We start from the raw sequence: 55,850 nt of genomic DNA on the forward strand, positions 1-55,850 counted from the left end.
GGAGGGTGGGCACAACCCAGGTCGGACGGTGCCTGGCGCGTGAGGGTGCTCTGTACTGCAGAAGGTTGCCCTGCGTCGGGGTGACCGTGGCGTGTTGCCCGACGTCGCGGGGTGCCGCTGTGCCCACCCGTGCCGCCCTGGGGGCACCTCCCAGGCCCTTAAGGCACTGGGGGAGGCACGACTGCCCACAGCGGTGCGGCGTGGCTGCCCGCAGCGGCGGCTGCGCAGTGTCAGCGGCGGCGGCGGTGGATGGCGATGGCGGCTGCTGTGCCGCCGGCCACGGCGCCGACGCCTGCCGCGGCCGGGATGCCGACCTTCGCGGCCTTGCGGCCCGTGCGGTAGTCCCGCAGGCGCCAGTCCCGGTCGCGTGCGTGCTTGCGCAGCTTGGTGTCCGGGTTGATCGCGTACGGGTGGCCGACGAGCGACAGCATCGGGATGTCGTTGTGCGAGTCGCTGTACGCCGCGCAGCGGGAGAGGTCCAGGCCCTCGGCGGCCGCCAGCGCGCGTACCGCCTCGGCCTTCGCGGGGCCGTGCAGCGGTTCGCCCACGAGCTTGCCGGTGTAGACGCCGTCGACGGACTCGGCGACCGTGCCGAGCGCGCCGGTCAGGCCGAGTCGGCGGGCGATGATCGTCGCTGTCTCCACCGGTGCGGCCGTGACGAGCCACACCTTCTGGCCGGCGTCCAGGTGGGCCTGCGCCAGCGCGCGCGTGCCCGGCCAGATGCGCTCGGCCATGTACTCGTCGTAGATCTCCTCGCCGATGGACATGAGCTCGGCGACGCGGTGGCCCTTGACGATGGACAGGGCGGACTCGCGTACGTCCTGCATGTGATCCGGGTCCTCGACGCCCGCGATCCGGAACCAGGTCTGCTGCCAGGCGAACTTCGCCAGCTCGCGCCGCTGGAAGAACTTCCGCTTGTACAGGCCCCGGCCGAAGTGGAAGATCGCGGCGCCCTGCATCACGGTGTTGTCGAGGTCGAAGAACGCGGCGGCCTTGTGGTCACCGGCGACCGGGAACTCCGGCTCCTCCGCGACCTTCCCGGGCGCGGGGGCCGGGGCAAGCTCCTCCAGCTGCTGGGAGGTCTTGCGCGCTGCCTCCGCCGAGGCCTCGCCCGCCAGCACGCTGCGGGCCGTGGCGGAGCGCCTACGAGGGGTGAGCCATGCGAGAGCGGCCATGGCGTGAGCATAGCCAGTTCGCCCTGTGGTTCCGGAGTCAGGAGGATTCAGCGCTGTGAACTCTCTGCGACCGCGCAGTTAAAGGAGTGATCCGATGCCGGTCCGTCCGCGCGCCGCGAACGGCCGGCGCGCTCTGGGGAGGTCTGGTGCAGTGGGGTTCCGATGTCCGTCGGCCGGGCGAGAATGGCCCGTATGAGTCCCATTTTCGGGCGGGCCGACCGCCGTACGGAGAAGAAGGCGCCGCAGGACCGCCTCGTCACGCTGATCGGCAAGCCGGGTTGTCACCTGTGCGACGACGCCCGTGCGGTGATCGAGAAGGTCTGCGGTGAGCTGGGGGCGGCGTGGGAAGAGAAGGACATCACTCAGGACGAGGAGCTGCACCGCAAGTACTGGGAGCAGATCCCGGTGGTGCTGGTGGACGGCGCGCAGCACGACTTCTGGCGTGTGGCCGAAGACCGTCTCCGCCGGGCCCTCACGGAGTGACCCCGGCGGCCGGGCGAAACTTCATGATCACTACACCGATGCCCTCCGGCCAGGGACGAACCTGGCTGCGTGCCAGTTCCCGGAAGCCGCGCCGGAGCCGCGTGACCCCGGTCACTTTGGCCGGGCAAATCGGACACCATCTTTGTGCACGCGTTCACAAAGACATAGCCTGCTTCCGACGGGGCGGTCCTGGGACGTACGACCGCCCGCAGCCCCGCTCTACCCGCAGGAGCACCGTGGCAACTGGCCGAACTCACCGACCGGCGACCCGCAGCCGAGGGATTCCCGAGGCCACCGTCGCCCGTCTTCCGCTGTACCTCCGAGCACTCACCGCACTGTCCGAGCGCTCGGTACCCACGGTCTCCTCGGAGGAGCTCGCCGCGGCGGCGGGGGTCAACTCGGCGAAGCTCCGCAAGGACTTCTCGTACCTCGGTTCCTACGGGACGCGCGGCGTCGGCTACGACGTCGAGTACCTCGTCTACCAGATCTCCCGCGAGCTCGGCCTCACCCAGGACTGGCCGGTCGTCATCGTCGGTATCGGTAACCTCGGCGCCGCCCTCGCCAACTACGGCGGGTTCGCCTCGCGCGGCTTCCGCGTCGCCGCGCTCATCGACGCGGACCCGGCGATGGCCGGCAAGCCGGTCGCCGGGATCCCGGTGCAGCACACCGACGACCTCGAGAAGATCATCAAGGACAACGGCGTGTCGATCGGCGTGATCGCGACCCCGGCCGGAGCGGCCCAGCAGGTCTGCGACCGGCTCGTCGGCGCCGGTGTCACCTCCATCCTGAACTTCGCGCCGACGGTGCTGTCCGTGCCGGACGGCGTCGACGTACGCAAGGTCGACCTCTCCATCGAGCTGCAGATCCTCGCCTTCCACGAGCAGCGGAAGGCCGGCGAGGAGACGGCGGGCGAAGAGGCCGTCACCGCCTCCGTACCGAAGAACACGCCGAAGGGACCCGACGGGGACGTACCCGTCGTGATGCCGGCATGAGTCTTCTCGTCGTCGGGCTGAGTCACCGCACCGCTCCGGTGAGCGTCCTCGAGCGTGCCGCGCTGTCCGCGGACGCGCAGGCCAAGCTGCTCCAGGACACGCTGGCCGCGGAGCCGGCCGCCGAGGCCGCGGTGCTCGCCACCTGCAACCGGATCGAGCTCTACGCCGACGTGGACAAGTTCCACGCGGGCGTCGCCGAGCTCTCCACACTGCTCGCGCAGCACAGCGGAGTCGGACTCGAGGAGCTGACCCCGTACCTCTACGTGCACTACGAGGACCGGGCCGTCCACCATCTGTTCTCCGTGGCCTGCGGCCTGGAGTCCATGGTCGTCGGCGAGGGCCAGATCCTCGGTCAGATCAAGGACGCGCTCGCGACGGCGCAGGAGCTGCACACCGCGGGCCGCCTGCTGAACGACCTGTTCCAGCAGGCGCTGCGGGTCGGCAAGCGCGCGCACTCGGAGACGGGGATCGACCGTGCCGGGCAGTCCCTGGTCACGTTCGGCCTGGAGCAGCTCGCGGTCGGGGCGCCGGTCGGGGAGTGGGCCCGGGGCAAGCGCGCGCTGGTCATCGGCGCCGGTTCGATGTCCTCGCTGGCCGCGGCGACGCTCGCGCGGGCCGGGGTGGCCGAGGTGGTCATCGCCAACCGCACGCTGGAGCGCGCCGAGCGGCTCGCCCAGATCCTCGCGGAGCAGGACGACACGGAGGTGACCGCCCGCGCGGTCCCGGTCGACGCGATGGCCCAGGAGCTGACACGGGCCGACGTGGTGGTGTCCTGCACCGGCGCGACCGGTCTGGTCCTGACCGCGGACGCGGTTGCGGAAGCCGTCTCGGGCCGGGCGCCCGAGGGCTCCGGCGCCGGCTTCGGAACGGACGTTTCCGGTCCGCTCCCGGCCGGCCGCGCGGACCGGTCGGCCGCCGCGCACCGCGACGAGGGCGCGGCCGTGCTCAAGGGCGACGACGTATGCCCGGTGGACCTGTCCCCCATGCAGGGGGCCACGGGCTTCTCCATCATGGGCGAAGCAGCAGTGGCCGGCATGGACGCGGCCACGCTGGAGCAGCACGGAGCCTGGGTCGACAACGCCACGGCGGACCGTCGCGAGAGCCGCACCGCGGCGCCGGACCTGGGTGCCGACGCTGAGGCGATCGCCGCACTGGCCGCTGTCGCGGCCACCGCGGGGCGGGTGCCCGAGCGTCGCGGACCTGCCGCCGTCGCCGCGCCCGCACACCCGGTCGTCCTGTCGCTTCTCGACCTCGCCATGCCCCGTGACATCGATGCCGCCTCGCACCGGATCGCCGGGGTGCGGCTCGTCGACATCGAGTCGCTCGCCGAGGCCTCGGCCGACGCTCCGATGGCGGCCGATGTGGACATGGTGCGCGGGATCGTCTCCGCCGAGGTGGCCGCGTTCGGTGCCGCCCAGCGGGCCGCGCACATCACGCCGACCGTGGTCGCCCTGCGCACCATGGCCGCCGATGTGGTGGCGAGCGAGATCGCGCGCCTCGAAGGGCGCCTGCCCGGCCTCGACGACAAGGAGCGCGGTGAGATCACGCAGACCGTGCGGCGCGTCGTCGACAAGCTGCTGCACGCGCCCACCGTGCGGGTCAAGCAGCTCGCGGCCGAGCCCGGCGGCGCCGGGTACGCGGACGCGCTGCGGACCCTCTTCGATCTCGACCCGGAGACGGTTGCCTCAGTCTCCCGGGCCGACATGAACGACGCCGACGTCACGAGCGTCAACAGCGTCCAGAACGTCAAGAACCGAGGGCTGTCATGACCGAGAAGGCACTACGACTCGGGACCAGGCGCAGCAAGCTCGCCATGGCCCAGTCCGGGCAGGTGGCGGAGGCGGTGCGCCAGGTGACCGGACGGGACGTCGAGCTCGTCGAGATCACCACGTACGGCGACACCTCGCGCGAGAACCTGGCGCAGATCGGCGGCACCGGCGTGTTCGTCACCGCGCTGCGCGACGCCCTGCTGCGCGGCGAGATCGACTTCGCCGTGCACTCCCTCAAGGACCTGCCGACGGCGCAGCCGGACGACCTCGTCCTCGCGGCCGTACCGCAGCGCGAGGACCCCCGCGACGTGCTGGTCGCCCGCGACGGGCTCACCTTCACGCGGCTCCCGAAGGGAGCACGCATCGGCACCGGTTCGCCGCGCCGCATGGCGCAGCTCAACGCGTACGCCCGCGCGCACGGCATGGAGATCGAGACCGTCGCCATCCGCGGCAACGTCGACACCCGCATCGGATACGTCCGCAGCGGGGAGCTCGACGCCGTCGTGCTCGCCGCCGCCGGCCTCAACCGCATCGGCAGGATCGATGAGGTGACCGACTTCCTGTCGGTCGACACCGTTTTGCCCGCCCCCGGCCAGGGGGCACTGGCAGTCGAATGCGCCGCGGACAACGCGTCGCTGGCTGCCGCGCTCGCCGAGCTCGACGACCCGTACACCCGGGCCGCCGTGACCGCCGAGCGGTCCCTGCTCGCCGCCCTGGAGGCCGGCTGCAGCGCACCCGTGGGTGCACTCGCCGACCTTCTGGCCGACGGGCAGATTGTCAAGGAAATGCGCCTGCGCGGCGTCGTCGGGACCACCGACGGCTCGACGCTGGTGCAGCTGTCCACCACCGGTCCCGTGCCCGAGACAAACGACCAGGCAGTGGCGCTCGGTCGCGAACTCGCCACCGAGATGCTTGCCAAGGGCGCGGCCGGTCTGATGGGGGAGCGAGCACATTGAGCCCCACCGCCTCGAACCACCCAGCCGTTCCCGCACACGGGCACGTCACCTTCCTCGGTGCCGGGCCCGGGGATCCCGGGCTGCTGACACTCCGCGCCGTCGAAGCGCTGGCCGGAGCGGACGTCCTGATCGCCGAGCCGGAAGTGCTCGACGTGGTCCGCACCCACACCCAGCCGGGCGTGGCCGTCGTGGACACAGGCACGCCCCAGCTGACGGTAGTTGACGAGGCGTCAACGACCGTCGTACCCCCGGAACCGAGGGATGCGGCCAATCTTGTCATGGAGGCTGCGCGGGGCGGCAAGCGGGTCGTCCGTGCCGTCTCGGGCGATCCGGGGCTCGATGCGTACGCCGCCGGGGAGATGCTGAAGTGCGCCTCCGAAGGCATCACCTTCGAGGTGGTGCCGGGCATCGCCGCGGGCGTGGGCGTGCCCGCGTACGCGGGTGTGCCGCTGCGGGACGCGGAGGGCGCGGACGTGCGGTTCGTCGACGCCCGTACGGCGTCGGACCGCTGCTGGACCGAGGTCGGCACGTCCGACGGCACGGTCGTCGTCTCCACGACGCTCGACTCGGTGGCCGCGGCCGCGGCTGAACTGGTGTCCGCCGGACGTAAGCCGGACACCCCGCTGACGGTCACCGTCGCCGGTACGACGACGCGGCAGCGCACCTGGTCGGCGACGCTCGGCAGCATCGCGCAGACCCTGAAGCAGGCGAAGGTGCTGCCGTCGCCGGAGGGCCACCGGCCGGTCATAGCCGTCGTCGGCGAGCGGTCCGCGGCCGCCCAGCGCGACCAGCTGTCGTGGTTCGAGTCCAAGCCGCTGTTCGGCTGGAAGGTGCTCGTGCCACGCACGAAGGAGCAGGCGGCCTCGCTCTCCGACCAGCTGCGTTCGTACGGCGCCGTGCCGTCGGAGGTGCCGACCATCGCGGTCGAGCCGCCGCGTACGCCCCAGCAGATGGAGCGGGCGGTCAAGGGCCTGGTCACAGGACGGTACGAGTGGATCGCCTTCACCTCGGTGAACGCGGTCAAGGCCGTCCGGGAGAAGTTCGAGGAGTACGGGCTCGACGCGCGCGCGTTCGCCGGGATCAAGGTCGCGGCGGTGGGCGAGCAGACCGCCAAGGCGCTCGTCGCCTTCGGCGTGAAGCCGGACCTCGTGCCGAGCGGCGAGCAGTCGGCCGCCGGTCTCCTCGAGGACTGGCCGCCGTACGACCCGGTCTTCGACCCGATCGACCGGGTGTTCCTGCCGCGTGCCGACATCGCCACGGAGACGCTGGTCGCGGGCCTGATCGAGCTCGGCTGGGAGGTCGACGACGTCACGGCCTACCGGACCGTGCGCGCCTCGCCTCCGCCGGCCGAGACCCGTGAGGCGATCAAGGGCGGCGGCTTCGACGCGGTGCTGTTCACGTCGTCGTCGACCGTGCGGAACCTGGTCGGCATCGCGGGCAAGCCGCACAACGTGACGGTGATCGCGTGTATCGGGCCGGCCACGGCGAAGACGGCCGAGGAGCACGGGCTGCGCGTGGACGTGATGGCTCCCGAGCCGTCCGTCCACAAGCTGGCCGAGGCGCTGGCCGACTTCGGCGCGGCGCGGCGGGCTGCGGCGCTCGACGCGGGCGACCCGGTGACGCGGCCGAGCGAGCGGAGGCCGGGCGCGCGGCGTCGCCGGACCACGACGTAGCGGCTCGGCACCATGGGAGGCGGTGCCCCACGACGCGGGGCACCGCACGTCCACCGGAGCGCCTGGCACCGGTGCACGAATGGGCCGTATCCGGCCCGACAATGCGTCGGCAAAGGTGCCCTTGAGGCAGGCGTAGCGTAGTCGGCATGACGAAGTACGGTTCCTTTCCCGGTACGCGTCCCCGTCGGCTGCGCACCACCCCCGCCATGCGCCGCATGGTCGCCGAGACCCGCCTGCACCCGGCCGACTTCATCCTGCCCGCGTTCGTGCGGGAGGGCGTGAGCGAGCCGGTGCCGATCGCGGCGATGCCCGGGGTCGTGCAGCACACCCGCGACAGCCTGAAGAAGGCGGCGGCGGAGGCGGTGGAGGCCGGGATCTCCGGGATCATGCTCTTCGGCGTGCCGGAGGAGTCGAAGAAGGACGCCCTCGGGACCCCGGGAACGGACCCCGACGGGATCCTGCAGGTCGCCATCCGCGACGTACGGGCAGAGGTCGGCGACGACCTGCTCGTCATGTCGGATCTGTGCCTCGACGAGACGACGGACCACGGGCACTGCGGTGTGCTCGACGAGCAGGGCCGTGTCGACAACGACGCCACGCTCGAGCGCTACGCCGAGATGGCTCAGGTCCAGGCCGACGCGGGCGCCCATGTGGTCGGCCCCAGCGGCATGATGGACGGCCAGATCGGCGTCATCCGCGACGCGCTCGACCAGATCGGCCGCGAGGACGTCGCCATCCTGGCCTACACCGCCAAGTACTCCTCCGCCTTCTACGGCCCCTTCCGCGAGGCCGTCGCCTCATCCCTGAGGGGCGACCGGAAGACGTACCAGCAGGACCCCGCCAACGTACGGGAGTCCCTGCGCGAGTTGGCCCTCGACCTGGAGGAGGGGGCCGACATGGTGATGGTGAAGCCGGCGGGACCGTACCTGGACATCCTGGCGCGCGTCGCGGACGCCGTGGACGTGCCGGTGGCCGCGTACCAGATCTCCGGCGAGTACTCGATGATCGAGGCCGCCGCGGAGAAGGGCTGGATCGACCGGGACAAGGCGATCCTGGAGACCCTCACGGGCATCAAGCGGGCCGGGGCGCAGAACATCCTCACGTACTGGGCGGTCGAGGTGGCCCGGCAGCTGCGTTGAGTCGTATGACGTGCATGCCCCCGGCCGGAAGAGTCCCGGCCGGGGGCATTTTCATGTCGTGACAGGTCAGAGCCGCTCGGGCGTCCTGATGCCCAGCAGCGCCATCCCCTGGTGCAGCGTGCGCGCCGTGATTTCGCAGAGGAACAGGCGGTTCTCGACCTGGGCCGGGGTGTCCGCCTTGAGGACCGGGCACTTGTCGTAGAACGTCGTGTACAGCGACGCCAGTTGGTAGAGGTACGCGGCCAGCTTGTGCGGTGCGTACTCCGCGGCGGTCTCCGCTACCGTCTCCGCGAACTGGTCCACGTGCAGGCCGAGGGCCCGCTCCGCTTCGGTCAGTTCGAGCTCCGGGTGGGCGGCCGGGCGGGCGTCGCCGGCCTTGCGGATGATCGACCGGATACGGGCGTACGCGTACTGCAGGTAGACGCTCGTGTCGCCGTTCAGGGACACCATCTGGTCCAGGTCGAACTTGTAGTCGCGGTTCGCGGACGTCGACAGGTCCGCGTACTTCACCGCGCCGATGCCGACCTGGGTGCCCCGCTCGGCGATCTCCTCCTCGGACAGGTCCTGGGCCTTCTCGCGGACCACGGCCGAGGCGCGGTCGATCGCCTCGTCCAGCAGGTCCACCAGCCGCACTGTCTCGCCCTCACGGGTCTTGAACGGCTTGCCGTCCTTGCCGAGGACCGTGCCGAAGGCGAGCTGCAGCGCCTTCGTGTCGCCGTTCAGCCAGCCGGCCCGCCGTGCCGTCTCGAAGACCATCTTGAAGTGCAGTGACTGCCGGGCGTCCACCACGTACAGCAGGGTGTTCGCCTTGAGGTTGAAGACGCGGTCGCGGATCGCGGAGAGGTCGGTGGCCGCATAGCCGTAGCCACCGTCCGACTTCCGCACGATCAGCGGCACCGGCTTGCCGTCCGGGCCCTTGATGTCGTCGAAGAAGACGCAGAGAGCCCCTTCGGAGCGGACAGCGACGCCCGACTCCTCGAGCAGGCGGCACGTCTCGTCCAGCATGTCGTTGTAGCCGGACTCGCCGACGATGTCCGGGTCCCGGATCTCCATGTCCAGCTTCTCGAAGACCGAGTAGAAGTAGATCTTCGACTCGTCGACGAACCGCTGCCACAGGGCGAGGGTCTCCGGGTCGCCCGCCTGGAGGTCGACCACCCGGCGCCGCGCCCGCGTCTTGAACTCCTCGTCGGAGTCGAAGAGCGTCCGGGAGGCCTTGTACAGCCGGTTGAGGTTCGACATGGCCTCTTCGCCGGAGGCCGCGGTGTCCTCGGTGGCGGCCTTGTGGTCCAGCTCGTGCGGGTGCTCGATCAGGTACTGGATGAGCATGCCGAACTGGGTGCCCCAGTCGCCGATGTGGTGGCGCCGGACCACCGTCTCGCCGGTGAACTCCAGGATCTGGACGACCGCGTCCCCGATGACGGCGGACCGGAGGTGGCCGACGTGCATCTCCTTGGCCACGTTCGGCTGGGCGTAGTCGATCACCGTCGTGCCCGGCTCGTCCGCCAACGGCACGCCGAGGCGGCCCTCGGCGTCCGCGGCCCGCGCCGCCAGGTTCTCGGTGATCGCCTTGTCGGTGACCGTGATGTTCAGGAATCCGGGCCCGGAGACCTCGATCTCCTTGATCACGTCACCCGTGGTGACCTGGGAGACCACCTGGGTGGCCAGCTCCCGCGGGTTGGCCTTCGCCTTCTTCGCGAGCGCCAGGATGCCGTTGGCCTGGAAATCGGCCCGGTCGCTTCGGCGCAGCAGCGGGTCCGCGGTGCCGGCCTCCGGCAGGGCTGCCGAGAGGGCGTCCGCGAGGCGCTGATGGACTGAAGCGGTGAGGGACGTGACCGAGGCCATGGAGTGGGAGCCGTTCTCCTCGAGGTTCTGATAGACCCGGCCAGTATCCCACGCGCGGAAATGCGGTTGAAAAGCGGTTTTCGCTCCAGCGGCCGGACCTGGGAGAATGGAGCGGTCAGCTGTACTGGCTGTATCCCCGGTCAGCTTGTACTTGCGTATCAGGGCGTACGAGAAAGAAGGACGTGCCGATCGTGGCTCAGAGCACAGAGACCACCGACTGGGTCTCCCGTTTCGCGGATGAGGTCATCGCCGAGTCGGAGAGTCGCGCGCCTGGCAAAGCTGTCGTCGTCGCGTCCGGGCTGTCCCCCTCCGGCCCGATCCACCTCGGCAACCTCCGCGAGGTCATGACCCCGCACCTGGTCGCCGACGAGATCCGCCGCCGCGGGTACACCGTGCGCCATCTGCTCTCCTGGGACGACTACGACCGCTACCGCAAGGTGCCGTTCGGCGTCCCCGGCGTCGACGACTCCTGGGCCGAGCACATCGGCAAGCCGCTCACCTCCGTCCCGGCGCCCAAGGGCTCCGCGTACCCGAACTGGGCCGAGCACTTCAAGGCCGCGATGATCGAATCGCTCGCCGAGCTGGGCGTCGAGTACGACGGGATCAGCCAGACCGAGCAGTACACCTCGGGCGCGTACCGCGACCAGATCCTGTTCGCGATGAAGCACCGCGCCGACATCGACGCCGTGCTCGCCCAGTACCGGACCAAGAAGGCTCCGGCCAAGAAGTCCCAGAAGCCCGTCGACGAGGCCGAGCTGGAGGCCGCCGAGGGCTCGGGCGCCGCGGCCGAGGACGACGGCAGCAGCGCCGCCGGCTACTTCCCGTACAAGCCGTACTGCGGCGCGTGCGAGAAGGACCTCACCACGGTCACGGCGTACGACGACGAGACGACCGAGCTGACCTATGTATGCCAGTGCGGGCACTCCGAGACGGTCCGGCTGTCCGAGTACAACCGCGGCAAGCTGGTCTGGAAGGTCGACTGGCCGATGCGCTGGGCGTACGAAGGGGTGATCTTCGAGCCGTCCGGCGTCGACCACTCGTCGCCCGGTTCGTCGTTCCAGGTCGGCGGGCAGATCGTCGGAATCTTCGGCGGCAAGCAGCCGATCGGCCCCATGTACGCGTTCGTGGGCATCAGCGGCATGGCCAAGATGTCGTCCAGCAAGGGTGGCGTGCCGACCCCGGCCGATGCCCTCCAGATCATGGAGCCGCAGCTTCTGCGCTGGCTGTACGCGCGGCGCCGCCCCAACCAGTCGTTCAAGATCGCCTTCGACCAGGAGATCCAGCGGCTGTACGACGAGTGGGACAAGCTCGCCGCGAAGGTCGCCGACGGATCGGTGCTGCCCGCCGACGCCGCCGCGTACGCGCGTGCGGTCGGCACGGCGGCCGGTGAACTGCCGCGGACGCCGCGTCCGCTGCCGTACCGGACGCTGGCCTCTGTCGCGGACATCACCGCCGGCCACCAGGACCAGGCGCTGCGCATCCTGTCCGACCTGGACCCGGAGAACCCGCTGACGTCGCTCGACGAGGCGCGCCCGCGCTACGACAAGGCCGAGACATGGATCAACACCCAGGTCCCGGCCGAGCAGCGCACGGTCGTCCGCGACGAGCCCGACAAGGAGCTGCTCGCCTCGCTCGACGACCAGGGGCGTGAGTCGCTGCGCCTGCTCATCGAGGGCCTCGACTCGCACTGGTCGCTGGACGGGCTCACCCACCTCGTCTACGGCGTGCCCAAGGTCCAAGCCGGCTTCTCCGCCGACGCCACACCCAAGGAGCTGCCGCCGGAGATCAAGACCGCTCAGCGGACGTTCTTCGCTCTCCTGTACCACCTGCTCGTGGGGCGTGACACGGGGCCGCGGCTGCCGACGCTGCTGCTCGCGGTGGGCGCGGACCGGGTGCGGAAGCTTCTGGGCGCGTAAGGGTTGTACGAGGAAGGGGGTGCCCCGGTTTTCCGGGGCACCCCCTTCGTGCGTCTGCTGGGTGCGCTTACGCGATGTGCTCCGCGTCCAGTTCCTGCTGGTAGCGGGTGCGGAAGTCGCGGACGTACGGGCGGAGCGTGCTCTCCGTGAGCGGGCCGCCCGACTGGCCCGTCACGCCGTAGAGGTCCATCAGATACAGGCCGAACTGACGGGTGTTGGGGAAGTCCATGTGCTCGTTGACGTACTTCCGGAACGCGGCGAAGTACGCCTCCTCGCGCGACACGTCGTCCGGCAGGGCCGGGCCCTGGACGACCGCGTCCGCATCCGGGTCCGGGTTCGCGGAGTCCTCGTCCGTCTCCATCGGCTGCTGTTCGCCGCGGGGGGACGGGATCGCCACCTGATGAGTGGCAGCGCCCGGTGCCGCGCCGCCCAGGGGGCGGGTGCGGTTGGGGCCCGACGGGATCTGGATGCCGGACTCCTGCGGGGGCGCCTCGGCGGCGGGCTGCCGCTGCTGGTCCTCGTACCAGTCCTCGTACTGTTCCTCGGGCCCGTACGTCGGGTCGTAGGAGCCGTTTGCGTACGTCGGGTCGTAGTCGCCCTGGTATGCGGGGTGTTGTGGGGGTGCGAACCAGGGGTTGTCCGCTTCCTGGGTCGCCAGATCCTCGAGGTGCTGTGCGTCGTGGGTGCCCGGGAGTTGGACGGGCTGCCCGCCGTCGTGGGGTGCCGCTGTGCCCACCCTCCCCCGAGCTCTCGACTCCGCTCGAGCAGGGGGCACCCCCATCGCCCCAGCGGCACCGTTGCCCACAGCGGCGGCACCGTTGTCCGCAGCGGCCTCCAGCTCCCGGTAGTCCTGCACCGGGGCCGGGGCCGGGGCCGGGGCCGGAGGCAGCAACGCCGGTTCGATGCCTGCTGCGGCCAGGCCTGCCGGGGCCGTTTGCGCGAGTGGGACGCCGTAGCGGGCCAGGCGCAGCGGCATCAGGGACTCCACCGGTGCCTTGCGGCGCCAGGCGCGGCCGAAACGCGAGCGCAGCCGGGCCTGGTAGACCAGCCGCTCCTGCTCCAGCTTGATCACCTGCTCGTAGGAGCGCAGTTCCCACAGCTTCATCCGGCGCCAGAGGAGGAAGGTGGGGATGGGGGAGAGCAGCCAGCGGGTGATGCGGACGCCCTCCATGTGCTTGTCGGCGGTGATGTCCGCGATGCGGCCGATCGCATGCCGCGCCGCCTCGACCGAGACGACGAAGAGGATCGGGATGACGCCGTGCATGCCGACACCGAGCGGGTCGGGCCAGGCGGCCGCGCCGTTGAACGCGATCGTCGCCGCCGTCAGCAGCCACGCCGTCTGACGCAGCATGGGGAACGGGATACGTATCCAGGTCAGCAGCAGATCCAGGGCCAGCAGGACGCAGATGCCCGCGTCGATGCCGATCGGGAAGACGTAGCTGAACTTCCCGAAGCCCTTCTCGATCGCGAGCTCGCGGACAGCCGCGTACGAGCCGGCGAAGCCGATACCGGCGATGATGACGGCACCGGCGACCACGACTGCGATCAGTATCCGGTGCGTGCGTGTCAGCTGAATGGGCGCGGCCACCCGCACTCCCCTCCCTGCTCCACTCTTCGGCCTGTTGTGCGGAAGACTGTTCGGCCTCTTGCGCGGAACAGCCTGGCACATGGATGCGAACGGCGGGTTTCCGGTACGGCAGGAGCCCGGTCACCGCACGGTACCGGGCTCCGCCGAAGGCTCTGAATGAGCAAGTGTTTTCGGGCGCCGTCAGCTGCTGCTCTTGGACGCCTCGGGCGTCGCCGGCTCCTTGGACGTGCCGGACGTGGCCTTGTCCGACGAGCCGTCACCGGGCTTCGCCGAGGACGTGCCGTTGGCCGCGACCACGGCCTCCACGGCCTGCTTCGCGGCCTTCTGAGCGTCCTTCATCAGCTCGGTGGCGCTCGGCGTCTTCTCGCCCGCGAGCCCCGCACCGTCGTAGTCCAGCGTCACGACGACGTTCTCGACGCGGGCCACCACGGTCTGCTGCTTGAAGGAGCCCTCCTTCTTCTTCAGGTCGTAGCGCACGGCCGTCGCCTCGTCGCCCACGCCCTGCACCGGCGCCGACTTGACGTTCTTCGCGTCCTGCGTGCCCTGGGCTTCCTTCACCTGCTTGTCGAAGTACGCCTGCGCGAGCTTGTCGCCGGCGCCGCGGGCCGCGTCCGACTCGAAGCGCAGCAGCGACACGTTGAGCCAGCGGAACTGCGAGCCCTTGACGCCGTTGTTGTCGAGGCTGGTCCACGAACACGTGCCGCGAAGGGAGGTGTCGTCCGACTTGCCTTCCTTGCCCGACTTGTCTTCCCGCTTCGGAACGAGCTCGTCGAGCGTCTTCTTCGTCAGCACCTCGCAGGGCTCGGGAAGCGAGTCGAACGCCGCCGCCTTCACGCTCGCTGCCGCGTCGCCCGCCGATGCCGACGCCGAGGCCTTCGCACCCGACTCCTTCGCCCCGTCGTCCCCGGAGCCGGAGTCGGAGGAGCAGCCGGAGGCGGCAAGGATCACCGGTACGGCGGCTGCGCAGGCAAGTATGCGGATGAGTCGCTGTGCTGGTCGGTGCATGGTTCCTTCACTCTGGAGATACCTCCCGGCGCGGGCCGGGGGGAGCTCGATCGTGCTGTCGGGCAGTCGGTCCGGTGGGCCACGGTACGCCGAACGCGGCTGGGGATGCTGCCCTTCACGTGAGCCGCGGCACCTGGCCCGGACGCCCGGAGCGGCCGTCAGTCGCTGAGCCGCTCGGCGAGCTTCTGCGCCAGTTTCTGTGCTCTGTCCTGCATTTCCCTGCTGTCCGGGACATCCATGATGGAGGCCGGCTGCTCGTCGTACTCGATCGTCACGATCACGTTCGACGTGCGGAATGCCACAGTCACGGTGCGGTGCCGGGCCGTCGAGGTGGACGTGGCGAGGACGTCGTCGAGGAACGCCTCGTCCCCCAGATCGTCGAGGAAGCGCGGCTCGAGCCCCTCGGTCGCGGAGCCGTCGTCGGAGGAAGAGGGCGAGGACGAGGGCGCGGACGAGGATGCGGAGCCCGAGGCCGATTCGGACCCCGCGTCGGACGAGGTGGAGTCGGCGTCCACCGTGGAGGCCGAGGGCGAGGAACTCGCCTTCTCCTCACGGGGATCGGCGGGCTCCGGAAGGTTCGCCGCCTCCTCCTTCGTGGCGAAGACCGCCTGGGCGCGGGTGTCGTCGCTGACGGTCGCGTCGTACGACACGACACGCTCGAAGTCGACGTGGAGATGGTGGGTGGCGTCCGCCGACTCCATCTTCCAGCGGCAGCCCACGCGCCGGTCGGTGTCGTACGTCACCGTGGCCTTGCCGTCGTAGGCCTTCTCCTGCTGCTCCTCGTCCGTCATCTCCTTGATGCCGGGCAGCAGCGAGTCCAGCGTGCCGTGGTCGAGCGCACCGCATGGCTCGGGCAGGGTGCGGTACTTGCCGGGCTGGGCGGCCGAGGCCGATGTGCCCGTCGCGCCCGGCTTCGAGTCGGTGGCCTCCTCGCCGCTGCCGGAGCTGCTGGTGCAGCCGGCGAGCAGTGCCGCGAGGAGCGCGGCGACACCCGGTACGTACGCCTTCCGCTGCACGTGGTGGCTCCTCTCGACACGGCTGTGAACCGGATATTGGGTTGCCGCCCCTGGGCGGCCGGTGAACACAATGTGTATCGCACGCACTGCCGTGAACGCCGGTCCGGTATCCCTTTTACTGACCTTGGCTCCGGTATTTGCGATTACGGACTTCTTTGACTTTTGCTCAACTACGGGGGAATGAGGATGCTATGTCGTATGTAGAGGTTCCGGGTGCGAAGGTACCCATCCGGATGTGGACGGACCCGGCCTCGGTCGAGGGTGTCGCACTCCAGCAGCTCCAGAACGTCGCCACGCTTCCGTGGATCAAGGGCCTCGCTGTCATGCCGGACGTCCACTACGGCAAGGGCGCGACGGTCGGCTCGGTCATCGCGATGCGTGACGCGGTGTGCCCGGCGGCGGTCGGCGTGGACATCGGCTGCGGGATGTCGGCGGTCCGTACCTCACTGACGGCCAACGACCTGCCGGGCGACCTGTCGCGGCTGCGGTCGAAGATCGAGCAGGCGATTCCGGTCGGGCGGGGCATGCATGACGACCCGGTGGATCCGGGCCGGCTGCACGGCTTCGCCACCGCGGGGTGGGACGACTTCTGGGAGCGGTTCGGCGGGGTCGCCGAAGCGGTGAGGTTCCGTCAGGAGCGGGCGGCCAAGCAGATGGGCTCGCTCGGAAGCGGCAACCACTTCGTAGAGGTGTGCACGGACACGGACGGTGCCGTGTGGCTGATGCTCCACTCCGGATCCCGGAACATCGGCAAGGAGCTCGCTGAGCACCACATCGGCGTGGCCCAGAAGCTGCCGCACAACCAGGGCCTGGTCGACCGCGACCTCGCCGTCTTCGTCGCGGACACCCCGCAGATGGCGGCGTACCGCAACGACCTGTTCTGGGCCCAGGAGTACGCCAAGTACAACCGCACGATCATGATGGCGCTGCTGAAAGACGTCGTCCGCAAGGAGTTCAAGAAGGCGAAGGTCACCTTCGAGCCGGAGATCTCCTGCCACCACAACTACGTGGCGGAGGAGCGGTACGACGGCATGGACCTGCTGGTGACCCGTAAGGGCGCGATCCGCGCGGGCTCCGGGGAGTACGGCATCATCCCGGGCTCCATGGGCACCGGTTCGTACATCGTGAAGGGCCTCGGCAACGAGAAGGCCTTCAACTCGGCGTCCCACGGCGCCGGTCGGCGGATGAGCCGCAACGCGGCGAAGCGCCGGTTCTCCACGAAGGACCTGGAGGAGCAGACGCGGGGCGTCGAGTGCCGCAAGGACTCCGGCGTGGTGGACGAGATCCCGGGTGCGTACAAGCCGATCGAACAGGTCATCGACCAGCAGCGCGACCTGGTGCATGTGGTCGCGAAGCTGAAGCAGGTCGTCTGCGTGAAGGGCTGAGGGTCTCGGCCATCGGGGCTGAGGCCCCACGACAGCAGGACAGCAGGACGGGCCCTGGAACGCGTGTCGTTCCGGGGCCCGTCGTGTGTGGTTGTGAGGGCCTACCAGGCGACGGGCAGCTCGATCGGGAAGCGCCGGATGGTCTCCGTGTCCCAGCGCACCTCCTCGGCGGGCACCGCAAGGCGCAGGTCCGGGAAGCGCTCCACCAGCCGTCCGATGGCCACCTCCAGCTCCGCCATCGCCAGTGGTGCGGCGATGCAGCGGTGGCCGCCCCAGCCGAAGGTCATGTGCGGTGTGGGGGGGCGGTTCGGGTCGATGGTGTCGGGGTCCGTGAACCGCTTGGGATCGCGGTTCGCCGTCAGATACGACACATGGACGAAGTCGCCCTTCCGGATCCGCACTCCGCCCATCTCGACGTCCTCCAGTGCCACCCGGGGAATGCCGACGCCCTTGCGGAACGGGATGTAGCGCAGCAGCTCGTCGAGGACTGCGGTCAGGGTCTCCGGCCGGTTCCTGAGCTGCTCCATCAGCTCGGGGCGGGTGAGGAGGAGATAGGAGATGTCGCTGATCTGGCAGGTGGCCGTGTCGTGCCCGCTGAGCATCAGCGTCAGCGCCATGACGGCCAGTTCCTGGTCGTCGAGTGCGTCCTCGCCGTCCTTGGCCGCGGCCAGCGCGCTGATCAGGTCGTCGCCCGGGTTCTTCCGCCGCTCGGCGACCAGCCCGCCGAAGTACTCGCGCAGCTCCGCCTTGGCGGTCGCCGCGGTCTCACGGCTGTCCGGACCGGTGGAGAGCAGCTGATGCGCGTACTCCTGCATCCGGGGCCGGTCCTCCGGAGCGATTCCGAGCACCTCGCAGATGGTGTGCTGGGGGAGCCGGTCCGAGAGATGGCGTACCAGATCCGCCGGCGGTCCCTGCTGGGCCATCTCGTCGAGCAGGGCGTCGGTGAGCCCCAGGATCGACTGGCGCATCCGCTCCACATGCCGGTTGGTGAAGGCCTGTGAGGCGAGATGCCGCAGCCGGGTGCTGCGCGGTGGGTCGATCACGTTGATCGACTCCGGGGAGACGATCGGCTCCGGCGTCAGCCGCGGATAGTCGTGCCCCATGATCGCTGCTCGGCTGAACCGGTGGTCGGTGGTCACCTGCCGTACGTCGTCGAACCCGGTGACCAGCCAGGCATCGCCTTCGCCGTACGGCAGCCGGATACGGGCGATGGAGTCGCGCTCCATGAGCGCCGCGAGGGAGGGGTCGAACTCCATGCCTTCGCTGAAGTCGAACGGACACTTGATTGCTTTGCCGGTTTCGGTCATCGCGTACTACTCCCGTTCCAGGACGACGAGCGCGGCTGACGCGCATATGGACGGGCGGAAGACAGCCGCCTTCGCCGTTTTCCCGCATATGCCTTGTACGCGCTGCCCGAGCGTCGGACACCTCCGGGCGCCCTGATTGACCCGGTGGGAGTAGCCGAACGGGGGACCGAGGCGAACTGGTACGTCTGCCGGCTCTACCGGCTCTGCCCGCTTTATCGGCTTTACCGGCTCAGACTTCCCGGTGGACCTTCGTGTTGGAGGCCTGGGCGCGGGGACGGAGGACCAGGAGGTCGACGTTGACGTGGCTGGGGCGGGTGACCGTCCAGGTGATGGTGTCGGCGACGTCGTCGGCTGTGAGGGGCTCGGCCACGCCCTCGTAGACCTTGGCGGCCTGGTCGGCGTCGCCGCGGTAGCGGGTCACCGCGAACTCGTCGGTCTTGACCATGCCGGGCGCGATCTCGATGACGCGGACCGGCTGGCCGACGATCTCCAGCCGGAGCGTCTCGGCGAGCACGTGTTCGGCGTGCTTCGCGGCCACGTAGCCGGCACCGCCCTCGTACGTCCCGTGGCCCGCGGTGGAGGAGAGGACGACGACCGTGCCGTCCCCGCTGGCGACCAGGGCGGGGAGCAGGGCCTGCGTGATGTGGAGGGTGCCGATGACGTTCGTCTCGTACATCTGGCGCCATTCGGCCGGGTCGCCGGTGGCTACGGGGTCGGCGCCGAGTGCGCCGCCCGCGTTGTTGACCAGCACCTCGACGTGGTCGAGCGACGCGGCGAAGGCGTCCACGGCCGCGCGGTCCGTGATGTCCAGCGCGTACGCCGTCGCCTGGTGACCGGCCTCGGTGAGCTCCGCCGCCAGCGTCTCGATGCGGTCCTTGCGGCGTGCGGTGAGGACGACGTGGAAGCCGGCCGCGGCCAGTCGACGTGCGGTTGCGGCGCCGATTCCGCTGCTGGCACCGGTGACGACGGCGGTCCGGACGGTGGCGTTCGCGGCGGTCATGGGCTGCTCCTCGACGTCGGGACTGTGGTCCGCGAGCCAGGATAGGTGGGTAGCGCGAGCGCTCGCGCAGGTGTCCGATCCCTGGGCTGTTACCCGTGGTGGGCAGGCGTTCCGCGACCGTTGTGGGCAGGCGTTACGCAGGGCGATGGGGTTCCAGGGCGCTGCGGGCGGCGGACGGCCGCCGAAGCGGCGAGCGCCGACTACGGGCGGTTCGCACTGCCCAGGCCCTTGAGGTCCTAGGTGGGCACAGCCCACGACGGCAGGTGTGTCGAGGCGTTGGGGTGCCAAGACGTCCGGGGCGCGGGCCGTCACCCTTTTGGAGGACGCCCGCCTCGGGCGCGAGGTGGCATATATCGGGGTGACGTAGGGCTGCGCGAGGCGGAGGATCGGGATGCGGATCGTGCGAGCACTGGCCGCGGCAGCCGCAGGCATGACGGTGGCCGCGGCGACAACCACGGTGGCGGCCGCCCCCGCAGCAGCAGCCGCACCCGAGGCCGACGTCGCCTACCACGGATATGTCGCCATGGTCCACGGCCAGGTGGGCCTCTGGCTGACCCCCCAGAACCACGGCCCGACGAACGTGCCCGACGCCACGGTCCGGCTGCGCTGGTCGTCGCCGCTCGCGGACCTTCAGCAGTTGCCGGGGCAGTGCGCGCGTGCCGGGGTCAGTACGGTGCTGTGCCGCACCGGCGCGCTCGAGGCGGGCGGCTTGGGCCGGCGGATCGTGATCGCGGTACGGCTCGCGGGTGCGCCATCCGAGGTGACCCTGCAGATCGACACCGTGTGGAGCGGTGGAGCAAGGGACAGGAACCCGCAGAACGACCGGCACAGGGTGCTGGCGCTGGACACCGGGGACTCCTACTACTTCTGACCGCGCGGCCGGCACAATCGCGGCGTCAGCCCCGCGCGTACGCCGTGGGCGGCACCCCCACCGTCGCCGTGAAGTCGCGGACGAGGTGGGCCTGGTCGGCGTAGCCGAGGTCCGCGGCGAGGGCGGCCCAGTCCACGGCCTGTTCCGACTCGGCCCGTTCCGACTCGGCCCTTTGCAGTGCCTCGTGGATCCGGTACCGCAGGATGATCCACTTCGGTCCCACGCCGACGTACGACGCGAAGAGCCGCTGGAGCGCCCGTACCGACAGCCCCTCCGCCCGGGCGAAGGCGGAGACGCGCCGGATCGTGCGGTCGGTGCGGATACGGTCGACCAGGGCCATCGCCAGGTCGGCCTGGGGGTCGGGGTCCGGACCGAGCCGCAGCAGGAACGCGTCGAGAGCGGCCACGCGCGCGTGCTCGTCGTCGGGCCCGAGGACGGCCTCCGGGGCCTTGTCCAGGGTCCCGGGGTCGCCGGCGTCCGCGAACACGTCTTCGAGGGGCAGCCGTAGCCCGGTCCAGTCCGCGACCGGCCGCTCCGGTGTGAAGGGCCGGAAGCCGCCTGGCCGGAACTGCACCCCGCACACCCGCCCCCGGCCCTCGAGCTTCTTGCTGAACAGATCGAGCCCTATGCCCGCGACCTCGCCGAACGGCTCGCGGTCCCCGTATCGCTGGAAGACGACGTTCACGGACGGATGCGGCACCACGTGCGTGGCGTAGGGCTCGGGGAGGTCCCAGTCGATCAGCCAGTAGTGCTCCAGATAGGGGCGCAGCGGCTCGGCGGGCAGGTGGCGTCGGAAACATACGCGGGACATCAGGCCCGAGGCGTCGACGATGCCGCGGGTGTCGCTGCGTGGCGTGGCGGCCATGGCCGGATGGTACGTGGGGCGAGGCGCCGCCGAGCCGTTGTCGCGTTTCTTCAAGCCGCCGGGGTCCGGCCCCTCGTACCGTCAGGGCATGAGCGACATCGACAGCCCTGCGTCCACCGTGACCGGCACGCACCCCGTCGGCGAGCTCCTCGGCGTGGCCGCCGAACGAGCCGTCCCCGTCGTCCGGGCCATCCCCGACGACCAGCTCACCGCCCCTACCCCCTGCGCGGACTACGACGTCCGGGGGCTGGTCAATCACCTCTTCCATGTGGTCGTGCAGTTCCAGGCGCTGGCGGCGAAGAAGCCCGCGGACTTCAGCAGTACCCCCGACCACGTCGGCGCCGGCCCCGACTGGCGTGAGCGGTTCGCCGAGGAGACGGAGCGGCTGGTGGCCGCGTGGTCCGCGACCGGGGCCGAGGAGGGCACCACCGGCGCGATGGGCCTTCCGGCGCGGACCGTCGGCTGCATGGTGCTGCTCGACCTGACGGTGCACGCGTGGGATCTGGCGCGCGCCACCGGCCAGGAGTACCGGGCCGATCCCGCGGCCACAGGAGTCCTGCACGCGCTCGGCGAGGCCGTCGCCGAGCTGGCGCCGACCGCCCGGAAGATGGGTGTCTTCGCCGATCCGGTCCCGGTGCCGGAGGAGGCCTCCGACTTCGAACGGCTGCTGGGGGACACGGGGCGCGATCCGGCCTGGAGCCGTCCGTAGGGCGCGCTCGGTATCCGTATGCCGGGTCGGGGAATAGCCCCGACCCCGTCACCGTTTCGCAGGTGTAGTTGAATCGTCAACCACCTGCGAAGGGTGATCAGCCATGCAGTTCGGCATCTTCAGCGTCGGCGACGTCACGCCCGACCCGACCACCGGCCGGACACCGACCGAGCACGAGCGCATCAAGGCGATGGTCGCGATCGCGCTGAAGGCAGAGGAGGTCGGGCTCGACGTCTTCGCGACCGGCGAGCACCACAACCCGCCGTTCGTCCCGTCGTCCCCGACCACGATGCTCGGCTACATCGCCGCCCGGACGGAGCGGCTGATCCTCTCCACCTCCACGACCCTGATCACCACCAACGACCCGGTGAAGATCGCCGAGGACTTCGCGATGCTCCAGCATCTGGCGGAGGGCCGGGTCGACGTGATGATGGGCCGCGGCAACACCGGCCCGGTCTATCCGTGGTTCGGACAGGACATCCGCCAGGGCATACCGCTCGCCATCGAGAACTACGCGCTGCTGCACCGCCTGTGGCGCGAGGACGTCGTGACGTGGGAAGGCCGCTTCCGTACGCCGCTGCAGTCCTTCACCTCGACGCCGCGGCCGCTCGACGGTGTCCCGCCCTTCGTCTGGCACGGCTCCATCCGCTCCCCGGAGATCGCCGAACAGGCCGCGTACTACGGCGACGGCTTCTTCCACAACAACATCTTCTGGCCGAAGGAGCACACCCAGAAGATGGTCGAGCTCTACCGCACGCGGTACGCGCACTACGGCCACGGCACCCCGGAGCAGGCCATCGTGGGCCTCGGCGGCCAGGTGTTCATGCGGAAGAACTCGCAGGACGCGGTGCGCGAGTTCCGGCCGTACTTCGACAACGCGCCGGTGTACGGACACGGGCCCTCGCTGGAGGACTTCAGCGAGCAGACCCCGCTGACCGTGGGCTCCCCGCAGCAGGTCATCGAGCGGACCCTGTCCTTCCGCGAGTACGTCGGCGACTACCAGCGCCAGCTGTTCCTGATGGACCACGCGGGCCTGCCGCTCAAGACGGTCCTCGAACAGCTCGACATGCTCGGCGAGGAGGTCGTGCCGGTGCTGCGCGAGGAGTTCGCCGAGGGCCGCCCGGCCGATGTGCCGGACGCGCCGACGCACACGTCCCTGCTCGCCACCGCCCAGCAGGACAACCAGCGGGAGATCCAGCAGGACAACCAGCAGGAGATCCAGGAGGAGATCCAGGAGGTGACGAAGGCATGAGGATCGTCGTCGTATCGGCAGGGCTGAGCGTCCCGTCGTCCACCCGGCTGCTCGCCGACCGGCTGGCGGCCGCGACCGTGGAACGGCTTCCGGCGGACACGGACCTCCAGGTCGTCGAACTGCGCGACCTGGCCGTGGAGATCGCGCACAACTTCGTCACCGGCTTCCCTGGCCCGGCGCTGAGCCGCGCCATCGACGCGGTGACGGGCGCGGACGGCCTGATCGTCGTCACACCGGTCTTCACCGCTTCGTACAGCGGCCTGTTCAAGTCGTTCTTCGACGTGATCGACAAGGACGCGCTCGACGGGAAGCCGGTCCTGATCGCGGCGACCGGCGGCACGCCACGCCACTCGCTCGTGCTCGAGCACGCGCTGCGCCCGCTCTTCGCGTACCTGCGGGCCGTCGTCGTGCCGACGGCGGTGTACGCCGCGTCCGAGGACTGGGGCGCGGACGGCCTCGCGGCCCGGATCGAACGGGCGGGTGCGGAGCTCGCGGCGCTGGTGGGGGCGGTGGGGCCGGTTCGGGGCCTGGCGGAGCCGGTGCCCGTGCCTCGTACGCGGCCCGCGGGCGAGGACATCGCTGGTACGACCGGTCTGACGCTGGACGGATCGGCTGAGGGGCCGGGACCGGAACCGGGAGCGGGAGCGGCCGATCGGCCCGTCAACGGTTCGGCGGACGACAAGCCGCTGGAAGTGATCCCCTTCGAGCAGCAACTGGCGGCGCTGCGGGTCGGCTGAACGGGCGCGGCGGGGCGGTGAGCCGGGGCGGCGCGGTGGGCCGGGATGGCGCGGTGGGCCGGGATGGCGCGGTCAGCTTGGCGACCAGCGCCGTCGCGGCCCTCACGCCTGCTACGGCTGCGACAGCTGAGACGCTGCTACGGCCGCGACGGCGCGCGCCAAGCCGTCCAGCCGCCCGTGCCCGGCAGCGCGTGCGGGGTCCAGGCGAGGGCGTAGCGCGGAGGGCGATGGCCGCCGACAGTGAGTACGACGGTCGGCTGCCGACCTGCCCGGCGCAGTAGCTCCCGCGTGGTGACCGACCGGTTGTTGCCGCTCGTCTCCGCGGAGGCGCAGCCCGCGTCGTACGCGACCGGGAGCGCCCGCGGACCTGTGACCAGGCATGGCGCGTGCAGGCCGAGGGCGTGCAGGTCGTCGGCGGCCAGCCGGTAGCGGTGGTCGACGGCGGCCGTCTCGGCTGTCAGATGCTCCAGCAGGGCGTACTGGGAGACGAGTTGCCCGGCGACGGCGAGGGCGACGACCGCCGCGACAGGGGTGCCGGCGCGCGCGGCCCGGAGGAGGAGTGCCGCGACGGGGAGGGCGAGCAGCGCGTACGACGGCAGCAGGAAACGCGGGGCGAAGTAGCCGAGCAGCAAGAGGTACGGCACGGCGAGTGAGGCGGCGCAGGCAACGGGGACGGCGGTGACCGCGAACGGACGGGCCGCGTCAGCGGGCCGGGGGAGCCGGTCCCCGGTGCCCTCGTCGGTGCCGCCCCTTCCGCGGCGGCGGTCCGCGAACGCGACCATGAGCGCCGCGGCGGTGAGCAGGGGCAACGCCAGCCACCAGACGGTGAGTTCGGGATGGCGGAGGGGGACCGTGCAGGGTCGGCACAACTCGGGGCCGTTGAGGGCGCGCCATGCGTTGCCGAGGTTGAGGTGCGGGCTCATACCGCCCTCGGTGGCGCCGGAGATGCGCAGCCGCTGCGGGATTCCGCCGAACCGGACGTACGCCTCGACCACCCACTGGGCGCCGCCTGCGGCAAGCCCGCCGAGCAGCCAGGGGAGCACGCGGCGCCGTTCGCGTACGAGAACGGCGGCGCCGATGAGGGGGAGGGCGAGCCACCCCGCGTCCGGCAGGCGTACGAGGGCGGTGGCGGCGAGGCAGCCGGCCATCCACCAGGGCGCGTACCGCTGCCTGGTCACCGGCGTCCGGCCGGGCACCCGAATCGGAATCCGGCCGGGCACCCGAATCCGGCCGGGCACCCCCGTCCGCAGGAACCAGCCCGTCGTGGCGACCGCGCCCAGCGCTACCCACAGGTTGGGCATGGCCTGCGGACCGTACAGCTCGGTCGTCCACAGGCCCGCGAACAACAGCGCGGCGAGCGCCGACGTGCCCGGCCCGACGAGGGGCCGCCAGACCCGGAACGCCGCGTACAGCGCGGCCGCGGACAGCAGCGCCAGCACGATCCGCAGGACGAAGGGGTCGGAGGTCACGGCGAGCACGGGAGCCACGAGCATGCTCGTGCCGCGGGAGCGCGGGGCGCTGAAGTACGCGGCGGGGTTGCGCGGGTCGACCTGGGAGACGTAGACGCCCTCGTCCCAGCCGAGCGCGTGTCCGATGTGCGGGACAACGGCGGTGAGCTGGACGGTGGCGTACGCGAGGGCGACGAGGCCGAGCCAGGGGGCGGGCCGACGCCGGAGCGTGGCGGGGAACCGCCGACGGCGCTTTCCGCCCGCGGGGCCCGCGGGGTCGGCGGCCCTCGTGCCCTGGCCTGCGGAGACCGTGACGGTCGCGGTCGGGCCGGTGGCGGCTGGGTGGTCGACGCTTGAGGAGAGGCCGGTGGCGGCTGGGTGGTCGACACCCGTGGCCCGGCCTGCGCTCGCGCTGCCCCCGACTCGCGCGGTGTACCCCGTTTTCATATCGCCCCTCCCCGCAGCGTCGACCGCATCCCGGCACACCCTCGCCCCCGCGGGTAAGCCGGCACACCGGCCCAGGTGAGAGCCCGGTAAGAAGAGGGCCGCCGGGGCTCTCGTCAGGACGCAACGGCCGGCCCTCTTGGCACACTGGGGCCGTGTCCCACACCGCGCCGGACCCCGTACCCGACCTCGTGCCCGACCCCGCACCGGAGCTCGCGCCCCAGCCAGGGTCCGAGCCTGAGCACGCGTCCCACACCGTGCTGCTCGCTGAGGACGACCGCGCCATCCGGCACGCCCTCGAGCGGGCGCTGACGCTGGAGGGATACGAGGTCACCGCGGTCGCCGACGGCGTCGAGGCGCTCGCCCAAGCGCATCGGAGGCAGCCGGACGTCCTCGTACTGGATGTGATGATGCCGGGCATCGACGGCCTGCAGGTGTGCCGCGTACTGCGCGCGGAAGGCGACCGTACGCCGATCCTGATGCTCACCGCGCGCGTGGAGACCGCCGACCGCATAGCCGGCCTGGACGCGGGCGCCGACGACTACGTGGTCAAGCCCTTCGACGTGGAGGAGGTCTTCGCCCGGCTGCGGGCCCTGCTGCGACGCACCGGGAGCGGCACGCTCCCGCCCGGTCACGGCTCCCAGCCCCTCGCCCCCGACGGCCGTCCTGTACCCGGACGCGTACAGGACGGCCAGGCCGTGGTGGTGGCAGACCTCCGTATCGACCCGCCGGCCAGACGCGCCTGGCGTGGGGCGCGCGAACTCGAGCTGACGAGGACCGAGTTCGACCTGCTGGAACTGCTCGCCCGCAACACGGGCATCGTCCTCGACCACTCGACGGTCTACGACCGCATCTGGGGCTACGACTTCGGCCCCGGCTCCAAGAACCTCGCCGTGTACGTCGGATACCTGAGGCGCAAGATGGACGAACCGGGGCGGCCTCCGCTGATCCACACGGTGCGGGGAGTCGGCTACGTCCTCAGAGAGGACTGAGATGCTCCCCGGCAGCCGGTCGCCGTCCTCCCTGCGCACCACCTTCGCGGTGTCGTTCGCGGCCGTGGCCGCTGCCGTGACCGTGCTCATCGGCTTTCTCAGCTACGACGCGGCGGCCCGGCTGGTGCGCGTCGACCAGCAGGCGGTGTTCGACGAGGTCGTGCACGATCTGCGCGAGCAGGTGGGCCGGCGCACGCTCACACCAGACGACTTCATCTCCAGGGACCGGGACCACGACGGCCCGCGCGACGACCTGATCCGGCCCACGCGCACCAACGTGCAGGTACTCGGGTCCGGCGGCCGGATCGTGGACAAGGGGAGTCCGCCCCTGCCCGTCGGCGCCGACGACCGGCGGACCGCCGAGGCCCGGAAGGCGGGCACACGGAACGTGCACGACGAGGTGGAGGTCGGCGAGGACCGGTACCGCCTCGCGACCGTGGCGTTCGGCGGCGGCCGCGGCGCCGTGCAGGTCGCTCAGGAGTTCAGCGATACGGAGGACCTGCTGCGGGAGCTCCAGAAACGCACGGTCGCCCTCGTCGCCGCGATCGTCGTGGCCGCCGGGCTGTTCGGCTGGTGGCTGGCCCGGCGTATCACCGGCCGCCTCGTACGGCTGACCGACGTCGCCGAGGGCGTGGCGCGCACCGGGCGTCTCGACACCCAGGTGCCGGTCGCCGGACGGGACGAAGTGGCCCGGCTCGGCCGCGCCTTCGACCGCATGCTGGGGCGGCTCGCGCGGTCCGTCGAGGACCAGCGGCGCCTCGTCCAGGACGCGGGCCACGAACTCCGTACGCCGCTCACATCCCTGCGTACGAACATCTCGCTGCTGCGCCGTATCGAGGAACTGCCGCCCGGCGGCCGCGAGGAGCTGATCGCGGACCTGGCGGAGGAGTCCCGGGAACTGACCGACCTGGTCAACGAGTTGGTGGACCTTGCCGCCGGACAGCAGGACGACGAGCCGGTGGTGGAGGTGGCGCTCGGTGAGGTGGCGGAGGACGTCGCGGGGGCGGCCCGACGCCGTACCGGCCGGGTGGTCACCGTGCAGGTGGTCCCCGACGACATGGCGAGCACGGTCGTCGAGGGCCGGCCCGCCGCCCTCCAGCGGGCGGTCTCCAACCTCGTGGAGAACGCCGCCAAGTTCGACCCCGGTGGTACGGCTCCCATCGAGATCGTCGTCACCGGAGCGGCGGAGGCGGCCGGCAACGCACGCGTCGAGGTACGCGACCGCGGCCCCGGAATCGCCGAGGCGGACCTGACGCGCGTCTTCGACCGCTTCTACCGCGCCCCCGACGCCCGGGGCCTGCCCGGCTCCGGCCTGGGCCTCTCGATCGTCCGCGAGGTGGCCGCATCCCACGGCGGCACCCCGTTCGCCCGGCGCCGGGCGGGGGGTGGGGCGGTGATCGGGTTCACGGTGGGGAAGCCCGGTCAGCTTGCTGTGTGAGTACGGCGTCCAGGCAGGTCGCGTACGCCCATGACCGAGGTGCGCTCAGGCCGAGGCGGCGCCCGCGTCGGCACGCGCGCCCGCGCCCCAGCGCCCGAGCACCGGTTCGCCGAGCCTGCGCGCCGGCCAGCACAGGGTCTGCCCGTGCCGCGCGAAGAGCTCGTCGCGGGAGCCGAAGTGCCCGAAGTCCACCAGGACCTGGGCCGACAGATCGCACCCGGCCCCCGACATACCGCAGCCGGGCGTCCCGTCCCAGTCCACCGCCGTGCGCGCCACGGCATCGAAGAGCGTCTCGCCACCCTGGTTGGTGAACGCGCCACCTCCGAAGTCGCTGAGCTCGCTCAAGCTACCGAACAGCTCGGCGATCGGCACCCACCGCTGCTCAAGCAGGAACTCGGGCCAAGCCAGCAGCACATGCTCCGGCACAAGCGGCTTGAACCGGGGGAAGCGCGGATACCAGAACGCTCCGTCCACGAGCAGCCCGCGGACCCGCGTCGGTACGCCGACCGCGCGGGCGACCGATTCCAGTACGGCCATCCGCTGGCTGCACGAACCACGGCCCAGCCGCAGGGTATGTGAGGCCCGACGCCGCTCCTCGACCGAGTACACGGGACGCACGCGCCGCGCGATGATCCCGTGCGCGACCTGCAGCAGCGCGCGCGGGCTGGTCGCGCCTCGCGCCGCGGCCTCCCGCCGCACCGAGGTCACGAGGCCTGCGAGAGCCGGATGCTCCCAGTCCAGGATGGGAGTGGGCTGAACGGACCCGTCCACGCCCACCGTTTCCTCGGCCATCCGCGCTTCTTCCGTACGCACGTCCGCGCGCCGGCACGGCATCAGCAAGCGACTGGTCACGCCCCACCCCCACCTTGTTCGGCTGCTGACCACGGCCATCATCACACGCACGGCCGCCGGTGACCGTGCTCTGGAAACTCAGTTGAGACTGCGAGGCGATTGGCCCAAGCTGCCTGCGATGGGCGCTATCAAGATGCATGCCGACGAGATCCAAACCAACGTCGCTCTCGTACGTCGCCTGCTCGCGGGACAGTTCCCGCAGTGGGCCGATCTGACGATCGAGCCGGTCGCGTCGTACGGGACCGACCACGACATCTACCGACTCGGTGACCACCTGTCTGTGCGGCTGCCCCGCATCGGATGGGCCACCGAGCAGGCGGCGAGGGAGGCGGAGTGGCTGCCGAGGCTCGCACCGCACCTGCCGCTCGCCCTTCCGGTGCAGCTGGCGCAGGGGCGCCCGGCGGAGGGCTATCCCTTCGACTGGTCGGTGTACGAGTGGCTGCCCGGCGAGAACGCGAACGGCACGATCGACGACCTGGACCGGGCGGCGGTTGATCTGGCGGCCTTCGTGAAGGCGCTGCACCGGGTCGACACGACGGGAGCCCCTCCGCGCCCTCCCCGCGGCCGGGGCGGACCACTCGCGGAACACGACGAGTCGGTACGCAGGTCGATCGAACAGCTCGGAAACCGAATCGACGGCGCGGCCGCCCTCCGCTCCTGGGAGGAGTCGCTGGACGCCCCGACATGGGACGGCGAGGAGACGTGGCTGCACGGCGACCTGCTGCCCGGCAACCTGCTCGTCGTCGGCGGTCGCCTGTCCGCGGTGATCGACTTCGGCACCCTCAACGTGGGCGACCCCGCATGCGATCTGCTGCCCGCGTGGAACGTCTTCACAGGAGCCAGCCGCACGCGGTACCGGTCCGAACTCGCCGTCGACGACGCGTCCTGGCTACGCGGCCGCGGCTGGGCCCTCTTCCAGGCCGTGGTGGCACTGCCGTACTACTGGGACACGAACCCCGGGATGATCCGCCAGGCGTCGCACGCGCTGGCCGAGGTTCTCGCCGACGGTTCGCCGTGAGGAACGGCGATGATCACGCAGGGCGTGTGTTGCTGAGCCTGCCCGACTTTATGCCGAGGATGAGGTGGGCGAGCGGGGCGGGGGTGGTGGTGAGGCGGGTGGCGGGGGTGTCGCTTTCGCGGAGGTGGATCAACTGGGCACGGAATGCGGCCAGTTCGATGCAGTCATTGCCTTCACCTCCGCCGGAGAAGGACGACTTCTGCCACTCCGCGGGGGTGGTCATGGCTTCCCTCACAACCTGATCCTCACCGCCCACGGGCTGATCCGGCTCACCGACGTGGCCGAGCTGCTGGCGACGGAACTGGTCTCCAACGCCGTACGGCACACGAAGGGCCCCGCGGCTCTACGCCTGTGCTGGCGGGACGGAGTCCTGCGTATCGGTACGTGGGATGCCGACCCCAAACCACCTTCGCCCGTGCCGGAGCCGGCGCACGGCGTCGACGCGGAGACGGGCCGCGGCCTCGAACTCGTCCGAGCTTGCGCCGACGACTGGGGCTGGCATCCGCTCGCCCAGGGCGGCGACCGGGGCAAGTACGTGTGGTGTGACCTCGGTGCGGCGTGGCGCGTTGATCCCGTCTGGGTGGACACCGACGAGGGCAGCTTTCTGCTGGTGCTGGAGGCGCAGGGCAAGAAGGACGAGGCCAAACGGGGTAGCTGGGCCTACTACCTCAGCTACCTCTACGCGAAGTACCGCTGTGAACCGGTGCTGATCGTCATGTCTCAGAGCAGCTCTACCGCCCGTTGGGCCGCCCGGCCCATCCGGCTCGGCTTGCCGGGCTGGACCTCGCTGATGGTGCGGCCGCTGGTCCTCGGGCCGGACAACGTGCCGGTGATCACGGACGAGAAGGAGGTAGCGCAGGATGTCTCACTCGCGGTGTTCTCGGCGATTACGCATGGTAGAGGGCCGGGTGTCGCTGCGATACTGAGACCACTTGCGGTGGCTCTGGAGACCGTTGACCCCGACAGCGCGGCGGTATTTGCGCAGTTGGTCGAGTCAGGCCTGGTGGATGACCAGGCGAAGAAGATCTGGAGGGAGCTGATGATGCCGGTGAACTACTTCTTCCGTCACCCGGTCGCCGAGAAGGTCCGGGAAGAGGGCATTGAACTCGGTGTGGAAAAGGGCGTGGAGAAGGAGCGCGCGTCGATGGTCCTCAGGATCCTTGACTGGCGTGGCATTGAAGTGCCCGAATCCGTCCGTGAGCGGGTGACCGCCTGCACCGATCTGGACCGTCTCGACGCCTGGGCGCAGCGGGCCGTCCACGCGACTTCCGCGACGGAGCTGTTCGATGGCGACGGAGCCTGACAAGTAGGGCGGCCGCCGCGAGCGCGACCGGACTCCATGGACGCTGCCCCGCACTCCGACTCGCCAGTCGATACACTTCCCGAAAGTAGTTTTGCAAAAATTCTTTTGGGAAGTGCCCAGTTGGCTCTACGCTCCGCTCATGGTCAGCGAAGAGCACAAGCGCGTACTCGATCCTGAGCGGGACGCGGCAGCCCTGAAGGCTCTCACTCACCCCTTGCGTATCCGGCTGCTCGGACTCCTGCGACAGGACGGCCCAGCCACCGCGAGTGAACTCGCAGTCAGGACCGGGGAGTCATCCGGTTCCACCAGTTATCACCTACGGGTTCTGGCGAAGTACGCGTTCGTCGCCGAGGCCGAACACCGTGACGGCCGGGAACGTCGCTGGCAGGCAGTGCACTCCTTGACTGCATGGGGCAACACGGCCATGGAAGCCTCCCCCGACAGTCGCGCCTTCGTCGGCTTCGCGCGCAGGCGCCAGATCGAGCACCTGGAGGCGTCTCTTGCCCGGCACCAAGAGGACATCGCGCACGGGCGGCTGGGCCAGGAGTGGGTGGAGCCGTCCGGGATCAGCGACCTGATGCCGAGCCTCACCCCGGAGTCGCTCACCGAACTCTGGGAGGCCTTCGAGCGGAAGTTGGAGGAACTGACGGCCCGTGATGCGCGAAATCCCCGTGCCGCGCTGGTCGTGCTGCTCACCGCTGGGTTGCCCCTCGCACCGCGTGACTTATACGCGGAACCAGAGCCGGACGACTCCGCCCCCAGGAAGGCAGACGCCGAGGGCGCATCGTGACCCAGCCGTTGGACATACGCACCACACGCCGCCGCTACGTGACGGTCTGCGCGCTCTTCTGGCTTCCGGTGGGTCTGGGCATCGCTCCGCTGATCCTGCTGTTCACCGAGCGTGGGATGCCCCTTGCCGCCGTCGCCGGGTTCTTCGCCGCGCACTCTCTGACCGCCGCAGCGCTGGAACTGCCCACCGGAGGACTGTCCGACGTCCTCGGACGCCGTACCGTCCTCGCGGCTGCCGGCCTGATGAACCTGACCGCCCTCACTCTCCTGGGACTGGGGACCACGCCCTGGGTGCTCACCCTCGGCATGATCCTCATGGGTGCGGGCCGTGCACTGTCCAGCGGACCTGCCGAAGCCTGGTACGTCGACACCGTCCAGGCGCACTCCGGCCCCGACGCCGAACTGCGTACCGGACTTGCCCGCGGCAGCGCCGCGACGTCCACCGCGCTCGCGATCGGCACCCTGCTGGGCGGCGCTGTTCCCTGGCTGCTCGGACTGGGTCCCGACATCGGCGCCCGACTGAGCGAAGCCACCTCTGGGCTGGCGCTGCCCCTTTCCGTGCCGATTCTGCTGGGCGCAGTGGTGGAGATCGTCTTCGTGTCGTACGTCCTGGCCGCGCTGCGCGAGCCGCCCCGGCCGAGAGTGACGCTGCGCGACGTACTGCGAGGCATCCCGGCCACCATTGCGGGCGGACTGCGGCTGGGCGGACGTGACGTGCTGGTCCGGCGGGTGCTCCTCACCGCGGGGGCAGTCGGCAGCGCGCTGGCCGCGATCGAACTGTTCACGCCGGGCCGTGCGGCAGCTCTCACGGGCGCTCCGGAGTCGGGCGCGGTCCTCTACGCCTCGCTCGCGTGCGCCGGCTTCGTCTGCTCGGCCATCGGGAGCCACCTCGGACCGCTCACCGCCCGGCTCGCAGGGAGCGGCGAGCGTGCGGTCCTGGTGAGCCTCGGCGCCGGCGCGAGCGGCCTGCTTCTCCTCGGCGCCACCGCTACCTCCACGGGCGGGTTGCCCTTGGTCGTCGCGGCTATCGGCTACGGCCTCGTCTACCTCGGGCTGGGCGCGGCGGGACCGAGCGAGAAGGACCTCCTGCACCGCCGGGTCGCATCTTCTGGCCGCGCCACCGTGCTGTCCGTCCAGTCCCTCGCCCTGCAACTGGCGGGCGCTCTGACCGGTTTGGCGGTCGCTGCCCTGCCGCCGGGCCCGTTGCCCTGGCTGGTGAGCGCTGCCGTGCTGCTGGCAGGAGCCCTTCTGTGGACTCGACGCGGCGAGCGCACACCTCCGACCGTCGCGGCAGCGCGCCAGCCGCACGACGTGTCGTCATGCTGACCGGCGATGCCGCTCGTGCCTGAGACGGCCCGGGACGAGGACGGGCGCTACACGTTCGTGGTCTCCACGCCGGAGGACCGTCACGCCGACGCGACCGCCGACCGTGTGCCGTGCCGCCCGTCCGTTATGCGCTCGTCAGGACGAGGCAGCCGTCTGTTCAGGGCGGCCCGGATCAGGCGGCCAGACGGAGCAGGGTCTCCTGGAAGGTGACGGCGTCCTTGGGGGGGCGGTTGTGGGGGAGCTTCGCCAGGACGGCGGCCATGCCGCAGGTGTTGGTCACGCCGGAGAAGACCAGTCCTGCGCCGATGGCCCCGGACAGCCAGTGCGCGGGCGACCAGGCCAGTCCGGCCAGGAAGCCGACGACAACCAGGGAGCCGGCGGCCAGCCGCACCTGGCGGTCCATGGGCCAGGTGGTGCGGGCCCCGGCCGGACGTTCGACGGCGTGTCCGGCCGCCGCCCAGGCGCTGGTGCCTCCCTCCAGGGTGGCCGCCTCGATGCCCAGCTGGGCCAACTGAGCACAGGCCGTGGCCGAGCGAGCCCCGGAGGCGCACACGACCAGCAGTGGCGCGCGCGAGGCAGCGATCTTCAGGGCGTCGGCGGCCTCCTCCAGGCGGTCCAGGGGGATGTTGTGGGCGCCCGGCAGGTGGCCGGAGGCGTACTCACCCGGAGAGCGCACGTCGACGATGGCGAACTCGCCGAAGCGTGCGGTGGCCTGGCCCGGAGTGAGGGCGGTGTGGGTGGTCACGAAACAATCGCCTTTCGATGGTTGGGTAGTCTCCACGGTAAAATACCCGCTGGGGTATATCGGGGGTATGTGGAGGAGGGTCTGTGCAACTCGACATGACGGCCGACGAGCTGAGGTCGGCGCTGAACCGGCTGCGGCGGGCGCAGGGACAGATCGCGGGGATCATCCGGATGATCGAGGAGGGCCGGGACTGCGAGGAGGTCATCACTCAGCTGGCCGCCGTGTCTCGTGCCCTGGACCGGGCCGGGTTCTCGATCATCGCGACGGGGCTGCAGCAGTGCATGAGCGGCGAGAGCCCCGCGGAGCAGGACTCCGCACAGATGCGGGCCCGGCTGGAGAAGCTCTTCTTGTCACTGGCCTGAGCCCTGCCATATGCCCTGACCGCCTGACGGGCCCTTCCGGGGACACGAAAAAGGCGGGGTCCGAAAACCCCGCCCACGCACCATGAAAACCCCAGGTCAGGGCCACACCAGGCAATACGGCTGATGCCCCGCCTCATGCAACCGATGGCTGAAGTCCTGCCACTCGTGCAGCGAATGGGGGCAGGAGGGCGCTGACCTGGGGTTCCGCAAGGGAATGTGAGTTGACCTGGGAAAACTCCTCTCGGCAGTTCTCGCTGTGCCTGGCCATCGAGGAGCCGGAGCTGTTCCAGCACCCACCTCAGGCGCGGACGTTCGCGAAGGTGCTCCGCGAGCTGGTCAGCACCTCTCCGCAGGGCCGTACGCAGGTCATGTACGCCACTCATAACCCCGTCTTCATCGATCCGAAGGGTTACCACCAAGTTCGACGCCTTGGCCGCGCTGCTGGCGAGGACCACCCCGTCACTGAGGTGTGGCAGGCCACGGAGGGGGATCTGTGCAGGACCCTCGACGGGCTGGTCGACAAGAAGGTGATCAGGAGCAGGACCGAGGGGACGCTGGGAGGTGCCCCTGGCAGAGGGCTTCTTCGCCCATGCCGTGGTGCTGGTCGAGGGACGCGGGGACGAGGGAGTGATCACCGGTTGCGCGGACCGGTCGGGGATCAACCTGGGCGCGGAGGGCATCAGCGTCATCGAGGTCCACGGCAAGGACAACCTCATGATTTCCGACGCGCTCTTCAGCGCCTTGGGCGTGCCCTGCTACGTCGTATTCGACGGTGACGCCGACATGGAGGAGCGTAAGCGGGAATCGGTGCGCCACCTCATCCCTCAGCAGCGCCAAGAGAAGGAGCAGGAGTTCGAGCGCCAGGCACGCAACAACCGGACCAAGAACGCGAACCTTCTCCAGTACCTGGGCGCGACACCGACTCCCCGGCCTACCGACGACTCGACCGGCCGTTACACCGTCTTCGAGGACACCCTGGAGACCTATCTCGCCCAGCACTGGCCAGCCTGGGACGAGCGCAGGCAGGACCTCGTCCGGTCCGGTGAGGGCCTTGGCGGGAAGAATGCGGCGACATACCTGGAGACAACCGGGACGGTCGCGACGGAGCCTCCGTTCCTGTTGCACGCCTTGATGGAGAACATCCGCTCGCTGGCTGGGCGCTGGTAGCTGGGCGGCGCCTCATCGTAGGCGTTCCTAGATGTTGCGGGTCAGGACGTTGGTGACGGCGCATAGTGGTGGGCGAGGTCGGTGGCGAGGTCGCGGAGGTGAGCCCTGGCTTCGGCGGGGCCGTGCACAGTGATGGTGCTCCCGAACGGCAGTAGTGTTCGCACGTCCTCCAGGTGCAGGAAGCGGATCCTCACCCTGTGGCCGGTGGTGGATTCCTCATGGTCGTCCTGGACGAGTCGTTGGCCGAGGATCCGTCGCGCTCGCTCGATCTGGGTCTGGTCGATGGTGGCGCTGACCTCTATCGCATGGTTGTGTTCCCACTGGTCAACGAGCGCTGCAGCGACGGTGGCCAGGGTCTGGTTCTCGCGGATCCGTCGTGGCTGGTCGACTTCTTTCCACGTGGTGATCCGTTCGAGTCGGTACATCCGTGGCAGTCGGGCACAGTCGGCGACGAGGTACCAGATGCCGGCCTTGGCGAACAGCCCGTAGGGATCCACGACCAGGTCGCTTGGGCATGATTCGCGTGGGCTGTCGTACTCGATCCGTAGCCGGCGACCGCGCCGCACCGGGCCGATCAGCGAAGCCGGGGTCGTGCCGGAAGCACGGGCCTGGAGCCAGGGACGGCTGTCCACGTGCACTACGTCCGTGAGCGGCAGGAGCTCATCAACTCGACGTGGCTGGGCAGCGGCGATCTTGGAGAGCGCGCGCCGGCTTTCGACCGATGCGTCGAGCTCCGCACGTTGCTTCTCGTCCAGCCCGGCGAGCGAGAGATGATCACGCTCGCCCGGCGTGAGTCGCGTGAGGTCGAGCCCGGACCCGGGCAGCATGGTCACGCCTCCGAGGCGGCCCCGTTGCGCGGTCACCGGCAGACCGGCCTCGCGGAGCCAGTTCAGGTCCCGGGTGACGGTTCGAAGGGACACCCCGAGCGCCGAGGCGAGTTCCTGTGTGGTCACGGCATTCCTCGATGCCAGGAGCAGCATCAGGGAGAAGAAGCGGTCTGGGGTCACGCGCCAAGTTTTTCAAGAATTGCGACATGATGCGGCGCATATCCTGGTCAGGCTGGCGGATGCGTACCCACGACCTGCGAGAAGGAAGAACCATGACCACATCCGTCGTGTCCATCGTCTACGTGAACGACGCTCCCGCCGCAGCACGTTTCTACGGCGACCTCCTCGGCATGAGCCCGTCGTTCGAGACTCCGGGATACATCACCTTCGACCTCGGGCCAGGCGCTGACCTCGCTGTGTGGTCCGGCCAGTTCGAGGATCTGTCAGCGGACGTCCCGCGTACCAGTGAGGTGTGCCTGGCCATCGACAGTGGGCCCGACGAGGTCAACGCGATCTTCAAGCAGTGGCAGTCCAAGGGCGTCACGATCCTGCAGGAGCCTCATGATGCGGGGTTCGGGCTGACCTTCCTCGCAGCCGATCCTGACGGGAACCGTATCCGCGTCGCACCGCGGGGCTGAAAGGCCGCAATGTGGCAGGCGCGTACGATAGGTGTCGCGCCTGCCCTCGTCTGACTTCGAGAGGACGACGAGTGCCCCACGCGAATGCGCCCCTGAGCGTCGAGGGCCGTAGGCAGCTCGTGAAGCGGTGCCAGACACGTCCCATTGGCCACGTCGCCGCTGAGATGGGTATCTCTCGCGCATGCGCCAGCATTGGGTAAATCGCTGGCGGCTACACGGTGATGCGGGATTGCAAGACCGGCCGTCGAGTCCGCACCGGAGTCCGAACGCGACTCCAGCAGGGGTCATCGAGCAGATCGAGTCCTGGCGCCGCGAACTCAAGTGGTCCGCGCAAGGACGCGACGGCTGCTGCTTTCCTCGCCCGGCGAAGGTCTGGTTCGCCGCCCACGGCATCAACCACATCCACTGGGTCGTCACCGACAATGGCGCTTGCCACCGCTCCGGCGACTTCGCCCGCATCGTCGGGCAAGGCACCCGGCATCAGAGAACCAAGCCATACACACCTCGGCACAACGGGAAGGTGGAGCGCTACCAGCGCATCACGGCCGAGGAGCCGAGGCCGAGTGCGGCGAACACAAGAGCCGTACGAAGCGGATGGTCCCCACCGCCGACCACGGCATCGGCAAGCGCTGGCAGGTCTGTTACCGCGACCTGGATGGCCATCAGCGCAAGGAGAACTTCCACACGAAGGCCGAGGCGGACAACCGTGCCGCCGAGGTCGACGTCGAGATCCGGCGCGGGTCCTACGTCGTCCCGGCCGAGACGAAGCAGACGCTCGGCGCCTACGCGCAGAAGTGGCTCGACGCGAACTCCGTCGGCCCGACGACCGCGCTCCGTTATGAGGCGACCGTTCGCAATCACATCGTCGGACATCCCGGCCGACGCGAGCTGCGGTCTCTCAACCAGCCCTCGATCATTCAGGGTTGGATTCGCACGCTCCAGGACGCCGAACTGGAGGTGTCGACGATCGAGGGCATCTTCGACATCCTCTCCAGCATCCTCGGCATGGCCATGGAGGACGGGCTGCTGCCGAAGAACCCCTGCAAGGCGAAGGCGGTCAAGCTGCCGACGGCGACCAAGAAGAAGATCATCCCCTGGTCGTTGGAGCGCGTGCGTGCCGTAATAGCCGGACTCCCCAAGCGCTTCCAGGCCGGCGGCAAGCTCGCCTTCGGCTGCGGCCTCCGCCAGGGCGAGGTGTTCGGCTTCGCTGTCGAGGACATCGACTTCAAGGGTGGCTGGATCCACATCAACCGCCAGATGCGGTTGGTCGGTACGAAGCAGGTCTTCGCCCTGCCCAAGGGCAACAAGATCCGGTCAGTGCCCCTGCCCGCTCAGCTCGCAGCCGCCCTCAAGGCCCACATGAAGGAGTTCCCTCCGGTCGCGGTCACCTTGCCCTGGACCAAACCGGACGGTGAGCCGAAGACCTTCCGCCTCCTCTTCGTCGACGCGAAGGAGCGGGCGTACAACCGCAGCGTCTTCAACATGGGCGACTGGAAGCGCGCCCTTGCTGCCGCCGGAGTGATCCCACCCCGCGAGCGCGGCGCGCGCTACCTCCAGGCGGCCCCCGAGGACGGCATGCACGCCCTCCGGCACGCTTACGCCTCCGTGCTCCTGGACGCAGGGGAGAGCATCAAGGCGCTCTCGGAGTATCTCGGGCACTCGGACCCCGGCTTCACGCTACGGACGTATACGCACCTGCTGCCCTCCAGCGAGACCCGCACGCGCAAGGCGATCGACGATGCCTTCACGGAAACGGAAGCCGAGGCGGAAGACGACGGCGACCAGCCCGCCGCCGAGGGCACATCAGCACCCCCAGCAAAACCAATGTGCCCTCAATGTGCCCTGGCCGCCTGACGGCCCCTCTCCGGCACCAAAAAGGGCGAGGCCCGAAGACCCCGCCCGAATCCCACGAAACCCCAGCTCAGGGCCACACCAGGCAATACGGCTGATGCCCCGCCTCATGCAACCGATGGCTGAAGTCCTGCCACTCGTGCAGCAGTTGGTACACGTTGAACGCGTCGCGCGGGCCGCCGCGGTCCGGGACCGTCGACCAGATGAACGCCGCGGCGCCCACCGCTTCCTCGCCGACGCCGCGCAGAGGGTCGACGACCGTCATGGGGAGCTTCACGACCGCGTAGTCGGGGTGGAGGACGACCAGTTCGAGCGGGGGGACCTTGTGCAGGGGTATGCCCTCGATGCCGGTGAGGACCATCGCGGCCATCGTCTCCGGCTTGATCTTGGTGAACATGCCACCCATGCCGAGTTCGTCGCCGCCGAGTTCCTCGGGGCGCATCGAGATCGGCACGCGGGCTGCCGTCGCGCCGTCCGGCGCGCCGAAGTACTTGTAGGTCACCCCCACCCGGCCACTCCTGCTTCCCCCCAGCGCTCGCTCCGTCTCGCCCCGAGCCGCTGCCCGGGGTGCCTGTGCTCCGGGTGTCCCGGTCGTCTCCGCCGGCCCGGACTCCGGGCGCCGCTGCGTGTCCCGCCGGTGTCGTCCCCTTCCCTGACCTGCGGCAGGGGGGCTTCCGGCACGCCGTGGACCGAGGTCACCGGTGTCCTCGCCCAGTCCGCCACCGCGATGCATATCTCCACCCGACTGCTTTTCTAGGCCGCGCATCCCCCGCGGCGCAACCCGATCATCGTGACAGTGACCTCCCCCACGGCCGCTCGCCGAAACGTGCGGTGAAACACCTGTCCCATGCCACGGGCGGCTTCGGCATCCGAGACGTGCCGACAGCCGGCCGCTGAGGGCGGTGACTCTCCCTGAGTGCGGATCCTCCGGGGAGTCTAGGCAGGGCCTTCCCGCCATGACCACTGCAAAAGGGGACGAGCAGTGTGGAGGGCCGGTTCCACACCGGTCACGGCACGGTACGGAGCCGGGGAGACCGGAGCTGTGCGCGGAGAACCGGGCCGTACGCTGAGGGGTATGGCAGAGGCGAACAACATCTCCGGCAGCGCGTCGTCCCCGGCGGCGACCACGCCGTACCCCTATGAGGCGCCGGTCTCGCAGGGGCTCTTCGACCGTGCGGGCCGTGTGACGCCCGGCGGCGTGAACTCTCCCGTGCGCGCGTTCCGCGCCGTGGGCGGTACGCCCCGGTTCATGGTGTCCGGCACGGGCCCGTATCTGACGGATGCCGACGGCCGTGAGTACGTCGACCTGGTGTGCTCGTGGGGGCCCATGATCCTCGGGCACTCGCACCCCGAGGTCATCGCCGCCGTGCAGGAGGCCGTCGCCCGTGGCACGTCCTTCGGTACGCCGGGTGAGGGCGAGGTCGCGCTGGCCGAGGAGATCGTCGCGCGGATCGAGCCCGTCGAGCAGGTGCGGCTCGTCTCGTCCGGCACCGAGGCCACGATGTCCGCCATCCGTCTCGCACGCGGGTTCACCGGGCGCGCCAAGGTGATCAAGTTCGCCGGGTGTTACCACGGTCACGTCGACGCCCTGCTGGCCGCCGCCGGGTCCGGGGTCGCGACCTTCGCGCTGCCCGACACCCCCGGCGTCACCGGTGCCCAGGCCGGCGACACGATCGTCCTGCCGTACAACGACCTGGACGCGGTGCACGCGGCCTTCGCCGCGCACCCCGGAGAGATCGCCTGTGTGATCACCGAGGCGTCGCCGGGCAACATGGGCGTCGTGCCGCCGCTGCCCGGCTTCAACGCGGGCCTCAAGGAGGCCTGCACCGCGAACGGCGCCCTGTACATCTCCGACGAGGTCATGACCGGCTTCCGTACGTCGAAGGCCGGCTGGTACGGCATCGACGGCGTGCGGCCCGACCTCATGACCTTCGGCAAGGTCATGGGCGGCGGCTTCCCCGCGGCGGCGTTCGGCGGCCGCGCGGACGTGATGGCGCATCTCGCCCCGGCCGGTCCCGTCTACCAGGCGGGCACGCTCTCCGGGAACCCGGTCGCGACCGCAGCGGGCCTCGCGCAGCTACGGCTCCTGGACGACGCCGCGTACGAGAAGCTCGACGCGGTGTCGCGTGAGATCCGCGGTCTGGTGGCCGACGCGCTCACCAAGGAGGGCGTCGCCCATCGGCTGCAGAACGCGTCGAACATGTTCTCCGTCTTCTTCACCGATGGAGACGTACGCACCTACGAGGACGCCAAGGCGCAGGACGCGTTCCGCTTCAACGCCTTCTTCCACTCGATGCTGGCGCAGGGCGTGTATCTGCCGCCGTCGGCCTTCGAGGCCTGGTTCGTCTCGACCGCCCACGACGAGCGGGCGATCGAGCGCATCGCCGCCGCCCTGCCCGCCGCCGCCCGTGCCGCCGCGGAGGCCACCGCATGAGCGCATCGCGTGAAGCCCGCGAGACCGGCACGACCACCGAGAGCGCCGAGACCCCGAAGTCTCCCGCCGGTCGCGACGACATCACCGTCGTCCACCTGATGCGCCACGGCGAGGTGCACAACCCCGACGGCCTGCTCTACGGACGGCTGCCCGGGTACCACCTCTCCGAGCTCGGGCGGCAGATGGCCGAGCGGGTCGCCGACCATCTGTCGGCGCGCGACATCACGTACGTCGTCTCGTCGCCGCTGGAGCGGGCGCAGGAGACCGCGACGCCGATCGCGAAGGCGCACGGTCTGGACATCGCCACGGACAGCCGGCTGATCGAGGCGGACAACGTCTTCCAGGGCAAGGCCTTCGGCGTCGGCGACGGTGCGCTGCGTCGGCCGGAGAACTGGAAGCACCTGGTCAACCCGTTCAAGCCGTCCTGGGGCGAGCCGTACATCGAGCAGGTCGTACGGATGATGAGCGCGCTGGAGGCGGCGCGCGACGCGGCCCGCGGCCATGAAGCGGTGTGCGTCAGCCACCAGTTGCCGATCTGGATCGTGCGCAGCTTCGTGGAGCGGCGGCGGCTGTGGCACGACCCGCGGAAGCGGCAGTGCACGCTCGCGTCGCTGACGAGCTTCACGTTCATGGGCGACAAGATCGTCTCCGTCGGCTACACGGAGCCGGCCCGTGATCTCGTCCCGGCCCATCTGCTGGCCGGGGCCAAACCGGTGAAGGGCAACGGCAAGGCCTTCGGGGCCTGAGCGCTCCGCTGGTAGCGCGGTGATGAACCCGTGTGCCGGTGAGGGCTGGTCGCTCCCCCAAGTTCTCGGCTCCGCTCGAACAGGGGGACCCCCATCGCGGCGTAGCCGCACAATGTCACAGCCCCGCGCCCCTTATGGGGCGCGGTAAACCGCACCAGACATCGCCAGGCCGCTCCGGGGTGTCCCGGCATGGCCGTACGGCGGCAGGGTAATCGCCGCTGTACGGCCATATCGACGCGTCCGCACGGCTGTCTTGAGCCACTCGGCCGTAAAGGGCCACAGAAGCAGGCGATTGACGGGAACCTCCGTGTTCGTTGCGACCTCTAACGGGATGTCCATCTTTTATGGATATTCAGCGCAACGAACGGGGGCGGAATGTTCGATATCACCCGAAGGGGACTTATCGGGCTGGGAGTCGGTGCGGCGGCCTCCCTCGGGCTGGTGGGCTGCGGAACCGACGGCGCCGGCGGCCGCCCCAGGGGTGAGCACGGCGGTGGCGCGGGCGCCCCGGGAGCACCCGGCGGCCGGGGCGGCGACGGAAGGCCTCGTCGTCCGAAGAACCAGGTCCGCCCGATCGGCGACGGCTCCACCGCGTACACCGGCAAGCAGCCGAACCAGCCCGCCAGGCCGGTGCCGCTCGAACCCGGCGAGAAGCCCCCGCAGTTCGTCGTCTTCTCCTGGGACGGCGCGGGCGAGGTCGGCAACGGCCTGTTCCCACGCTTTCTGAAGGCCGCCGCCGACCACGGCGTGCACATGACGTTCTTCCTGTCCGGGCTGTATCTGCTGCCCGAGTCCCAGAAGCGCCTCTACCGCCCGCCGAACAATCCCGTCGGCGCCTCCGCCATCGGCTATCTCACCGACGGGCACGTCAAGGAGACGCTGAAGAACGTCCGCCGGGCCTGGCTCGAGGGCCACGAGATCGGGACGCACTTCAACGGGCACTTCTGCGACGGAACGGGCAGTGTCGCCAACTGGACGCCCGCGCAGTGGCGCAGCGAGATCGCCCAGGCCAAGTCCTTCGTCAAGGAGTGGCGTACGAACACGGGCTGGGCCGATCTGCCCCCGCTGCCCTTCGACTACGACAAGGAACTCATCGGCGGCCGCACTCCCTGCCTGCTCGGCCAGGACAACCTCCTGCCTGCCGCCCGCGAGCTCGGCTGGCGCTACGACGCGTCCTCGCCCGGCGGCCTCCAGTGCTGGCCCCGCACGAAGCAGGGCGTGTGGGATCTGCCCCTGCAGGGCGTGCCGTTCCCGGGGCGCACCTTCGAGGTCCTGTCGATGGACTACAACATGCTCGCCAACCAGTCCCTGAACTCGACCAGGGCGCCCGCCTACAACTACCCGGGCTGGCGCACCCAGGCGACCGAGGCCTATCTCGCCGGTTTCAACCGGGCGTACGAGACAAACCGGGCACCCTTCTTCGTCGGCAACCACTTCGAGGAGTGGAACGGCGGCATCTATATGGACGCCGTCGAGGAGAGCCTCAAGCGCATCGCGGGCCGGAAGGATGTGCGCTGCGTCTCATTCCGGCAGTTCGTGGACTGGCTCGACGTGCAGGATCCGCGGATCCTCGCCGAGCTGCAGAGCCTGGGTGTCGGTGAAGTCCCGGGCGGTGGCTGGAAGAGTCTCGGCAAGGGAAGCCGGAGCGCTGCCTGAAATGCGGTTCTCCGCCCCCGAGGGGGGTGCGGGAGATCCCCGAATCAGGCATGCGAAACTTTTCACATGAGTGCCGCCAGCCGAGACCCCCAGCGCTCGAACCGCACCAGCCGTCGCGGCCGTGCCGCCCTGCTGACCGCCGTGGCCGCGGTCGCCGCCCTGACCCTGTCTGCGTGCGGCGAGTCGGGCGGCACCCGAGGCGGCTCCGGCAACACCAACTTCGTCACCGGCACCGACGGCATCGCCACCGTCGACAAGGGCGAGCGGAGCCCCGCCCCCAAGCTCGACGGCGAGACCCTCGAAGGGGACAAGCTCGATGTCTCCGACTACAAGGGCAAGGTCGTCGTCCTCAACGTCTGGGGCTCCTGGTGCCCTCCGTGCCGCGCCGAGGCGCCCGGCTTCGTGAAGGTCGCCAAGGACACCGAGGCGCAGGGCGTGCAGTTCGTCGGCATCAACACACGCGACACCAGCAAGAGTCCTGCGCTGGAGTTCGAGAAGAGCTACGGCGTGCCGTACCCGAGCCTGTACGACCCGACGGGCAAGCTGATGCTGCGCTTCCCCAAGGGCGCCCTCAACCCGCAGGCCATCCCCTCCACGGTCGTCATCGACCGGGAAGGGAACATCGCGGCCCGCTCGCTGTCGCCGCTCAGCGAGGAGAAACTCCGCAAGATGCTCGAGCCGCTGATCGCGGAGAAGTGATGGGCGTCACGACTCTCGCGGCCGGCACGGCTCTCGCCGCCGTCACCGAACCGAACCAGACGGTCCTCAACGGCGCCCTGTTGCTGGCCCTGCCGGTCGCCGTCCTCGGCGGACTCGTCTCCTTCTTCTCTCCGTGCGTACTGCCGCTGGTGCCCGGCTATCTGTCATACGTCACCGGGGTGAGCGGTACGGATCTGGCGGAGGCCCGGCGGGGCCGCATGGTTGCGGGGGCGAGCCTCTTCGTCCTCGGGTTCACCGCGGTGTTCGTCTCCAGTGGTGCCCTCTTCGGGTTCTTCGGCTCGACGCTTCAGGAGCACAAGGACGTCCTGTCCGATGTGCTCGGTGTGCTCATGATCCTCATGGGTGTCTTCTTCATGGGGCTGATGCCCTGGCTCACCCAGCGCGAGTTCCGCTTCCACATGAGGCCGACCACCGGGCTCGTGGGCGCGCCCTTCCTCGGTGCGCTCTTCGGGATCGGCTGGACACCCTGCATCGGCCCGACCCTCGCCTCCGTGAACAGCCTCGCGTTCGAGCAGGCGAGCGCGGGTCGTGGGGCCCTGCTGACGGTCGCGTACTGCATCGGCCTCGGCCTGCCCTTCGTACTCGCGGCCGTGGCCTTCCGTAAGGCGCTCGGCGCCTTCGGCTGGGTCAAGCGCCACTACGCATGGGTGATGCGGATCGGCGGCGGCATGATGATTGCGACCGGCCTGCTCCTGCTCACGGGCGCGTGGGACAGCCTCGTGCAAGAGATGCAGGTCTGGTCCGACAGCTTCACGGTGGGGATCTGATCCATGAGCAAGACCAGCCAGAAACAGAGCACTGACGTGGAGACCCACCAGGAGACGGACCCCGTCGGCGAGCGCGCCCGGGGCGCGGCGCCGGACGAGGGCGATCTCGACGAAGCCGGATCGCAGCTGTCCACCGCGCCCGTGGAGACGGTCGTGCCCGGCTCCTTCGGCGGGGTCCGTGCGCCCGGCGCCGCCGGATGGCTGGCCTGGGCCTGGCGGGAGACGGTCGGCTGGACCCGCTGGTTCTGGCGGCAGCTGACTTCCATGCGGGTCGCGCTGATCCTGCTGTTCCTGCTGTCGCTCGGCGCGATCCCGGGCTCGCTGATTCCGCAGACCGGCAGCGACGAACTCAAGGTCCAGGACTTCAAGGCCGCGCACACGACGCTCGGGCCGATCTACGAGAAGCTCGGGCTCTTCAACGTCTACAGCTCGGTGTGGTTCTCCGCGATCTACATCCTGCTGTTCGTCTCCCTCATCGGCTGCATCGTGCCGCGCACCTGGCAGTTCGTCGGCCAGCTGCGCGGCCGTCCGCCGGGCGCGCCCAGGCGCCTGACCCGGCTGCCCGCGTACGCGACCTGGCGCACCGAGGCCGAACCCGAGCAGGTCCGCGCGGCCGCGCTCGCCCTGCTCAAGAAGCGCCGCTTCCGCGCCCACACGGCCGGAGACGCGGTCGCCGCCGAGAAAGGCTTTCTACGCGAGGCCGGCAACCTGGTCTTCCATATCGCGCTGATCGTGATGCTGATCGCCTTCGCCACCGGACAGCTGTTCAAGTCCGAGGGCGGCAAGCTGATCCTCGAGGGCGACGGCTTCTCCAACACGCTCACCCAGTACGACGACTTCAAGTCCGGCAGCCTCTTCAACAGCGACGACCTCGCACCGTTCAGCTTCCAGCTCGACGACTTCGTGGGGACGTTCGAGCGCACCGGGCCGAACAAGGGCACCGCCCGCACCTTCCGCGCGGACGTCACCTACAGCGAGGGTGCCGACGGCAAGGAGAAGAAGACCTCGATCGAGGTGAACAAGCCCCTCGAGATCGACGGTTCGAAGGTCTACCTCATCGGCCACGGCTACGCCCCCGTCGTCACCGTCCGCGACGGCCGCGGCAAGGTCGTCTTCCAGCAGGCCGTTCCGCTCCTGCCGATCGACGCCAACATCACCTCGACCGGCGCCATCAAGGTCCTCGACGGCTACGCCGACAAGAACGGCAAGAAGGAGCAGCTCGGCTTCAACGCCTTCTTCGTGCCGACCTTCGCGGGCGCCGGCCACGGCGAGATGCTCTCCCAGTTCCCGGAGCTCGACTTCCCCGTGCTCGCGCTGTCCGCGTACCACGGCAGCCTCGGCGTCGACTCCGGCATCCCGCAGAACGTGTACCAGCTGGACACCTCCAAGATGAAGGAGTTCAAGGACGCCGACGGCGAGCTGCTGAAGAAGCGGCTGCTGCCCGGCGAGACCATGAAGCTCCCCGACGGCGCCGGCTCGATCACCTTCGAGAAGGACGTCAAGCAGTGGGCCACCTTCCAGATCTCCCAGCAGCCCGGCGACGGCTGGGCGCTCGGCGGAGCCATCGCCGCCATCGCGGGCCTGGCCGGTTCGCTGTTCATCCAGCGCCGCCGGGTGTGGGTCCGCGCCACCACCGGTAACGACGGAATCACCGTCGTCGAGATGGCGGGCCTCGGCCGCAGCGAGTCCGCGAAGCTCCCCGAGGAACTGGGCGACCTCGCCGCGGTCCTGTACGACAAGACGCCGCCCGCACCCGACACGGGCGAACCCACCCCCGACCCCCAAGCCGTACCTGCCGAAGGGGCTGAGAAGCAGTGACTCTCGCCGCCGCAACAAACGAGAATCTCGCGGAGATCAGCAACGTGCTGATCTACTCCGCGATGGCCGTCTACACCCTGGCCTTCTTCGCGCACATCGCCGAGTGGATCTTCGGCAGCCGCAGCAAGGTCAGCCGCACGGCCGCCGCGCTGACCGACAAGGGCACCGCCGGTCGGCAGGCGCCCGCGGTGACGGTCAAGTCCAAGGGCGGCACCGCCGTCCTGGAGCGCCCCCAGGTCGTCACCCGCTCCGCGTCCGGCACCCGCGACGTGCCGGACGGCCCCGGCGCGCACGGCGGCGACGAAAAGGGCGACCTCTACGGCCGGATCGCCGTGTCCCTCACGGTCCTCGCGTTCCTCGTCGAGGCGAGCGGTGTGCTCACCCGCGCGTGGTCGGTGCAGCGGGCGCCGTGGGGCAACATGTACGAGTTCAACATCACCTTCTCCACGGTCGCCGTCGGCGTGTACGTCACGCTGCTGGCGCTGAAGAAGAACGTCCGCTGGCTGGGCCTGCCGCTGGTCACCACGGTCCTGCTGGACCTCGGCCTCGCCGTCACGGTCCTCTACACCGCCAGCGACCAGCTCGTCCCGGCCCTCCACTCGTACTGGCTGTGGATCCACGTCTCCACCGCGATCCTCTGCGGCGCGGTCTTCTACGTGGGCGCGGTAGGCACGCTGCTGTACCTGTTCCGCGACTCGTACGAGAACAAGCTCGCGAACGGCGGGCAGCCCGGCCGCTTCGCGACCTCCGTCCTGGAGCGCCTCCCGGCCGCCGCGACGCTCGACAAGTTCTCCTACCGCGTCAACGCCGCCGTCTTCCCGCTGTGGACGTTCACGATCATCGCGGGCGCCATCTGGGCGGGCGACGCCTGGGGCCGCTACTGGGGCTGGGACCCCAAGGAGACCTGGTCGTTCATCACCTGGGTCGCGTACGCCTGCTACCTGCACGCCCGCGCGACCGCAGGCTGGAAGGGCCGCAAGGCCGCCTACCTGGCCCTGATCGCCTTCGGCTGCTGGCTGTTCAACTACTACGGCGTGAACATCTTCGTCAGCGGCAAGCATTCGTACGCGGGCGTCTGACCTGTCGTTCGACCGAGGCCGGTTCCCTTGTGACGTGAGTCATGGGAGCCGGCCTTCGTCGTGCGGCGGGCCGCTGCCCGTAAGGAGCCGGTGGTGGCATGGGCAAGGGGTGCAGGCGCCGCCTTCGCGGGCCACGCTGGTGTCATGGACGAAACCATCGAGCACGGCACCAGCCGGACCGCGGGCGACACCCATACGCTCCACTTCCTGCTGCACCTCGCCCACCCTGTGGAGGAGGTCTGGACGGCGGTGGCCACAGCCGAGGGGCTGCGCGGATGGCTGGCCGCCGCCGATGTGCTCGAGCCGCGGCTCGGCGGCGCGGTCACGCTGCGCTGGCTCACCACAGGCGAGGGTGAGGCGATCGTCGCCACGGGCCGGATCACCGCGTGGGACGTGGAACGGGTCGCCGAGTACACGATGACGTCGTTCCACGGCCGAATCCGCTTCCACCTGGAACCGGCGCGTCCTGCCGGCACCACGCTCCGCTTCACCAACGAGCTCCAGGGCGACGACGAGCTGCGCCTCGACTGCCTGGCCGCCTGGCACCAACACTTCGAATACCTGCTCGACGCGCTCGACGACCGGCCCGTGTACTGGTCGGCCTGGACGCCGGACCGGTGGCAGGAGCTGCGAGGCGCGTACGCCGAGCGGTAGCGCCACGCAGAGGTGGCACTCCGAAGTGGTACTTCTCGCCGTCAGCCGTCAGCCGACCGTGATCGCGTCCAGTTGCGCACGCAGATAGACGTGCGAGTCCACCGGCTCGTACGCGACCCGGCCCACGGGCGCGGGAACGGACTCCACCAGCGTGCCCGGCGTGCACTCGCCGAAGTACACGAGGGACATCAGCTCCTCGGCGGGAGCGTCCGCCGGCGGGGGCAGCACGCGATGGCGGCCCGAGCGCCAGCGGTCGCCGGTCCAACGGGCCATGAGGTCACCGATGTTGATGGTGAAGGCCTCCGGGTCGTACGGCGCGTCCTCCCAGCCGCCCTCGTCCGTGAACACCTGGAGACCGCCCTTGCCGGCCTGCCGGTCGAGGATCGTGACCGTGCCGAAGTCGGTGTGCGGGCCGATGCGGAACTGGCCTTCCTGTGGAGCCCCGACGACCTCCGTGCCCGGATACCAGTTGATGTTGAAGCCGTACGTCGGGTGATCCATGTGCCGCGTGAAGAAGCCGGATTCGAGTCCGAGGGCCTCGCCGAGCAGGGAGAGGAGCTGGTTCTCCAGCTCGCCCATCCGCGCCAGGTACTCCTCGCACAGCATCTGGAGTTCCGGCACCTCCGCCGGCCACACGTTGGGGGCGTACCACTCCGCGTTGATCTCGGGGTCCTCGAAGGGCTCGTGCGTCGCGAAGGTCAGGGACTCCTTCAGGTCGGGCGGGGTCTCCGTACCCTCCGAGTAGCCGTTGGCCTCCGCGCCAGGCCCGAGCCAGCCTCGGCCGCCGACCTTCGCCGAGTACGGCTCCTTGACGGACGCAGGCAGGGCGAAGAACTCGCGGGCGGCCGCCCGGATCCGCGCCCGCAGCGACGGGTCCACGCCGTGTCCGGTCACCAGCAGGAACCCGGCGGTCTGCAGGGCCTCGTCGACGGTGCGGGCGATCTCCGCCCGGGCCTCCGGGTCGCCGGTGAGCCAGGGCCGGAGATCGATGGTGGGGATACGGGGCTTGGGCTGCCGTCCAGCCGACTGCTCGGTCAAAGCCTCAGTCATCGCCGATGTCCTCGTTCCACAGAGCGGGGTTGTTCTTGATGAAGTCGTGCATCAGGGCGATGCACTCGGGGTCGTCGAGCTGCACGATCTCCACGCCGTGCTGAGCCAGCCAGTCGTGCCCGCCCTGGAAGGTCTCGGACTCGCCGATGACGACCCGCGAGATCCCGAACTGCCGGACCAGACCGCTGCAGTACCAGCAGGGGGACAGGGTCGTCACCATCGTCGTACCGCGGTAGGTCCGCTGCCGCCCGGCGTTGCGGAACGCCGCCGTCTCCGCGTGCATCGACGGGTCGCCGTCCTGGACGCGGCGGTTGTGGCCGCGGCCGAGCAGCCGCCCGTCGGCGCCGTACAGCGCCGCGCCGATGGGGATACCGCCCTCCGCAAGACCGGCCCGCGCCTCGGCGACGGCCGTGGCGAGCCACTGCCGCGCCTGCTCGAGACCGTCCGTGGGATCACCGGGCCTCATGGCTTCCATGCGCTCCATGCCTCCACTCTCCTGTGGCCGAAACACCAGGGCAACGTGCGGAAAGTACTCTCCGGGCAGCCCGCAGCCGGACGAACTGTCAGCGGCCAGCCCCAGGAGGTCCTCGTGCCCGCACTCACGCTCCGCGAGATCCTCGCCCTCGACGCCATCCGCGACACCGAGCCGCAGCTGGTCGCGGGCGAGGGAGCGCTGGACCGGCCGGTGCGCTGGGTGCACTCCAGCGAGGTGTACGAGGGCGCCAACTTCCTCGACGGCGGCGAACTGCTGCTCACCAACGGCTTCGGCCTGACCGACGCGGACGAGGCGACCCGGCGGCGCTACGTCCGTGAACTCGCCGCCCGCGGCGCCGCCGGCCTCGCCGTCGAGGTCGGCCGGTCGCTGCCGCGGATGCCGGACGAGGTCGCCGACGAGGCCCGGTCGGTCGGGCTGCCGCTGCTGGCGCTGCGGCGCGTCGTCCCGTTCGTACGGCTCACCGAGGCCGCGAACCGCGCGATCGTCACGCGCGGGCTTTCGGGCCGTTCCGTACGGCCCTGGGGCGCCGACCACACGGCGGCGCTGCTGGCCGACCTCGCGGACGGGCAGGCGCTCAACCAGCCGGAGGTCGAGGCACGGGCCGCTCTCGCGGACTTCCATCCCGCGCCGGGCGCCCGGTTGGTCGGGGTGTCCGTGCACGGGCCGGGGCACCTGGCCCTGGCCGCCGTCGACCGGGCGGCCCGCGTCCTCGGCGGGGCCGGGGCGCTGCGGGCCGCGTTCCCCGGCGACGTACTGGCGCTGCTCGCGCTGCCCGCCGCGGCCGGGGGGCCGGGCGCGGGGACGCGACCGGGGAGCGCGCGGGATCCGGTACGCGCGGTGCAGGACGCGTTCCACGCGGCCGCCGAGCCTGGGGTGACCGTCGCGGTCGGGCACGCGGTGGCGGCGGGCGCCGGGTGGCTGCGCTGGAGCGAGACGCTGCGGGCCGCTCGTACGGCGCTGGAGCTGGCGCTCACCGTGCCGGCGGCCGAACCCGAAGACGGACAGGGCCCCTTGGTGACGTCGTCCCGCGCGCTCGCCCTCGAACGGGAGCTCACCCGCGGCGGTGTCGACGCCAACCGCGACCGCCTCGCCCGCCTGGTCCAGCACACCCTCGGCCCCCTCTTCGAATGGGAGGCCGCCCACCCCAGCGACCTGGTCCGCACCCTGGAGGTCCACCTCCGCCACGGCTGCTCCCCGACCCGCACGGCCGCCCTCCTGCACATCGGCCGCCAGTCCCTCTACCAGCGCCTGGAGCGCATCGAGTCCCTACTGGGCCTGGAGGTCGACGACCCGGACCTGCTGGGGGAACTGCTGGCGGCGACGTGCGCGCATCGGGTGGTACGGGGGGTTCGGGCGGCGGCTGCGGGAGGGCTGCGGACGGTGGCGTGAGGATCGCTCTGTTGTGGGCAGGCGTTCCGCAGGGCTGGGGGCACCTCCCAGCGGTAGCTGGGGGAGGGTGGGCACAACCCACGACGCAGGGCGCCTCAGGGTTCTAGGGCAACGCCCGGTGTTAAGGAGTCGCCGCAGGCGACAAGTAGGCCCGGTAGTGGGACATCCGACCAAGGTCCGGTAGCGGGTGCGGGCGCCACCCGCGGGCGTACGAGGGCGCGTCCTGGTCCCCGGAGACCAGAACAGCGACCGGCTCGTGCACCCCCACGGCGGCAAGCTCAGCCGCCGTGATGCTGGCGTCGTGCCCGCCGACCTGGCGGGATGCACACCCCGTGCGGAAGGCGACGCGAATCGCCTCGGTCCCGCTGACCGTGCACGGCGGCCGCACACCCTGCGCCCGCAGATCGGCCGCGACACGGGCGTAGTCGGCGGTGTCGGCGCGTACGCGGCCGGCGACGCCCTCGAGCACGCGGTACTGGATCGCCAGGTGCACGGCAACGGCGCCGGCGACAAGGGTCAGGACGGCCGGCCGCCACCCCCGCCGGATCCGGCTGAGGCGGACAAGGCCGCACGCCACGCAGAAGCGGACCAGGCCGTACGCCACGGGCAGGGCCAGCAGCGAGTACGCCGGCAGCAGGAAACGCGGGGCCGCATAGCCGACGGTGAACAGATAGGGCGCGGCCAGCGCAGACCCGACCACCGTCGCCAGGACGACCGCGGCGCGGTGGCGGGTGCGGGCCGCCGCCCAGACGCCGCCCGCGACCAGCAGCGGCAGCGCCAAGAACCAGAGGGCGGTGACCGGATGCTTCCACGGCACGTCGCAGGGGCGGCACAGGGTGCGCCCGCCCAGCGCGCGTACGTGATCGTCGACCGCGAAGTACCAGCCCAGACGGCCCTGGATCTCGCTGGCGCGCTCCAGCCTCGCGAACAGACCGCCGTACCGGACGTACGCCTCGATGACCCACTCCGCGCACCCCAGAGCCAGGCCGGCGGCGAGGACGGCGAGCAGCAGAAGCCAGAGGCGCGGACGGATCCGGTGCCTGCGCATGAGCAGGGCCGCCCCGGCGAGCGGCAGGACCAGCCACACCGCGTCCGTCGGGCGCATCAGCGCGGCCAGCGCCACCCCGGCGCCCAGTCCGGCCAGGGCCCAGCGGTCGCCGGGGTCCCTGACCGCGCGGAGAAAGCAGCCGGTCGCGGCGAGGACGCCGTACGCGACCCAGAGATTCGGCATCACCTGCGGGCCGTAGAACAGCGTCACCCACAGGCTCGCGAACAGCGCCCCGGCGACCGCGAGCACCGGCGCGGGCAGCAGCCGCCGCCACACCCACAGCGCCGCGAACAGCCCTGCGCCGGACAGCAGGGCCGGGTACACGCGGAGCGCCCCGGTGGAGGTGGTCAGGGCCGCGACGGGGGCGACGAGGAACGTGATGCCCCGCGCGCGGGGCGCGCTGAAGAACGCCGCCGGGGCCTGGTGGCTGACCTGACTGACGTACACGGTCTCGTCCCAGCCGAGCCCCAGACCGGGCACCACCAGGACGAGCTGGGCGAGCGTGAAGGCGGCGGCGACGGCCGCCAGCCAGGGAAGCGGATGGGCGATCGTCCCGGTGGTCCGAAGCGCCCTGCGACGCGCTCTCCGTCCGCGCGCCCCTTCACGGGCCTCGCGCGGCACGCCACGGTCCCGCGAGCCGGAGATCAAGCGTGATTGCTGCATGGCCTGGTCTCCTCGCTCGACAGTGCGGAGGGCGGTCTCGGTCGGGTCGGCGATCCAAGGCCTGGTGATCGCAGCCCGGTGATCCCGTCGTGACCCCTCCACGCTGCGGGTGGCCGCCGCCGTCCACCACGTCGACGCGCCACTCGGTCGAAGGACTCTCCCGAACGGCCGAGCCCACGGCCGCCCACGGCTCCCCGGGGCACGGAACGGCAGGCCGAGGCCGTGCCGAACGGTGCCGCGCGACGCGCTGCGGCCGAACGGGTGACGCGGAAATGGGACGGGCGCAGGGAGCGTCGCTAGCATCCGCGAAGGGGCAGTCCACGAATGGCACGGAGGCCGTCATGCAGAAAACATCCGCTTTGCGCCTGCGGACGAATCGTGCACGACTCGGACACAAGGCGCGTTACGCGCTGCAGCACCCGGAGCGCGTGGTGCCGTATCTGCGACGGGCGGGCCGGGACGGCTGGCTGCGGTTCAAGCACCGCGGCAGCCACATCGCGTACTACCGCGCCGTGATGGCGTCGGACACCGCGAGGAGCCCGGAGGCGGCGGTCGGCGGCGCCCCCTCGCACGACCGCTGGCTGGCCGTCGGTCAGCTGCAGTACGACTACCTGGTGCAGCACGGGCTGAAGCCCGAGGACCGGATGCTGGAGATCGGGTGCGGCAACCTGCGCGCCGGATGGCGGTTCATCCAGTACCTGGAGCCCGGCCACTACTACGGCATCGACATCTCGCCCGACATCCTCATCGAGGCCAAGAAGACGCTGGTCCGCTACGGCCTCCAGGAGAAGGTGCCGCACCTGACGCCCGTCGACAACCTCAAGCTGGACTTCCTCCCCGACGCGTCCTTCACGGTCGTGCACGCGCACAGCGTGTTCTCGCACTCGCCGCTGGAGGTCATCGACGAGTGCCTGTCGCACGTCGGACGGGTCCTGGCGCCCGGCGGCTTCTTCGACTTCACCTTCGACCGCACCGAGGGCAACGAACACCAGGTGCTGCGCGAGGACTTCTACTACCGCACGGACACGCTGATCCGGCTGGCCGAGAAGCACGGTCTCGTCGCCCGCTTCATGGACGACTGGGAGAGCACATGGCACCCCCAGTCGAAGCTGAGGGTCACTCACCCGACGCCCGACCCGGCCGCGGAGCGGCCTGCGGACGTCGCGCGGGCCTAGCGGATCCGGTCCGCCACCCGGAGCAGCAGCTTCCCGGTGCTGGTGCGGGAGCCCATCAGGCGGTGGGCTTCCGCGGCCTCGGACAGCGGGAACTCCTCGGTCACGGGCACGGTGACGGTCCCGTCGACCACCGTGCCGAACGCGCGCTCGGCGACCTCCCGCAGTACGCCCGGGGCCGTCCGGGCCAGCATGAGGATCGAGAACCCGGCGACCGAGCGCCCGCCGGGGTAGAGCTCCGGCTGACCCACCTGCCAGGGCTCCGCCGAACTCGCGTTGCCGAAGGACACCAGGCGCCCGAAGACGGCCAGCGCCTCCAGGCTCCGGCGGAACGTCTCCCCGCCGACCGGGTCCAGCGCGAGATCGACGCCCCGCCCGCCCGTGGCGGCCCGTACCTCGTCCGCCCATCTGTCGCCGACGAACACCTCGTCGTATCCGTGCTTGAGCGCGTACTCGGCCTTCGCGGCACCCGAGACCACGCCGTACACGGCCCCCGCACCGGCCGCCTTCGCCAACTGCCCGGCCACCGTGCCCATTCCGCCCGCCGCACCCTGCACGAGCACCGTCTCGCCCGCGCGCAGCCGGCCCACCTCGTGGAGCAGGGCGTGCGCGGTCGGCAGCACGGTGGGGAGGGTGGCACCCGTACGCAGGTCAACGCCCTCCGGCAGCGCGAAGACAGTGGTGGCGTCGGCGACTGCCACCTCCGCGTACGCACCGCCGTCAGCCAGCGCGGCCACCTCCTGGCCGACCACGAGCCCCGTGACGTCCGCCCCGACGGCACGGACCCGCCCGGACACCTCCAGCCCGGGCGTGAACGGGAGCGACGGCACCCGATACCCCTCGGCACGCGCCTTGAGATCGGCGAAGTTCACCCCCGCGTACGCCACGTCGATGCTCACCTGCCCGGGCCCCGGCTCGGGCACCTCGGCCTCCACCACCTTCAGGACCTCGGGACCGCCGTACTCCTGGATCCGGACAGCACGCATGACAGACACCCCTCGACCAGCACTCGAGTGTTCAATGAAAAGCGAACGCTCGGGACTGTATGGTTCTCATCGAACACTTCGCAAGCGCGCCGCTCCGCGGCGGTGCGACTTCCGCGGCAGGGAGAGGGAACCGAGAGGCATGGCAGACCGCACGAGCCACCGCGCCGCGCCCGTCCACTCCCACCCCGACGAGGTATCGATCCTGACCGCGCTCACAGCGCTGGCGGATCCCGTACGCATCCAGCTCGTACGAGAGCTCGCGGGCTCCGCGGAATGGACACGGGCCTGCGGC

51 protein-coding genes and 2 pseudogenes (1 of these 53 running past the window's edge) are annotated in these 55,850 nt (G+C 70.4%); 35 read left to right on the forward strand and 18 right to left on the reverse strand.

Features of this window, described 5'->3' with window-relative positions; genetic code table 11:
• Nucleotides 1-230: 230 nt before the first annotated feature.
• The gene (locus tag H1D24_RS33865) at nucleotides 231-1,175 is read right to left on the reverse strand and encodes an HAD family hydrolase (RefSeq protein ID WP_181661557.1); all 945 of its coding nucleotides are present in this window, start codon (nucleotides 1,173-1,175) and stop codon (nucleotides 231-233) included.
• A 183-nt stretch (nucleotides 1,176-1,358) separates the two neighbouring features.
• On the opposite strand from H1D24_RS33865, the gene H1D24_RS33870 reads away from it, so the two are divergent.
• From H1D24_RS33870 to hemB, 6 genes are all read left to right on the forward strand, one after another.
• The gene (locus H1D24_RS33870; RefSeq protein ID WP_181661623.1) at nucleotides 1,359-1,658 is read left to right on the forward strand and encodes a glutaredoxin family protein; all 300 of its coding nucleotides are present in this window, start codon (nucleotides 1,359-1,361) and stop codon (nucleotides 1,656-1,658) included.
• A 236-nt stretch (nucleotides 1,659-1,894) separates the two neighbouring features.
• Nucleotides 1,895-2,650, forward strand: coding sequence for a redox-sensing transcriptional repressor Rex (locus tag H1D24_RS33875; RefSeq protein WP_181661558.1), 756 nt, complete (start codon nucleotides 1,895-1,897; stop codon nucleotides 2,648-2,650).
• Complete coding sequence (locus H1D24_RS33880) at nucleotides 2,647-4,419, forward strand: glutamyl-tRNA reductase (RefSeq protein ID WP_181661559.1); 1,773 nt, start codon at nucleotides 2,647-2,649, stop codon at nucleotides 4,417-4,419. The genes H1D24_RS33875 and H1D24_RS33880 overlap by 4 nt, the downstream gene beginning before the upstream one ends.
• Nucleotides 4,416-5,375 carry a hydroxymethylbilane synthase gene (hemC, locus tag H1D24_RS33885; RefSeq protein ID WP_181661560.1) on the forward strand — a complete coding sequence of 320 codons (960 nt, stop codon included), beginning with the start codon at nucleotides 4,416-4,418 and terminating at the stop codon, nucleotides 5,373-5,375. Before H1D24_RS33880 ends, hemC begins: the two co-directional genes overlap by 4 nt.
• Nucleotides 5,372-7,048 (forward strand): bifunctional uroporphyrinogen-III C-methyltransferase/uroporphyrinogen-III synthase, encoded by a 1,677-nt coding sequence (locus H1D24_RS33890; protein WP_181661561.1) that lies wholly within the window; start codon nucleotides 5,372-5,374, stop codon nucleotides 7,046-7,048. The genes hemC and H1D24_RS33890 overlap by 4 nt, the downstream gene beginning before the upstream one ends.
• 146 nt (nucleotides 7,049-7,194) lie before the next feature.
• Nucleotides 7,195-8,187, forward strand: a complete 993-nt coding sequence (hemB, locus tag H1D24_RS33895) for a porphobilinogen synthase (protein WP_181661562.1) — start codon at nucleotides 7,195-7,197, stop codon at nucleotides 8,185-8,187.
• A gap of 66 nt (nucleotides 8,188-8,253) precedes the next feature.
• Here the strand turns inward: hemB and argS are convergent, their stop codons facing one another.
• Entirely contained in the window at nucleotides 8,254-10,029 is a 1,776-nt protein-coding gene (gene argS / locus H1D24_RS33900; RefSeq protein ID WP_181661563.1) for an arginine--tRNA ligase, read from the reverse strand.
• Between the two features lie 182 nt (nucleotides 10,030-10,211).
• Here argS and lysS point away from each other — a divergent pair, with 182 nt between their 5' ends.
• Nucleotides 10,212-11,945 (forward strand): lysine--tRNA ligase, encoded by a 1,734-nt coding sequence (gene lysS / locus H1D24_RS33905; protein ID WP_181661564.1) that lies wholly within the window; start codon nucleotides 10,212-10,214, stop codon nucleotides 11,943-11,945.
• 67 nt (nucleotides 11,946-12,012) lie between these two features.
• On the opposite strand, the gene H1D24_RS33910 is transcribed toward lysS, so the two are convergent.
• The 3 genes from H1D24_RS33910 to H1D24_RS33920 form a co-directional block, all read right to left on the reverse strand.
• Entirely contained in the window at nucleotides 12,013-13,533 is a 1,521-nt protein-coding gene (locus H1D24_RS33910; protein ID WP_309484542.1) for a DUF2637 domain-containing protein, read from the reverse strand.
• Nucleotides 13,534-13,713: 180 nt separating this feature from the next.
• The gene (locus tag H1D24_RS33915; RefSeq protein WP_181661566.1) at nucleotides 13,714-14,538 is read right to left on the reverse strand and encodes a DUF3558 family protein; all 825 of its coding nucleotides are present in this window, start codon (nucleotides 14,536-14,538) and stop codon (nucleotides 13,714-13,716) included.
• Nucleotides 14,539-14,696: 158 nt separating this feature from the next.
• Nucleotides 14,697-15,554, reverse strand: a complete 858-nt coding sequence (locus H1D24_RS33920; protein WP_181661567.1) for a DUF3558 domain-containing protein — start codon at nucleotides 15,552-15,554, stop codon at nucleotides 14,697-14,699.
• Between the two features lie 191 nt (nucleotides 15,555-15,745).
• Between H1D24_RS33920 and H1D24_RS33925 the strand changes: the two genes are divergently transcribed.
• On the forward strand, nucleotides 15,746-16,939 hold the full coding sequence (locus H1D24_RS33925) for an RtcB family protein (RefSeq protein WP_181661568.1): 1,194 nt from the start codon (nucleotides 15,746-15,748) through the stop codon (nucleotides 16,937-16,939).
• A gap of 101 nt (nucleotides 16,940-17,040) precedes the next feature.
• Here H1D24_RS33925 and H1D24_RS33930 read toward each other — a convergent pair whose 3' ends face one another.
• A complete protein-coding gene (locus H1D24_RS33930) occupies nucleotides 17,041-18,246 on the reverse strand; it encodes a cytochrome P450 (RefSeq protein ID WP_181661569.1) in 1,206 nt (401 codons plus the stop codon).
• 229 nt (nucleotides 18,247-18,475) lie between these two features.
• Nucleotides 18,476-19,246, reverse strand: coding sequence for an SDR family NAD(P)-dependent oxidoreductase (locus H1D24_RS33935; protein WP_181661570.1), 771 nt, complete (start codon nucleotides 19,244-19,246; stop codon nucleotides 18,476-18,478).
• Nucleotides 19,247-19,637: 391 nt separating this feature from the next.
• Here H1D24_RS33935 and H1D24_RS33940 point away from each other — a divergent pair, with 391 nt between their 5' ends.
• Complete coding sequence (locus H1D24_RS33940; RefSeq protein ID WP_181661571.1) at nucleotides 19,638-20,117, forward strand: hypothetical protein; 480 nt, start codon at nucleotides 19,638-19,640, stop codon at nucleotides 20,115-20,117.
• 25 nt (nucleotides 20,118-20,142) lie between these two features.
• On the opposite strand, the gene H1D24_RS33945 is transcribed toward H1D24_RS33940, so the two are convergent.
• Entirely contained in the window at nucleotides 20,143-20,982 is an 840-nt protein-coding gene (locus tag H1D24_RS33945) for a helix-turn-helix domain-containing protein (protein ID WP_181661572.1), read from the reverse strand.
• A gap of 88 nt (nucleotides 20,983-21,070) precedes the next feature.
• Between H1D24_RS33945 and H1D24_RS33950 the strand changes: the two genes are divergently transcribed.
• The 3 genes from H1D24_RS33950 to H1D24_RS33960 all read left to right on the forward strand — a co-directional run bounded on the left by H1D24_RS33950 (nucleotide 21,071) and on the right by H1D24_RS33960 (nucleotide 23,680).
• On the forward strand, nucleotides 21,071-21,691 hold the full coding sequence (locus tag H1D24_RS33950; RefSeq protein WP_181661573.1) for a TIGR03086 family metal-binding protein: 621 nt from the start codon (nucleotides 21,071-21,073) through the stop codon (nucleotides 21,689-21,691).
• Nucleotides 21,692-21,794: 103 nt separating this feature from the next.
• Nucleotides 21,795-22,943, forward strand: coding sequence for an LLM class flavin-dependent oxidoreductase (locus H1D24_RS33955; RefSeq protein ID WP_181661574.1), 1,149 nt, complete (start codon nucleotides 21,795-21,797; stop codon nucleotides 22,941-22,943).
• Nucleotides 22,940-23,680 (forward strand): FMN reductase, encoded by a 741-nt coding sequence (locus H1D24_RS33960; protein ID WP_181661575.1) that lies wholly within the window; start codon nucleotides 22,940-22,942, stop codon nucleotides 23,678-23,680. Before H1D24_RS33955 ends, H1D24_RS33960 begins: the two co-directional genes overlap by 4 nt.
• 137 nt (nucleotides 23,681-23,817) lie before the next feature.
• Here H1D24_RS33960 and H1D24_RS33965 read toward each other — a convergent pair whose 3' ends face one another.
• A complete protein-coding gene (locus H1D24_RS33965) occupies nucleotides 23,818-25,575 on the reverse strand; it encodes a hypothetical protein (protein WP_220137550.1) in 1,758 nt (585 codons plus the stop codon).
• A 254-nt stretch (nucleotides 25,576-25,829) separates the two neighbouring features.
• On the opposite strand from H1D24_RS33965, the gene H1D24_RS33970 reads away from it, so the two are divergent.
• Nucleotides 25,830-26,564, forward strand: coding sequence for a response regulator transcription factor (locus H1D24_RS33970; protein WP_181661625.1), 735 nt, complete (start codon nucleotides 25,830-25,832; stop codon nucleotides 26,562-26,564).
• 1 nt (nucleotide 26,565) lies between these two features.
• Nucleotides 26,566-28,002: a HAMP domain-containing sensor histidine kinase gene (locus tag H1D24_RS33975; RefSeq protein WP_181661576.1), complete on the forward strand. Its 1,437-nt coding sequence runs from the start codon at nucleotides 26,566-26,568 to the stop codon at nucleotides 28,000-28,002.
• 45 nt (nucleotides 28,003-28,047) lie between these two features.
• Here H1D24_RS33975 and H1D24_RS33980 read toward each other — a convergent pair whose 3' ends face one another.
• The gene (locus tag H1D24_RS33980) at nucleotides 28,048-28,854 is read right to left on the reverse strand and encodes a transglutaminase domain-containing protein (protein WP_309484543.1); all 807 of its coding nucleotides are present in this window, start codon (nucleotides 28,852-28,854) and stop codon (nucleotides 28,048-28,050) included.
• Nucleotides 28,855-28,972: 118 nt separating this feature from the next.
• Here H1D24_RS33980 and H1D24_RS33985 point away from each other — a divergent pair, with 118 nt between their 5' ends.
• Nucleotides 28,973-29,872: an aminoglycoside phosphotransferase family protein gene (locus H1D24_RS33985; RefSeq protein WP_181661577.1), complete on the forward strand. Its 900-nt coding sequence runs from the start codon at nucleotides 28,973-28,975 to the stop codon at nucleotides 29,870-29,872.
• Nucleotides 29,873-29,885: 13 nt separating this feature from the next.
• Here the strand turns inward: H1D24_RS33985 and H1D24_RS33990 are convergent, their stop codons facing one another.
• Nucleotides 29,886-30,095 (reverse strand): DUF397 domain-containing protein, encoded by a 210-nt coding sequence (locus H1D24_RS33990; protein ID WP_181661578.1) that lies wholly within the window; start codon nucleotides 30,093-30,095, stop codon nucleotides 29,886-29,888.
• 54 nt (nucleotides 30,096-30,149) lie between these two features.
• Between H1D24_RS33990 and H1D24_RS34000 the strand changes: the two genes are divergently transcribed.
• The 3 genes from H1D24_RS34000 to H1D24_RS34010 all read left to right on the forward strand — a co-directional run bounded on the left by H1D24_RS34000 (nucleotide 30,150) and on the right by H1D24_RS34010 (nucleotide 33,290).
• Entirely contained in the window at nucleotides 30,150-31,175 is a 1,026-nt protein-coding gene (locus H1D24_RS34000; protein WP_309484544.1) for an ATP-binding protein, read from the forward strand.
• 139 nt (nucleotides 31,176-31,314) lie between these two features.
• Nucleotides 31,315-31,965, forward strand: a complete 651-nt coding sequence (locus H1D24_RS34005; protein WP_181661579.1) for a helix-turn-helix domain-containing protein — start codon at nucleotides 31,315-31,317, stop codon at nucleotides 31,963-31,965.
• Nucleotides 31,962-33,290 carry an MFS transporter gene (locus H1D24_RS34010; protein WP_309484545.1) on the forward strand — a complete coding sequence of 443 codons (1,329 nt, stop codon included), beginning with the start codon at nucleotides 31,962-31,964 and terminating at the stop codon, nucleotides 33,288-33,290. The genes H1D24_RS34005 and H1D24_RS34010 overlap by 4 nt, the downstream gene beginning before the upstream one ends.
• Nucleotides 33,291-33,462: 172 nt before the next feature.
• Here the strand turns inward: H1D24_RS34010 and H1D24_RS34015 are convergent, their stop codons facing one another.
• Nucleotides 33,463-34,035, reverse strand: coding sequence for a rhodanese-like domain-containing protein (locus tag H1D24_RS34015; protein WP_181661580.1), 573 nt, complete (start codon nucleotides 34,033-34,035; stop codon nucleotides 33,463-33,465).
• Nucleotides 34,036-34,118: 83 nt separating this feature from the next.
• Between H1D24_RS34015 and H1D24_RS34020 the strand changes: the two genes are divergently transcribed.
• From H1D24_RS34020 to H1D24_RS42980, 3 genes and pseudogenes are all read left to right on the forward strand, one after another.
• The gene (locus H1D24_RS34020) at nucleotides 34,119-34,397 is read left to right on the forward strand and encodes a metal-sensitive transcriptional regulator (protein ID WP_181661581.1); all 279 of its coding nucleotides are present in this window, start codon (nucleotides 34,119-34,121) and stop codon (nucleotides 34,395-34,397) included.
• Nucleotides 34,398-34,618: 221 nt separating this feature from the next.
• Nucleotides 34,619-34,735, forward strand: a pseudogene (locus H1D24_RS42975) (hypothetical protein); the annotation flags it as partial.
• Nucleotides 34,736-34,958: 223 nt separating this feature from the next.
• Nucleotides 34,959-35,564: an ATP-dependent endonuclease gene (locus tag H1D24_RS42980; protein WP_258564535.1), complete on the forward strand. Its 606-nt coding sequence runs from the start codon at nucleotides 34,959-34,961 to the stop codon at nucleotides 35,562-35,564.
• Nucleotides 35,565-35,605: 41 nt separating this feature from the next.
• Here H1D24_RS42980 and H1D24_RS34030 read toward each other — a convergent pair whose 3' ends face one another.
• A complete protein-coding gene (locus H1D24_RS34030) occupies nucleotides 35,606-36,571 on the reverse strand; it encodes a helix-turn-helix transcriptional regulator (RefSeq protein ID WP_181661582.1) in 966 nt (321 codons plus the stop codon).
• Between the two features lie 92 nt (nucleotides 36,572-36,663).
• Between H1D24_RS34030 and H1D24_RS34035 the strand changes: the two genes are divergently transcribed.
• From H1D24_RS34035 to H1D24_RS34045, 3 genes and pseudogenes are all read left to right on the forward strand, one after another.
• Nucleotides 36,664-37,029, forward strand: coding sequence for a VOC family protein (locus H1D24_RS34035; protein WP_181661583.1), 366 nt, complete (start codon nucleotides 36,664-36,666; stop codon nucleotides 37,027-37,029).
• Nucleotides 37,030-37,100: 71 nt separating this feature from the next.
• Nucleotides 37,101-37,582: pseudogene (locus tag H1D24_RS42985) on the forward strand (helix-turn-helix domain-containing protein); the annotation flags it as partial.
• Nucleotides 37,525-38,883, forward strand: coding sequence for a site-specific integrase (locus tag H1D24_RS34045; RefSeq protein WP_181661629.1), 1,359 nt, complete (start codon nucleotides 37,525-37,527; stop codon nucleotides 38,881-38,883). The pseudogene H1D24_RS42985 and the gene H1D24_RS34045, both read left to right, overlap by 58 nt.
• Before the next feature lie 67 nt (nucleotides 38,884-38,950).
• Here the strand turns inward: H1D24_RS34045 and H1D24_RS34050 are convergent, their stop codons facing one another.
• Nucleotides 38,951-39,613 carry a hypothetical protein gene (locus H1D24_RS34050; protein WP_181661584.1) on the reverse strand — a complete coding sequence of 221 codons (663 nt, stop codon included), beginning with the start codon at nucleotides 39,611-39,613 and terminating at the stop codon, nucleotides 38,951-38,953.
• Between the two features lie 342 nt (nucleotides 39,614-39,955).
• Here H1D24_RS34050 and hemL point away from each other — a divergent pair, with 342 nt between their 5' ends.
• From hemL to H1D24_RS34090, 8 genes are all read left to right on the forward strand, one after another.
• On the forward strand, nucleotides 39,956-41,314 hold the full coding sequence (hemL, locus tag H1D24_RS34055; RefSeq protein ID WP_220137553.1) for a glutamate-1-semialdehyde 2,1-aminomutase: 1,359 nt from the start codon (nucleotides 39,956-39,958) through the stop codon (nucleotides 41,312-41,314).
• Between the two features lie 98 nt (nucleotides 41,315-41,412).
• Nucleotides 41,413-42,060 (forward strand): histidine phosphatase family protein, encoded by a 648-nt coding sequence (locus tag H1D24_RS34060; protein ID WP_258564530.1) that lies wholly within the window; start codon nucleotides 41,413-41,415, stop codon nucleotides 42,058-42,060.
• 375 nt (nucleotides 42,061-42,435) lie between these two features.
• Nucleotides 42,436-43,716 carry a polysaccharide deacetylase family protein gene (locus tag H1D24_RS34065; RefSeq protein WP_181661586.1) on the forward strand — a complete coding sequence of 427 codons (1,281 nt, stop codon included), beginning with the start codon at nucleotides 42,436-42,438 and terminating at the stop codon, nucleotides 43,714-43,716.
• A gap of 66 nt (nucleotides 43,717-43,782) precedes the next feature.
• Complete coding sequence (locus H1D24_RS34070) at nucleotides 43,783-44,415, forward strand: TlpA family protein disulfide reductase (RefSeq protein WP_181661587.1); 633 nt, start codon at nucleotides 43,783-43,785, stop codon at nucleotides 44,413-44,415.
• Complete coding sequence (locus tag H1D24_RS34075; RefSeq protein WP_181661588.1) at nucleotides 44,415-45,203, forward strand: cytochrome c biogenesis CcdA family protein; 789 nt, start codon at nucleotides 44,415-44,417, stop codon at nucleotides 45,201-45,203. Before H1D24_RS34070 ends, H1D24_RS34075 begins: the two co-directional genes overlap by 1 nt.
• A 3-nt stretch (nucleotides 45,204-45,206) precedes the next feature.
• Entirely contained in the window at nucleotides 45,207-47,021 is a 1,815-nt protein-coding gene (gene resB / locus H1D24_RS34080; RefSeq protein WP_181661589.1) for a cytochrome c biogenesis protein ResB, read from the forward strand.
• A complete protein-coding gene (ccsB, locus tag H1D24_RS34085) occupies nucleotides 47,018-48,100 on the forward strand; it encodes a c-type cytochrome biogenesis protein CcsB (RefSeq protein WP_181661590.1) in 1,083 nt (360 codons plus the stop codon). Before resB ends, ccsB begins: the two co-directional genes overlap by 4 nt.
• A 144-nt stretch (nucleotides 48,101-48,244) precedes the next feature.
• Entirely contained in the window at nucleotides 48,245-48,754 is a 510-nt protein-coding gene (locus H1D24_RS34090; RefSeq protein ID WP_181661591.1) for an SRPBCC domain-containing protein, read from the forward strand.
• A 48-nt stretch (nucleotides 48,755-48,802) separates the two neighbouring features.
• Here H1D24_RS34090 and H1D24_RS34095 read toward each other — a convergent pair whose 3' ends face one another.
• Both H1D24_RS34095 and H1D24_RS34100 read right to left on the reverse strand, forming a co-directional pair.
• Nucleotides 48,803-49,804 carry an isopenicillin N synthase family dioxygenase gene (locus tag H1D24_RS34095; RefSeq protein WP_181661592.1) on the reverse strand — a complete coding sequence of 334 codons (1,002 nt, stop codon included), beginning with the start codon at nucleotides 49,802-49,804 and terminating at the stop codon, nucleotides 48,803-48,805.
• Nucleotides 49,797-50,279 (reverse strand): nucleoside deaminase, encoded by a 483-nt coding sequence (locus H1D24_RS34100; RefSeq protein WP_258564531.1) that lies wholly within the window; start codon nucleotides 50,277-50,279, stop codon nucleotides 49,797-49,799. Before H1D24_RS34100 ends, H1D24_RS34095 begins: the two co-directional genes overlap by 8 nt.
• A 114-nt stretch (nucleotides 50,280-50,393) precedes the next feature.
• On the opposite strand from H1D24_RS34100, the gene H1D24_RS43795 reads away from it, so the two are divergent.
• Nucleotides 50,394-51,689: a PucR family transcriptional regulator gene (locus H1D24_RS43795; RefSeq protein WP_181661594.1), complete on the forward strand. Its 1,296-nt coding sequence runs from the start codon at nucleotides 50,394-50,396 to the stop codon at nucleotides 51,687-51,689.
• 121 nt (nucleotides 51,690-51,810) lie between these two features.
• On the opposite strand, the gene H1D24_RS34110 is transcribed toward H1D24_RS43795, so the two are convergent.
• Nucleotides 51,811-53,400, reverse strand: a complete 1,590-nt coding sequence (locus H1D24_RS34110) for a glycosyltransferase family protein (RefSeq protein ID WP_181661595.1) — start codon at nucleotides 53,398-53,400, stop codon at nucleotides 51,811-51,813.
• Nucleotides 53,401-53,741: 341 nt separating this feature from the next.
• Here H1D24_RS34110 and H1D24_RS34115 point away from each other — a divergent pair, with 341 nt between their 5' ends.
• Nucleotides 53,742-54,575, forward strand: a complete 834-nt coding sequence (locus H1D24_RS34115) for a class I SAM-dependent methyltransferase (protein ID WP_181661596.1) — start codon at nucleotides 53,742-53,744, stop codon at nucleotides 54,573-54,575.
• On the opposite strand, the gene H1D24_RS34120 is transcribed toward H1D24_RS34115, so the two are convergent.
• Nucleotides 54,572-55,558 carry a quinone oxidoreductase family protein gene (locus tag H1D24_RS34120; protein WP_181661597.1) on the reverse strand — a complete coding sequence of 329 codons (987 nt, stop codon included), beginning with the start codon at nucleotides 55,556-55,558 and terminating at the stop codon, nucleotides 54,572-54,574. The two genes, H1D24_RS34115 and H1D24_RS34120, sit on opposite strands and share 4 nt — an antisense overlap.
• Nucleotides 55,559-55,697: 139 nt before the next feature.
• Here H1D24_RS34120 and H1D24_RS34125 point away from each other — a divergent pair, with 139 nt between their 5' ends.
• Nucleotides 55,698-55,850: the 5' end (the start) of an ArsR/SmtB family transcription factor gene (locus H1D24_RS34125; RefSeq protein ID WP_181661598.1), read on the forward strand. 180 nt of this gene lie beyond the right edge of the window; 153 of the gene's 333 nt are visible here — the first part of the coding sequence; the start codon lies at nucleotides 55,698-55,700; the stop codon falls past the right edge of the window.

It is taken from the genome of Streptomyces himalayensis subsp. himalayensis, from assembly GCF_013778455.1.
Lineage (GTDB): Bacteria > Actinomycetota > Actinomycetes > Streptomycetales > Streptomycetaceae > Streptomyces > Streptomyces himalayensis.

What these genes read in the sequence shown, in the direction of transcription:
- H1D24_RS33865 (WP_181661557.1), bottom strand. Translation starts at nt 1,175, where the DNA reads ATGGCCGCTCTCGCATGGCTCACCCCTCGTAGGCGCTCCGCCACGGCC.
- H1D24_RS33870 (WP_181661623.1), top strand. Translation starts at nt 1,359, where the DNA reads ATGGCCCGTATGAGTCCCATTTTCGGGCGGGCCGACCGCCGTACGGAG.
- H1D24_RS33880 (WP_181661559.1), top strand. Translation starts at nt 2,647, where the DNA reads ATGAGTCTTCTCGTCGTCGGGCTGAGTCACCGCACCGCTCCGGTGAGC.
- hemC (WP_181661560.1), top strand. Translation starts at nt 4,416, where the DNA reads ATGACCGAGAAGGCACTACGACTCGGGACCAGGCGCAGCAAGCTCGCC.
- hemB (WP_181661562.1), top strand. Translation starts at nt 7,195, where the DNA reads ATGACGAAGTACGGTTCCTTTCCCGGTACGCGTCCCCGTCGGCTGCGC.
- argS (WP_181661563.1), bottom strand. Translation starts at nt 10,029, where the DNA reads ATGGCCTCGGTCACGTCCCTCACCGCTTCAGTCCATCAGCGCCTCGCG.
- H1D24_RS33915 (WP_181661566.1), bottom strand. Translation starts at nt 14,538, where the DNA reads ATGCACCGACCAGCACAGCGACTCATCCGCATACTTGCCTGCGCAGCC.
- H1D24_RS33925 (WP_181661568.1), top strand. Translation starts at nt 15,746, where the DNA reads ATGTCGTATGTAGAGGTTCCGGGTGCGAAGGTACCCATCCGGATGTGG.
- H1D24_RS33930 (WP_181661569.1), bottom strand. Translation starts at nt 18,246, where the DNA reads ATGACCGAAACCGGCAAAGCAATCAAGTGTCCGTTCGACTTCAGCGAA.
- H1D24_RS33935 (WP_181661570.1), bottom strand. Translation starts at nt 19,246, where the DNA reads ATGACCGCCGCGAACGCCACCGTCCGGACCGCCGTCGTCACCGGTGCC.
- H1D24_RS33940 (WP_181661571.1), top strand. Translation starts at nt 19,638, where the DNA reads ATGCGGATCGTGCGAGCACTGGCCGCGGCAGCCGCAGGCATGACGGTG.
- H1D24_RS33945 (WP_181661572.1), bottom strand. Translation starts at nt 20,982, where the DNA reads ATGGCCGCCACGCCACGCAGCGACACCCGCGGCATCGTCGACGCCTCG.
- H1D24_RS33950 (WP_181661573.1), top strand. Translation starts at nt 21,071, where the DNA reads ATGAGCGACATCGACAGCCCTGCGTCCACCGTGACCGGCACGCACCCC.
- H1D24_RS33955 (WP_181661574.1), top strand. Translation starts at nt 21,795, where the DNA reads ATGCAGTTCGGCATCTTCAGCGTCGGCGACGTCACGCCCGACCCGACC.
- H1D24_RS33960 (WP_181661575.1), top strand. Translation starts at nt 22,940, where the DNA reads ATGAGGATCGTCGTCGTATCGGCAGGGCTGAGCGTCCCGTCGTCCACC.
- H1D24_RS33965 (WP_220137550.1), bottom strand. Translation starts at nt 25,575, where the DNA reads ATGAAAACGGGGTACACCGCGCGAGTCGGGGGCAGCGCGAGCGCAGGC.
- H1D24_RS33975 (WP_181661576.1), top strand. Translation starts at nt 26,566, where the DNA reads ATGCTCCCCGGCAGCCGGTCGCCGTCCTCCCTGCGCACCACCTTCGCG.
- H1D24_RS33985 (WP_181661577.1), top strand. Translation starts at nt 28,973, where the DNA reads ATGGGCGCTATCAAGATGCATGCCGACGAGATCCAAACCAACGTCGCT.
- H1D24_RS33990 (WP_181661578.1), bottom strand. Translation starts at nt 30,095, where the DNA reads ATGACCACCCCCGCGGAGTGGCAGAAGTCGTCCTTCTCCGGCGGAGGT.
- H1D24_RS34005 (WP_181661579.1), top strand. Translation starts at nt 31,315, where the DNA reads ATGGTCAGCGAAGAGCACAAGCGCGTACTCGATCCTGAGCGGGACGCG.
- H1D24_RS34035 (WP_181661583.1), top strand. Translation starts at nt 36,664, where the DNA reads ATGACCACATCCGTCGTGTCCATCGTCTACGTGAACGACGCTCCCGCC.
- H1D24_RS34050 (WP_181661584.1), bottom strand. Translation starts at nt 39,613, where the DNA reads ATGCATCGCGGTGGCGGACTGGGCGAGGACACCGGTGACCTCGGTCCA.
- hemL (WP_220137553.1), top strand. Translation starts at nt 39,956, where the DNA reads ATGGCAGAGGCGAACAACATCTCCGGCAGCGCGTCGTCCCCGGCGGCG.
- H1D24_RS34060 (WP_258564530.1), top strand. Translation starts at nt 41,413, where the DNA reads ATGCGCCACGGCGAGGTGCACAACCCCGACGGCCTGCTCTACGGACGG.
- H1D24_RS34065 (WP_181661586.1), top strand. Translation starts at nt 42,436, where the DNA reads ATGTTCGATATCACCCGAAGGGGACTTATCGGGCTGGGAGTCGGTGCG.
- H1D24_RS34070 (WP_181661587.1), top strand. Translation starts at nt 43,783, where the DNA reads ATGAGTGCCGCCAGCCGAGACCCCCAGCGCTCGAACCGCACCAGCCGT.
- H1D24_RS34075 (WP_181661588.1), top strand. Translation starts at nt 44,415, where the DNA reads ATGGGCGTCACGACTCTCGCGGCCGGCACGGCTCTCGCCGCCGTCACC.
- resB (WP_181661589.1), top strand. Translation starts at nt 45,207, where the DNA reads ATGAGCAAGACCAGCCAGAAACAGAGCACTGACGTGGAGACCCACCAG.
- H1D24_RS34090 (WP_181661591.1), top strand. Translation starts at nt 48,245, where the DNA reads ATGGACGAAACCATCGAGCACGGCACCAGCCGGACCGCGGGCGACACC.
- H1D24_RS34095 (WP_181661592.1), bottom strand. Translation starts at nt 49,804, where the DNA reads ATGACTGAGGCTTTGACCGAGCAGTCGGCTGGACGGCAGCCCAAGCCC.
- H1D24_RS34100 (WP_258564531.1), bottom strand. Translation starts at nt 50,279, where the DNA reads ATGGAAGCCATGAGGCCCGGTGATCCCACGGACGGTCTCGAGCAGGCG.
- H1D24_RS34110 (WP_181661595.1), bottom strand. Translation starts at nt 53,400, where the DNA reads ATGCAGCAATCACGCTTGATCTCCGGCTCGCGGGACCGTGGCGTGCCG.
- H1D24_RS34115 (WP_181661596.1), top strand. Translation starts at nt 53,742, where the DNA reads ATGCAGAAAACATCCGCTTTGCGCCTGCGGACGAATCGTGCACGACTC.
- H1D24_RS34120 (WP_181661597.1), bottom strand. Translation starts at nt 55,558, where the DNA reads ATGCGTGCTGTCCGGATCCAGGAGTACGGCGGTCCCGAGGTCCTGAAG.